The following is a 56,789-nucleotide window of genomic DNA, read 5'->3' on the forward strand; positions in this document are numbered from 1 at the left end:
AGCGAGTACTTCCTGGGAGCAGCCATGGTCGATGTTCCTCTCATGAGTCCCATCTGACCCTCTGTCAACACACTCCGCATCTCGGGGGAACCTCAGGACCATGTGATGAAAGCGGTCGGGCTCGAAGCGTGTTCCCGCGCCCGCGGAGCGTGCTGCAGAGCCTGAGCGGTCCCGCTAGGTCGTGCCACCACACGTGTCAGAGGGTTGTCGCCTGCCTCACCCTGGGCGGGAGTCTGGTCCGTGACTGGTCCGGGGACAGTCCTCGTGCAGGTCGACCATCGACCTGAGGCAACCTGTTGCTTACCCAGAGTGACTCCGGTGGCGGACTGCCTGGAGCGTAACGGCGCCTCCAGGCAGCCGACTTGAGGCTCTAGAAGAACCCAAGTTTCTTGGGACTGTATGAAACTAGAACGTTCTTGGTCTGCTGGTAGTGCTCCAGCATCATCTTGTGGGTTTCGCGGCCGATGCCGGACTGCTTGTATCCGCCGAACGCGGCGTGCGCCGGGTACGCGTGGTAACAGTTTGTCCAGACGCGGCCGGCCTGGATCGCGCGGCCCGCCCGGTAGGCGGTGTTGATGTCCCGCGTCCACACGCCCGCCCCGAGCCCGTACAGCGTGTCGTTGGCGACCTTGATGGCGTCGTCGAAGTCGTCGAATGACGTCACTGAGACGACCGGACCGAAGATCTCCTCCTGGAAGATCCGCATGCGGTTGTCCCCCTCGAAGATCGTCGGCTGGACGTAGTAACCGCCCTTCAACTCCCCGTCGTGCTCGATGCGTTCACCGCCGGTGAGGACCTTGGCACCTTCCTGCCGACCGATGTCCAGGTAGGAGAGAATCTTCTCCAGCTGGTCGTTGGAGGCCTGGGCGCCGATCATCGTGTCGGTGTCGAGGGGATGACCGGGCTTGATGAGTTCGGTGCGGGCGACCGCCGCTTCGAGGAATTCGCGGTAGTGGCCGCGCTGGATCAGCGCGCGGGACGGGCAGGTGCACACCTCGCCCTGGTTCAGCGCGAACATCGTGAAGCCTTCCAGCGCCTTGTCGCGGAAGTCGTCGTCGGTCGCCCACACATCGTCGAAGAAGATGTTCGGAGACTTGCCGCCGAGCTCCAGCGTGACCGGCTTGATGTTCTCCGAGGCGTACTGCATGATCAGCCGCCCCGTCGTGGTCTCGCCCGTGAACGCGACCTTCGCCACCCGGGGGCTCGACGCGAGGGGCTTTCCCGCCTCCACGCCGAAGCCGTTGACGATGTTCACCACGCCCGGGGGCAGCAGATCCGCGATCAGGCTCATCCAGTAGTGGATCGAGGCGGGGGTCTGCTCGGCGGGCTTGATGACGACCGCATTGCCCGCGGCCAGCGCCGGGGCGAGCTTCCAGACCGCCATCAGGATGGGGAAGTTCCACGGAATGATCTGCGCGACCACACCGAGCGGCTCGTGGAAGTGGTACGCGACCGTGTCGTCGTCGACCTCGCCGAGCGAGCCCTCCTGGGCACGGATCGCGCCCGCGAAGTAGCGGAAGTGGTCGATCGCGAGCGGGATGTCGGCCGCCAGGGTCTCGCGCACCGGCTTGCCGTTCTCCCAGCTTTCTGCGACGGCCAGCTTCTCCAGGTTCGCCTCCATCCGATCGGCGATCTTGAGCAGGATGTCGGCGCGAGCGGTCACGGACGTCCGCCCCCAGCCGGGCGCCGCCGCGTGCGCCGCGTCCAGCGCGCGCTCCACGTCCTCGGCGGTGCCCCGCGCGACCTCCGTGAACGGCTGCCCGTTCACCGGACTCGGGTTCTCGAAGTACTGTCCGCGAGCCGGCGGTACGTACTCTCCGCCGATGAAGTGGTCATAGCGCGCCTGGTAGGAGACGATCGCGCCCTCGGTGCCGGGCGCCGCGTAACGGGTCATGCTGGTCTGCCTCCCGGAGAAGCGCTGCCCGCCGTTGGGCAGCTCTCGCCGCGAGGCTAGGAACCCGGACGTTGCATGGACGTTGCGCGGCACCCTTTCGCTCGCGTGGACGGGGGCTTCGGCCGCGTCCGTCAGTGTCGCGCCGGTCGCTCCCGCCCGCGCGGTGCGCGATGCAGCAGACCCGGAGGCGCCGACAGCTCGGACTCCAACGCCTCCAGACGCGCCCGCACGGCCGCCGTAGGCCGCACCGCCGCCAGCGCCCGCCATACGTCGAGGTCGTCCTCGCCCCACGGTGCGCGGGCCCAGTCGGCCAGCAGGTCGGGGTCACGGCGGGCGATGAGCGCCGTACGCAGTCCGTCGGCGAGCCTGTGCCGCAGCCGCACCACCGCCGGGGCACCCGAACCCGGCAGCAGCGGCCCGGCGTACGCCCCCGCGGCCGCGGTGACCGCCCCGGTGCCGAGCCGCCGCTCCACCACCGCGACATCGGACTCGACCGGCGCCGTCAGCCGATAGGGGCGCGAACCCAGCAGGCCTGGACCAAGGACCCGGCGCAGCCGCGCCAGTTCCGCGCGCAGCGTCACCGGCGTCACCGACTCGTCCTCGTACAACGCGCACAACAACTCGTCGCCCGTCAGACCTTCCGGGTGCCGGGCCAGCAGCACCAGGATCTCGCTGTGCCTGCGGCTCAGCCGGATCTTTTGGCCTCCCGCGAGCAGTTGCGCCTCGTCGCGGCCCAGCACGGTCAGTTCCACGGTGTCGGCCATGGCCGTCGGCGGTGTGAGCAACGCCAGCTGGGACTCCGCCGCGCGCGCCACCGCCTGGACGAAACCGAGACTGTGCGGATGCGCGAGCCCGTCCCCACCGGTGATGTCCACCGCGCCGAGCACCCGCCCGGTGCGCGGATCGTGCACGGGCGCCGCCGCGCACGTCCAGGGCTGGACGCGCCGGATGAAGTGCTCCGCCGCGAACACCTGCACCGGCCGGTCGACGGCAACGGCCGTACCCGGCGCGTTCGTACCGACCGCCGTCTCCGACCACCGCGCACCCGGCACGAAGTTCATCCGCCCCGCCTGCCGCCGTGTCGCCGGATGGCCCTCGACCCACAGCAGCCGTCCCTGCGCGTCGCACACCGCCAGGAGGTGCTCTCCGTCCGCCGCGAAGGTCCCCATGAGTTCCCGGAACAGTGGCATCACCCGGGCCAGCGGATGCTCCGCCCGGTACGAGCCGAGATCTCCGTCCGTGAGCTCCACGCTCGCCGTGCCGTCCGGAACGACACCGGCTCGCGCCGAACGTCGCCACGAGTCGGCCACCACGGACCGGACGGGCCGCGGCACCGTGCCCGCCTCGGTGAACGTCTCGTGGGCGCGACGCAGGATCCGAACCCGCTCGACGGGATCGGACCCCGGTTCCAGGGCCACCCATGGATCGGTCAATTCGGCCTCCCGGAAGGCGATGCGCTGGGACCATCGTCACTTCTGGTGCGGGCGCGGACAAGCTGTGTGACCGTGCTCCGTACCCGCTGCCCACATCACCGTCGCCTTCCGGACACCATCGAGGGCTCTTCGACCCCTTGGATCAGGCGAAGTTGACGAGCCTTATGTAGCGGGTCCAGTCCCAGTTGGGCCCCGGGTCGGTGTGGTCGGTGCCCGGCACCTCGTAGTGCCCGATGATATGGGCGCGGTCCTTGGGGATGCCGTACGTGGTGCAGATCGCGGCGGTGAGCTTGGCCGACTCCTCGTACAGGGCGTTGGTGAAGTAGGCGGGCCGGTCCACCCAGCCCTCGTGCTCGATGCCGACGCTGCGCGTGTTGTAGTCCCAGTTCCCCGCGTGCCAGGCGATGTCGTGCTCTCTGACGCACTGCGCGACATGTCCGTCGGCCGATCGCAGGAGGTAGTGGGCGGACACCTTCTTCTGCGGGTTCTGGAAAATGGACACGGTGTCGGAGTAGGTCGCCTGGGTGACATGAATGATCACGTAGTCGAGCGGATAGGCCGTCGGCCGGTCGGACGCCGTGTAGTTGGACATGCTCGCCTGTGCCCATTCGGCGCCCGGATAGTCCACCGCCGCAGCCTGTGCACTGGCCCGGGTGTCGGGAAGTAACGCGTAGGGGAGGGCGGCGAGGGCTGCGCCTTTCAGCAACCGCCGCCGGCTCGGGAACGATCTGGCCCGTTCCATGGAGTGTCTGCCTTTCGATGGTGGGGGGTGGCGACGCTCGGCTCAGCGTCGGAGTACCGCTGCTGTGTCGCGCAGCTGTGCGTGCAGTCCGCGATGCGTCTCCCGCGCGGGCAGCCATTCCTTGCGGAGCTTGGCGACGCATGTGTAGTTGGTGTCGCAGACGTTGGCGAGCGGCGACTCGACCGCCTGGGTCGCGAACTGGTACGCGTCCAATTCGCTGAACCCGTAGTCACGCACCAGCCACTGCACCAGGTCGAGCTGGGATATCCGGAACGCGTCCTCCAAGGGGCGTGCCGAGCCGGTCGAGATGATGTGCGTGTCGGACTCGATGCGCGGCCAGGGGGTGGCCACTCCCTTGAGCAGTTCGACGATCACCACTGTGTTCATCGCGCACTCGACGGCGACTCCACAGGTCTCGCCCTCGCCCTGTCGTGCGTGCCCGTCACCGAGGCTCAGCAGGGCGCCCTCGACGTTGACTCCGAGGTAACAGGTCACGCCGGCCCGCATCTCCGGAGTGTCCATGTTCCCGCCGTGCGCGTCGGGCACCAGCGCGGAGCGAACCTCCAGGTTCGCGGGCGCCACTCCGACGGTTCCGTGCATCGGATCCATCGGCAGCTCGATCCGGATGTCACTGTCACGTGCGCTGAACAGCGCGGTACCCCGCTCCCGGTCGAGCTGCCAGATCCACACGGTCTCCGGCAGCGGCGGCTGCAGCGTGGCCGTGGTGTGCGTGGATGTGAGGGCGCCGAAGAGGGGAACCGTCGTCGATGCCGCCCAGTCGCGGGCCGGTTCGATCGAGACGAAGTGGATCGCCACCGTGTCGCCCGGCTCTGCCCCCTCCACGTGGAAGGGTCCCGTCTGCGGGTTGAGGAACGGAAACTCGCACACCTCGGACACCATGTCCTTCTCGGAGCGCACCCGTCCGGCGAAGCAGTCCTCGGTGTAGAGATCAAGGACCGTGCCGGGCGCGATACGCGCCACGGGCGGCGCGCCGCCGAACGTCCACGCGTACTCGCCCGGTGCGGGGCGCACGGTCAGGATCCGGGGGTCGCTCATGACTGCACAGCTCCGCTCTGTCGGGGCTCGGGGGTGGGGGACTCGTCGAAATGGACACGGGCGGTCTCGGCTATGCGCCCGGGGTGACGGCGCAGCAGGAAGATCAATACCACGACCCCCGCGATCATCCAGGCACCGACGACCGGACCCGCGTATGACACGGGCGCGGTCAGCTCGGACACGAAGTCGAAGACCGGCAGGCCCGCCGCAGTCAGCAGCGCGGGGACGAAGGCGACGATGCCGAGCAGCGGGAACAGCAGATGCCGCACCGGTTTGAACAAGTCCCGCCTGCGGCGCAGGAAGTAGCCCGCACAGGCGAGGTTCACCACGATGTACACGCCGATCACGACCGTGACGATCACTGTGGCGAGCAGCAGGAAGGCGGTCACGGGGTCGTAGGAGAAGCCGAGCCCCAGCATGGCCGCGAGCGCCACGGCGCACTGCACGGCGATTCCGGCCACGGGGGAGCGATGCCTGGGGTGCACGCGCGCGAAGAGCTGCGGGAACACCCGGATCCGCCCCAGGGCGAAGGCAGTTCGCGTGGAGACGTTGGCGCAGGCGTTGGCGTTGGCGATCGTCGAGTTGACCACCGCGAGGAACACAAGCACCCAGAACAGGCCGAACGAAGCACGGGCCACGCCCTCCCAGGACGCGGCGCCGGACGCTCCGAACCCGGCGAAGCGGTCGGGTCCGAAGTACACCGCCATGGCGTAGGTCGTCAGGACGTAGACGAGGCCGATCGCGAGTGCCGCGCCGAGGACGGCGCGGTGCATCGTGCGGCGCGGGTCCTTGGTCTCCTCCGCGAGCGGTGCCGCCGCCTCGAACCCGGCGAAGGCGAGCACGGTGTACACCGATCCCGCGAACACGCCGCTGATGCCTTGGCATCCCTCGGCCGTGTGCGAGGTGCCGAACACCGACAATGTGTTGTCACCGCCCGCTTTGACGATCAGCCATACGGCGAAGACTACGAAGACCAGCACCTCGAACACTCCCAGGACGGTTCCGAAGCGGGCCGAGGCGCGCACTCCGAAGTACCCGGCCGCCGCGATCACCGCCGCGCCCGCGAGCGACCAGGGCCACCACAGGTCGCCCGGATACGAGGACCACTCCTGGTGCAGCGTGCCCGCCGTGGTGAACCCGAGCTGCAGGAGCAGCAGCGGAGGCACGAGCGCCTCGACGAACACATAGCCCCAGCCCACGAGGAATCCGACGGCCGGGTGGAGCCCCTGTGCCGCGTACGTGGCCACCGATCCCGCGGCGGGCAACTGCCGTGCCAGCTCGGCCACGCACGACGCGGTGAACAGGCACGCCACCAGAGCGATGAGCACGGACAGCGGCAGACTGCCGCCCGCGAAGGCCGCGCCCGACGGAATGGACGCGGCGACCGCCGCCGCCGGCGCCATGGCCGTGATGCTCTGGAAGAGCACCTCTCGCAGCCCGATCGCCTCACGCCGCAGTCCTGGAACCGTCTCCCCCGACATGTGAACCCCCCGATTCGCCCGGACACGCAGCCAGCCGTCCGACGGCTGCGCCTCGCGTGAATTACGGTACGGCGCTTGCCGGTTGGGCAGGAAGAGCGAGGCGTGAGTCGGTGGACAGGCCCGGGACTGTGGACAACTCGGCCACCCGAAAGAGGGAATTGGTGCCGGGCGGGGCGTCTCACGCCTCTCGACGTACGCCGCCCTCTTCGCCTGTCGGCTGCGCTCGCCTGTCGGCTGCGCTCGCCTGTCGGCTGCGCTCGCCTGTCGGCTGCGCCCGCCCACCTGCTCGCTACGCCCGGCCCGCCACTACGGCCGGATCGTCGAGCACTGCCCGCACCACCGAGTGTGCCGCGCCCAGCAATGGTCCCTCGGGACCGAGCCGCGAGACGGACACGGCACAGGCAGGACCCGCTGTGCGCCGCGCCAACTCGTCTTCCAGCGACGGCAGCAGCCATGGCGCGAGACCGGACAGCGCTCCCCCCAGCACGACGGTCTCCGGGTCCAGCAGATTGACCGCCCCGGTCAGCGCGATGCCGAGCGCTGTTCCGGCCTCGCGCAGGGCACGCCTTACCTCCGTGTCGCCGTGGGAGGCGCGCTCGGCCAGCAGCCCGACGCGGTCCTCGCCCGGCTCCAGACCGGCCGCACGCAGGACGGCTTCCTCCCCCGCGTACTGTTCGAGACACCCGCGTCCACCGCACGGGCACTCCGGCCCTTCGGGGTGGATCGGCACATGCCCCAACTCGCCCGCGAAGCCGCGCGTTCCGCGCAGCAGCCGACCGTCCACAAGCACCGCCGCGCCGATGCCGATCTCCGCCGACACATGCAGAAAGTCTCGTGGAGTCGCCTCGCCCAGCCAGAATTCCGCGAGACCACCGAAGTTGGCCTCGTTGTCCACGGTCAGCGGCAGCTCGCCGGGCAGTAGCGTGCCCAGGTCCGTGTCGTGCCAGTCGAGATTGGGGGCGCGGACCACGGTTCGGGCATCGCGGGCCACCAGACCGGGCACGGCCACCGCGAGGCCCGCGGGCCACAGCCCCTCCCGCTCCGCCTCGGCGATCACCTGACGTATCAGCGTCGCCAGTTCCTGGATCACCGGCTCGGGCGGCCGCCCGCGGTTCGTGCCGTGCCGCACGGCCCGGGCACGTACCTCGCCCCGCAGATCGACCGCACACACCGCGAGATGGTCGACGCCCACCTCCGCCCCGATTCCCGCGGGACCTTGCCCGCTGACGGCGAGGGCCGAGCCCGGCCGCCCCACCCGGCCGGGCCGCTCGGGGCCCAGCTCTTCGAGGAGTCCCGAGCGGATCAGCTCGTCCACCAGCGTCGACACGGCCGCTCGCGTCAGGCCGATGCGCGAGGCGACGGCGGCGCGCGACAGCGGCCCCTCGGCGTTGACGGTGTGCATCACCCGGGAGAGGTTGCGGCGACGCATGCCCTGCTGGGTGTCGGGCAGCCGACGGCCGGAATCAGTCGGGTGAACCTCGTGCAGCGGTGCGGTCATGCCTCCGTCAGTCCTCGTCCGGACGGTCCCCTCGGGGCGGTCCTTGTCGGTGTCCGGTCAGTTCCGGTGCGGCTCCCGCTCCAGCAGCGGGGCCGCGTCGGAGAGTACCCCGGTGATCCTCGCGAGCGTCTCCTCGTCCCGCTCCACGGCGTCGAGCACGGGCCCGCGGGCGGTGTTCCAGCGCCGGGCGACGGCGGCCGGGTCCTCGCCCGTCAGCAGGCCCGCGGCCTGCGCGGCGGCTCCCAGCGCGACCAGTTCCTTGGCCTCGGGCACCTGAACGGGCCGTCCCGACAGCCGGCGAACCGTCTCCTGCCAGGCCGTTCCCCGGGCGCCGCCGCCGATCAGCAGCAGCGGAGCGGAGCGGTCGGCGTCCTCGTCGAGCACCAGGTCGAGCGCGCCCAGCAGCGAGTGGACCGCGCCGTCGTACGCCGCCTGGAGCAGCTGCCCACCCGTCGTGTCGTGCCGGAGTCCATGCAGCAGTCCGGAGGCGTGCGGCAGGTTCGGCGTGCGCTCACCGTCCAGGTAGGGGAGCAGCGTCACGCCCGCGCCCGGCTCGACGGCCTCACGGTCCAGGCCCAGCAGCGCGGCGACTCGGTCGACGGCCAGGGTGCAGTTCAGGGTGCAGGCCAGCGGGAGCCAGTCGCCGCGCGCGTCGGCGAAGCCCGCCACGGTGCCGCTCGGGTCGGCGGGGCGGCGCGTCGAGACGGCGTACACCGTGCCGGAGGTGCCGAGACTCAAGACCGGGGTGCCGGTGCGCAGCCCGAGGCCGAGCGCGGCGGCCGCGTTGTCGCCGGTGCCCGCGGCGACCAGTGTGCCCCTGGAGAACGGCAGCTCATGGCCGGCATGTACGGTTCCGGCCACCTCACCGGGTCGGACGATGCGCGGGAGCAGCGCCGGGTCGAGGCCGACGTGGGCGAGAACCTCTTCGTCGTAGGTCTCGGTCGCGGACGCCCACCAGCCCGTACCGGAGACATCGCCCCGGTCGGTCGTGCCCTGTCCGGTGAGACGTCCGGTGAGGTAATCGTGGGGGAGTCGTACGGCCGCGGTCGCACGGACGGCGTCCGGCTCGTGCTCGGCCAGCCAGGCCCACTTCGTGACCGTGAACGACGGACCGGGCACACTGCCGGTCCGTTCGGCCCAGGCCTTCGGGCCGCCCAGCTCCTCGACGAGCCGACGTGCCTGTGGCGCCGAGCGTACGTCGTTCCACAGCAGGGCGGGGCGTACGGGATCGCCCTGGGCGTCGAGCGTGACGAGCCCGTGCTGCTGGCCGCCGATCGACACCGCAGCGGCCTCGTGTGCCGCCTCCCCGCACTGGTGCAGGGCCTCGCAGAGCGCGTCCCACCACTGCCGCGGGTCGCTCTCGCGGCCTGCCCCGGTGGAGACGGTGTGCGGCGCCTGTCCGCTCGCCACCACCTGGCCGGTCGACGCGTCGACGACCAGGGCCTTGGTGGACTGGGTGGATGTGTCCACCCCGACGACGAGCGGACCCTCGGCTGCTGACATCGGGCTCTCCCTCTCCGCGGCTCCGCGGGATCGGCCTGTTCTTGAGGTACCCAGGACCAGCGTGACCCGGGTTTCACACTTCGTCTCTTCCCAGAGATGCCTTCGCATACTAATTTGTTAACCGCCATGACGAAATAGTCGGAGCTAGCAAGGAGCCGCGGCATGAACTACCAGCCCACCCCCGAGGACAGGTTCACCTTCGGCCTGTGGACCGTCGGCTGGCAGGGAAGGGACCCGTTCGGCGACGCCACCCGGCGCGCCCTGGACCCGGTCGAATCGGTGCAGCGCCTGGCCGAGCTCGGTGCCTACGGAGTGACCTTCCACGACGACGACCTGATCCCCTTCGGATCCTCGGACAGCGAGCGCGAGTCGCACGTCAAGCGGTTCAGGCAGGCCCTGGACGCGACGGGTCTGAAGGTGCCGATGGCCACCACCAACCTGTTCACGCACCCCGTCTTCAAGGACGGCGCGTTCACCGCCAACGACCGCGACGTCCGCCGCTACGCGTTGCGCAAGACGATCCGCAACATCGACCTGGCGGTCGAGCTGGGCGCCCAGACGTACGTCGCCTGGGGTGGCCGGGAGGGTGCCGAGTCGGGCGCCGCCAAGGATGTACGCGTGGCCCTCGACCGTATGAAGGAGGCCTTCGACCTTCTCGGCGAGTACGTGACCTCCCAGGGCTACGACCTGAAGTTCGCGATCGAGCCGAAGCCGAACGAGCCGCGCGGCGACATCCTGCTGCCCACCGTCGGCCACGCTCTCGCGTTCATCGAGCGCCTGGAGCGCCCGGAGCTGTACGGCGTCAACCCCGAGGTCGGCCACGAGCAGATGGCCGGGCTGAACTTCCCGCACGGCATCGCGCAGGCGCTGTGGGCGGGCAAGCTCTTCCACATCGACCTCAACGGCCAGTCCGGCATCAAGTACGACCAGGACCTGCGCTTCGGTGCGGGCGATCTGCGCTCCGCGTTCTGGCTGGTCGACCTCTTGGAGAGCGCCGGCTACGAGGGGCCGAAGCACTTCGACTTCAAGCCGCCGCGCACCGAGGACTTCGACGGAGTCTGGGCGTCGGCCGCCGGCTGCATGCGTAACTACCTGATTCTGCGCGAGCGTTCCGCGGCCTTCCGCGCCGACCCCGAGGTCCAGGAGGCGCTGCGCGCCTCGCGCCTGGACGAGCTGGCGCAGCCCACCGCGGCGGACGGTCTGGAGGGGCTGCTCGCCGACCGCGCGGCCTTCGAGGACTTCGATGTGGAGGCGGCCGCCGCGCGCGGGATGGCCTTCGAGCGTCTGGACCAGCTGGCGATGGACCACCTGCTGGGTGCACGGGGCTGATCGGGTTCCCTGGGGTGTGTGGACCTGCCGTCTTGCGGGTGCGCGAGGTGCGGTCCTGCCGCCCGGCGGATTCGTGTGGTCCTTCCTGTCTTGCGGCGGATCGGTGAGGTCCGGACCTGCTTTCCGGCGGGTCCGGTCCTCGCGTTCTCCTTCTGTGGATCTCTGCGCGGAATTCGCCGGAATCATGCGATCCATGGCATGAGTCCGTATCAACTTCCGCGCGGGGGTCGCGTCATGACCGGTTCGAGGCGACTCTTGATGGTATGGCCATGCCGCCCGTACCGCCCCAGCCCCCTCGGCCGCCGGGAGACACGCCGCCTCCTGGAGGTGGTGGTTTTGGCCTTCCGTCCGGAGGCTACGGACCTCCCCCCGGCGGCTATGGTCCGTCTCCTGGCGGCTACGGTCCCCCTCCTGATGGGTACGGGCCGCCGTCGCAGGGCGGTGGCCTGCCCCCCGGACAGGGCGGCGGCGGCTGGCAGCCGCCGCCTCCTGGACCGCCCGGCGGGCCCGGTGGCCATCGAGGTGGAGGACGGCGCCGCAACCCCCTGTACCTCGTGCTCGCCGTGATCGTGGCCGTAGGAACCATCGTCGCCGTGGCCGTGGTGGCCTTCGGTGGCGACGGCAAACAGGACAAGAAGTCGCCCACCGAGAGCACGCGCCGCTCACCCAGCCCCTCGCTGAGCATCCCGTCCGAACTGCCCTCCCTGCCTTCAGAGGTGCCCAGCGTCGTGCCGACACTGCCCTCGGAGGTGCCCAGCGGAGTCGTACCGAGCGACCTCCAATCGCTCTTCCCGACCCTCGCGAACGACGAAGTGCCGTACTACATGCTGAAGAAGGGTGACTGTTTCGACACCTTCGACAGCCGGCCCGGGCAGGCCGCCAAGCGCTCGTGCACCAAGCCGCACGACGCCGAAGTCGTGAAGGTGGCCGAAATCAACGGCAGTTACTCGACCGACGCCGCCCTCAAGAAGGCCGCGTCGGCGCTGTGCGAATCGACACTGGAACGCAAGGCGGCCAGGCAGCCTGCGGCCACCGTGCGCGGCACCCTGGTGCAGTACCCGGACTCCAGTGGCTACAAGATCGGCATCGACAATGTTGCCTGCAGTTTGGCGGCGGACATCGGCAAGGGCACCCACAAGCTGACGAAGCCCCTGAAGTGAGTGCCACGCGCGCGTGGCCGCCGTTCATCGCCCACGCGCGCGTGCTCTACGAAGAGTGTCCGAGGTCAGATCCCGTGCGGCAGCCGCACGTACGTGACGGTCGTCTCGATCCCGCTGTCCACCAGTCGGCCGTGCGCGTCGAACGCGCCCGCCCCGTCGGTCATCCCGAAGTCGTTGTCGTTGATGAGGGCGAGCGTGTCGTGGTCCACCCGAGCGACGCCCTCGATCTTGCCGGGCACCCCTCCGACCGTGCCCAGGTCCACGACCAGGCGCTTGCGGAGCACCGGGACGCCGGCCGTCGCCGGATCGTCGAGCTGTTCCAAGGAAGGCGACGTCGTGTCGGTGTCCCACGCGTCGCCGAGGATGTCCGCGTCACGCGTGAGCTTCACCAGTTGCAGGCGGGCGGCCTTGTCGGTGCGCTCCTCGACGAGCAACCGGTCACCGCCGACGGCCACCACGGAGGAGATCTTCAACTCGGAGGTGTCGTCCTCGCTCGGATCGACCACGTTCACCGGGTCGAAGCGGTACGCGTACTCGTCCGTCACTGCCCGCTTCTTGGGCGAGAAGCGCAGCAGCCGCGTCGTGCGCGAGGCGTCTCCCGCGTCCCCGTCGGGCAGCGGGAGCGGGCTCTGCAGAGCCATCACCAGGTCGCCGCCCGGGAGTTGGGCGAGCCCTTCGAAACCACGGTTGATCTTCCGGTGCAGCAGGATGGCCGGCAGTGCCTCGACCACCGGGTAGTCCGTGCCCGTCAGGTTCAGCCCCTTGGGCACGTAGCGCGTTAGTACCTTCCCTCGCGCGGAGACATGGATCAGCGAAGGGCCGTACTCGTCGACGAGCCAGAAGGTGCCGTCCTGGGCCCGCACGATGCCCTCGGTGTCCACACCGTTCGCGTCGTACGTGAGGGGGGTCTGGGCGTCATAGGAGTACGGCGCTTCGTCGCGCCCCGCCTGGTTGGGCAGCCCGCTGACGGGCTTCCCGGAGGACGTGGTGATCGGGATCGCGTCGAGCACCTTCACCGTGTCACCGGACACCCTGATCTTCACGATCGCCGGATCGAAGCCCGGCACCGGGAACGTCCGCCGCTTCTTGCCGTCCACCTTGATCTGGCCATTCGGCCCGCGGTCAGTGACCGTCCAGAACTCGCCCTTGCGCCCGGCCGGATAGATGTCACTGCCGATTCCCCCGAGGTCCACGCCCCGGTCGTCGGCCACCGTCCCGGGCAGCAGTGTGTTGCTGAACACGCCCAGAGGGATGTCGCCGAGCGTCGCGGTGCGGGTCACCCGCGACTGCGACGGGGCGCCCGCGGCACTCGCGGTGCCGGACACCACGAAGGCGGCCAGCACGGCGAGCGGCACACCCGCCGCGACGGATCGGTGGACGCGGCGCCGGCCGACAGCATGCGGGGACATCGAGCCTCCTGGGGCGCAAGTTCGCTGACAGCGGCCAGAGTTGGCCCCGGCATCGAACATCGCGCGACCTGCAGGTGAACTCCGGGCGTCAACCATTCATCGGGTTTCCTTCCGCCGTGGCGAGTGCCGTTGCCGGATCCTTCGCTGCCGGTCCGGCCGGGGCCCAGCGGCCCCGCTCCTTGTGATACGGCCACCACCGGCCGTCGCGCCCCAGACGCAGCTGAGCGGAGGCGCCGTCCGTCGTCCAGCGGTTGCCTGCGGCGCGCAGCCGCGGCCGCTCGTCCTCGTCCCAGGCTGACTCCAGAGCCGCACGCGCGCGTGTCGGCGATTCCGTCTCCACGGCCCACTCGTCCTCGAGGACGGACAGCGCGGCCACACCCCCGTACCGCCAGGCACGTATGGCGAGTTGCAGCTCCTCGCGATCGCGTCCCGACCCCTCGGCGAGGCGCTGGATGATCGCCTTCTCCGGGCCGTCCGCTGCCAGCCGGACCGCGTCCTGGCCAAGTGTCAACTCGGCCTCGACCGCACGCTGTCCGTGTCCGGAAGCCAGTGCCTCCGCGAGCAGCCGGAACGCCTGGCCCGCGGCGGCGGCCGCGAGGAACTCCACGCCGGTGGGGTCGACTCCTGGGGCGGGCATGGTCTCCATGTCCAGGGAGGGCGGCTGCCCGGGCTCGTCGGGCAGTTCCGGAAGGGTCGGGAGCGGCGGCAGGATGTTCTGGGCGGCGTACGCCTCAGCGGCGTCCACGCCTTCCCGGCCGGTGAACGGCGACTCCCGCGCGGGCGCGCTGGTGCGTTCCTGGAGCTCGTCCAGCAGGCGGCGTTCGCCGCGCCCCCGCATCAATAGCAAGACGAACGGATCCTCGTCCAGCAACCGCGCCATCTGGTAGCAGAGCGCGGCCGTGTGCCCACAATGGTCCCAGGCGCCACAGTCGCACTCCGCCTCCAGATCGCCGAGTCCCGGCAGGAGGTCGACTCCGGCCGCCGCCGCGTCCTCGACCAGATGCGGCGGCATGTCGCGGTCGAGCAGCGCCGCGATGTGCCCGGCGCGCTCGGCGGCCATGTCGAGGAAACGGTCCCAGTGCTCCTCGGGCAGCTCCTGAAGCAGGACATCCGCACGGTGTGCGGTGCGGTCGCGGTCCAGGACGACGGCCGTGATGCGCCCCGGACGCACTGACACGGCGCCCACCGCCCCGGCGCGCGCGAGCCTGCGGCCCGTCTTCACCTGCCCCGAGTCCAACGCCGCGTCCTCCAAGGCCTTCAGCCACGCTCGGCCCCACCACGTCTGCGCGAAACCCTGCCCGGGCGCGGGCGGCAGCGCGGCGAACGTACGCTCCTCGTTGCGATCCGTCATCGTGCGCCCCCTCGCAGCTCCACCAGGTCGGCCAGCTCCGCGTCGGTCAGCTCCGTGAGCGCTGCCTCACCGGCGCCCAGGACGGAGTCGGCCAACTGCTGCTTGCGTCGCAGCATGTCGGCGATACGGTCCTCGATGGTTCCCTCGGCGATGAGCCGGTGCACCTGGACAGGCCGGCTCTGGCCGATGCGGTAGGCGCGGTCCGTGGCCTGTGCCTCGACGGCCGGGTTCCACCAACGGTCGTAGTGCACGACGTGTTCGGCCCGTGTCAGGTTCAGTCCCGTGCCCGCAGCCTTCAACGACAACAGGAAGACGGGGATCTCGCCCTCCTGGAAGCGCTGCACCATCGCCTCGCGCTCGTTGATGGGCGTCCCTCCATGCAGGAACTGCGTCGACACACCACACGCGGCCAGGTGACGCTCGATGAGGCGCGCCATCCGGACGTACTGCGTGAAGACCAGAACACTCGCGCCCTCGGAGAGGATGGTGTCGAGCAGTTCGTCCAGCAGCTCCAGCTTCCCGGACCTGTCCGGGATCTTCGGCCGGTCCTCCTTGAGGAACTGGGCCGGGTGGTTGCAGATCTGCTTCAGCCCGGTCAGCAGCTTCATGATCAGACCGCGCCGCGCCATGCTGTCCGCGCCCGAGATCTCCGCAAGAGTCTCGCGCACCATGGCCTCGTACAGACCCGCCTGCTCCTTGGTGAGGGCCACGGCACGGTCGGTCTCCGTCTTCGGCGGCAGCTCGGGCGCGATGCCCGGGTCCGACTTGCGGCGGCGCAGCAGGAAGGGGCGTACGAGCTGGGCGAGCCGGTCGGCCGCCGCGGGATCCTGGCCGTCCTCGACGGCTTGCGCGTAGCGCGAGCGGAACGTGCCGAGGCTGCCGAGCAGACCTGGTGTCGTCCAGTCGAGGATCGCCCACAGTTCGGAGAGGTTGTTCTCCACCGGGGTGCCGGTGAGCGCCACACGCGCGCGTGCGCCGATGGTGCGCAGCGCCCGCGCCGTCGCCGAGTAGGGGTTCTTCACATGCTGGGCCTCGTCCGCGACCACCATGCCCCACGCCACCTCGTCGAGCCTCGACGCGTCGAGCCGCATCGTGCCGTACGTCGTGAGCACGAACTCGCCGTCGGCAAGACTTTCCAGTCCGCGCCGAGAGCCGTGGAAACGGCGTACGGGGGTGCCGGGAGCGAATTTCTCGATCTCGCGCTGCCAGTTGCCCATCAGGGAGGCCGGGCAGACCACGAGGGTGGGGCCCGCGGCGGACTCGTCGGTCTGCCGGTGCAGATGCAGGGCGATCAGCGTGATCGTCTTGCCCAGGCCCATGTCGTCGGCCAAACAGCCGCCCAGTCCCAAAGAGGTCATCCGGGCCAGCCAGTTGAGGCCCCGCGCCTGGTAGTCCCGCAGCGTCGCGCGGAGCGCGGCGGGCTGCCCGACCGGCTCCTGTCCCTCCGGGTCCGCCAGCCGCTCCCGCAGGGTCGCCAGCCATCCCGTGGGACGGACGTCGACCCGGCGGCCGTCGACCTCCGTGGAGCCCGTCAGAGCGGCGCTCAGCGCGTCGATGGGCGTGACCTTGCGGTCCTGCTGCGCCTGGGCACGGCGCACCTCGCGCGGATCGACGAGGACCCATTGGTCGCGCAGCCGCACCATGGGCCGGTTCGCCTCGGCCAGCTGGTCCAACTCCTGGCGGTTGAGTTGCTGGTCGCCCAGCGCGAACCACCAGTCGAAGGCGAGGAGCGCGTCCGCCGACAGGAACGAGGGCGCGTCCGAGGTGACCTTGCCCGGACCCTCTCCCTCGTCCGGTGGGCCGATGACCGCCCGGGTCGTCCACTTCCGTGCCAGCTCCGTCGGCCAGTACACGTCGACGCCGACGAAAGCCAGCGTGCGCGAGGCTTCGCCGAGGAGCTCGGCCACTTCCTCGTCGGCGAGCTCGACGGTGTCCGGCACGGCTGCCGAGAGCAGGGGAGCGAGCGGGGCCCAGGCCCGGGCCGCGCGGCGCAGCGCGAGCAAGGCGTCCTTCCGCGCGCGTGGGCCGAAGCCGGCGGATCCGGCCCAGACCGCGGAGGCATCCGCGACGAGGGCCGGATCGCTCGCGCTGTGCAGTTGCAGCACCGCGCGGAACGGCAGCCGCGTCTCGTCCGACACCGCCGACGCCAGCCCCGGCACCTCGACGCGTAGGGAGATCCGTACGTCCGCGTCGTGCACGGCGGCGACATCTTCGGCCCAGGCGCGCTGCTCGGGCGTGTGCTGGGGCTCCGGCGCCGCGAAGGGCGGACCGCCCGTGGCGAGCGCAGCCGCGGGTGAGCGGGGCAGCGCGTCGGCGACCGCGTCCAGGAAGGCGCGCAGCAACCGCTCGGGCTCCGGTAGCCGCAGCGGTTCGGTGCCGTCCACCGGCACCGCGTGCGCCTCGGGCGGCATGGCGGCCGCCAGCTCACGGATCCGCTCCAGATCCTCCGCGCGCAGCGGACCCGCCCGCCACACGTCGTGGTCACCGGCCGACAGCCCCGGCAGCAGCAGTCCGCGCGCGGCGAACTGGAGGGCGAGCACGGCGGCCGTGCCCCAGAACGCGGTCGCCCGCTGAACCTGTGCGACGGCACGCGCGCGCGTGAGGACCGGCAGAGCGGCCCGTACAGGAAGCAGCACAGCGGGCACGGTCACGAGCTCGACGCCCTCGTCCACGGGCAGCACGACGGTCAGCTCCTCGGCGGACCCGGATGCCACCGGGGGAGGGGAGTCGCCTTCAGGGCGCCAGAACGCGACGTTGCCGGTACGGGAGGGATCGGAGGGCACGAACACGGCACAGCAGTGGGCCAGTTCGGAGATCTCGGCGGGGGTTGCCGCGGGAATCCTCTGCACAGCGATGGCGTATTCCTCAAACTTGACTACTGGGGGCCGGGTCGCCGAGGGTACAGCACCCGGGAGGGTAGGCGGGCACGGCCGGCCATTCGACGTGGGGCACCTCGTGCGGGGTGTAGCCAGCACCCCTGCCGTGCGCCGGGAGACCCCCGTACCGACACGGATGGTGGCGCCATGGTCGCCGAAGGTCACTGATTCGTACGTTTCATCAGGTCAGCCCGTTGCCTGAGAGACCGGAGACCCGCCATGCCCCAGACCGCCGCAGTCCTCGCGGAACACCCTCCAGGGGCGAGCGTCGGGCAGACCCCAGGAAGCGAGTTCGCGCCCCTCTTGCGTACGGTCAAGGACCGGGGTCTCCTGAGGCGGCGTCACGGCTGGTACGCGCGCGAGATCGCCGCGAACGCGCTGGCCCTGGGGGCAGTCGTGACCGGCATCGCCCTGATCGGCAACTCCTGGTGGACGCTGCTCCTCGCCCCGGTGTTCGCCGTCCTCGCCGCCCGAACGGCGTTCATAGGCCACGACGCGGGCCACTCCCAGATCACCGGCAACAAGTCCGTCGGCCGCCTGATCGGCCTGATCCACGGCAACCTGCTCCTGGGGATGAGCTACTCCTGGTGGAACGACAAGCACAATCGCCACCACGCCAACCCCAACCACATCGACAAGGACCCCGACGTCGTCGCCGATGTCCTGGTGTTCACCAGTGAGCAGGCCAAGGACCGGTCCGGCTTCCGGCGCTGGCTCACCCGCAACCAGGCCTGGCTCTTCTTCCCGCTCACCCTCCTCGAAGGCGTCGCCCTGAAGATCCATGGCTTCCAAGACCTGCGCAGGCAGCCGCCGCGTGAGCGGGCCGTGGAGGCTCTGCTGCTGATGGCCCACGTCGTCGCCTACGCGACGCTGCTGCTCACCTCCATGCCGCTCGGCAAGGCCCTGGCCTTCGCCGCTCTCCACCAGGCGCTGTTCGGCCTGCATCTGGGCATGGCCTTCGCGCCGAACCACAAGGGCATGGAAATGCCCGACCCGGACGGCGAGCGCTGGGGACATCTGCGTCGCCAAGTGCTCACCTCGCGCAATGTCCGCGGAGCAGTTCTCACGGATTGGTTCCTCGGCGGCCTGAACTACCAGATCGAGCACCATTTGTTCCCCAGCATGCCCCGCCCCCATCTGCGCCTTGCCCAGCCCCTGGTGCGCGCGCACTGCCAGGAGTTGGGTATCCCCTACACGGAGACCGGGCTCGTCGACTCCTACCGGCAGGCCCTCCGCCACATGCACGAGGTCGGGGAGCCTCTCAGGGTTGAGTAGGGGGCGCGACTCAGGGACGTCTCAGGGACGCGGTCCGGAACCGTGGGAGACAGGGACCCGTTCTCAGGACAGAGAGCGGCAGCAGCCGCGAAGGAGGCGACACACATGTCGAAGAACGCGAAGATCGCTGCGGGAGGTGTGGCGGTCGGGCTCATCCTGCTGTACTGGTTGCCCTGGTGGGCCGCCTTCCTGATCGTGCTGGGAGTCCCGGCGGCCGCATACCTTGCGCTGGACCCCTCGCAGCGGCGCAGGCTGCGCCGCGTCACGCGCAAAGAGCTCGGCCGCTGAGGAGTCACCGCCCCGGTGCTGCTTCCTCCAGCGCGCCCGAGTTCGTCGCATCGCCGCTCGCGGACGTGCCGTCGGTACGGTCCGCGATCGGCGATGCGACGAGAGGCAGATCCACCGACCTCGGCCCGGTCGAGGGGCCACTTCGACTCCCCACCCGTCCCACACACGCAGGAGCGCCCTGGCGCTACACCCGCACGCTCATCCCGCACGCGTACGCATCCCTCCAGCGCCCTCGACGCCGGTGACCTACGAACGGCACACGACGCCGTTCCTGGCACGCCTCGCCCCGAGCGACACCAGGGCGAGCCGCCACGACACGTACCAGGCGGCCCGTCGGGCGCCACCTCGCGGCGGCCCGATCTGCGCTCGCGACCACGGCTCGCCGAAACGCTGACGAAGACGCGACCGTTGACGCGTGCCGCGTTCTACTCAGCAGGCCGACCCCGGACGCGAGCGATGCCATAAGGATGCTCGGCGATGCGTTCGCCGACCCGGCGGACCCCGCAAGGTGCGGGACGCGGCGGCCCGCCGGGTGGCCGTGCTACGCGGTTCCGCGTGGCACAGCACCTCAGCTCGGGCGTACCGCCATCTTGTCGAGCGCCTCCAGGAGACCGGGCAGTTCCGGTCCACGACCGACGGGCAGGACCTCTCCGGGCTCCTCGTCGAGGAGGACGAACGCTATGTCGTCGGTCCTGGCGACCAAGGACCAGCCGGGGCCGTCGGCCCGCAGGGTCCGGGCATCGCCCGTGGCGAAGGACGAGCGGACACGACCGAGCGGAGGCGGCGTTTCCACGTAAGAGCGGGCCTCCGCGAGCACCCGGCGGACACCGCTGCGTGCCTCGCCGTCGCCACTCGCCTCCTGAGCCGCTTCGTCGGCCCGGGCCGCGTCGGGGTCGGCCACCTCGGGCCCGGCCACGGCCTCGCCCTCCGACGTCACGAACTCGCTGTCGTCGATCTGCTCCCGCCAGATCGCCCACTGCAGCGCGATCTCGTCGGCGCCCAGCCGCCGTTGGGCCGGACCCCAAGTGGCGGTGTCCGGCGGACTGAGCGGGGGCTGCTCCGTGAGCTCGGGCGCCGGGTCGTGCGGAGCCGGCACCCCGGGGGCCGAGACGGCGACCTCGAGCGGCCAGCCGGGCAGCGCGGAGACGACCGTGCGCTCGTCCGGCGACAGGTCGTGCTCCATTCCGCAGTCCCAGGACGCGATCGCGACGGCGACCAGCGAGACGTCGTCGACGACCACCGTCCACCGCGCGCCCTCGCCGTCCTGGCCGAGCACGAGACCGTACCCGTCGGCGAGAGGCGCGAGACCGAGCGCCGCACATGCCTCCGGGTAGTCGTCCCCCAGCACGCTGGGGAACTTCGCGGGTGTCAGCAACACCGCCGTCAGCACATAGAGCGCGTCATCGTCCAGTGCGTCGTCGTCCCCGGTGGCGACGGCGCCATCGTCCGTCCCGGCCATCACTGCCTCCCCATCGCTACGTTCGTCGGCGCACCATAATGCGACCGGAAGGCGCTTGTCACGGGCCCGAAGCACACGCGGAGCTGCAGTTATCCGGCTGGACAGGGGCGAAACGACCGTTCCGGCCCCCAGGTCAGGCCACGGGCAGTCCGAGCAGCGTACGGGCCACCGTCTGCGGCGACTCGTCGCGTTCTCGTGCCAGGGCTATCACGGCCCGGCAGGCGAGCTCGTTCACCCCGAACGACAGCGCCTCCGGCGACACCCATGCCGCCGCCTCGTCGATCTGGTCCTGGTCGTCCTCGGCGCACGCCGACACATAAGCCGCGGCCGCCTCGAACAGGTTGTGCGCACGCTTCTCGGACCGCGGCGCCGCGGTCCGGGACTCCTCGGACCGCTCGGTCCCCTTGTTGCGCCACTGCTTGCGGAGTCTGCCGAACATGCCGGACATCAGGCCACCTTCCCCCTGTGCGATGGTCATCGCCGATCGTTCATCTGCTGCTACTCAACGTAGAGTTGGAGCCGCGGCGACAGAAGGGGGACAGCCCGGTGAAGCGTTACGAGCGGCTCGAACAGATTCGGCGGATGGATCCGGAGAAGGAGGCGTCGGAGATCTACCGGCTCACCTCCGCGTACGAATTCCCCTGGGACTTCACCCGCGCCCTGGAAGTGGCCCTCTACCGCACCTACGCCGTCCCCAGCATCGGCCGGCTCCTCGCCGAGACAGCGGAACTCACGGACCGCGCACAGAAGCGCTACGACGACACGGCGCTGCTCCTCGATGCCATCGTCGAGCACGGCTTCGACGGCGAGCAGGGCCGCACGGCGATCCGCCGCATCAACCAGATGCACCGCAGCTACGACATCAGCAATGAAGACATGCGTTATGTGCTCTGCACCTTCGTGGTCATGCCCAAAAGGTGGATCGAGGCCTATGGGTGGCGCAAGCTGTCGCGCCACGAGATCGTCGCGTCAACCGTGCACTACCGCACCCTGGGGCGGCACATGGGTATCCAGCACCTTCCTGAGACCTACGAGGAGTTCGAGGCCTGTCTCGACGCCTACGAAGAGGCGCACTTCGGGTGGGACGAGGGTGCACGCCGGGTCTCCGACGCGACGCTGGACCTGATGGCTTCCTGGTACCCGCGTCCGCTCGCGCCGCTGCTGCGTGCCTCGACCTTGGCCCTGCTCGATGAATCGCTGCTGCAGGCCTTCCGGTACAAAGCCCCGGGTGCCGCGACGCGCGCGTTGGTCCGCCGCGCGGTGCGTGCGCGTGGTCGACTGGTTCGGCTGATGCCGCCGCGCCGTGCGCCGCACTTCGCGAGGCAGAACTGGGAGATCAAGGGCTACCCGGACGGCTACCGCGTCGCAGAGCTGGGCACCTGTCCGGTGCCCGGTGTGCGGGGTTGCCCCGTCTCACCGGCCACCCGCGCCGAGTGAGTCGATCGTGGCCCGCAGCCAGGTCAGTTCGGCCCGGCTCGTGGCTCGCGCGATGGTGAGGATGCCGCGCCGGAAGGGGTCGTCCAGCTCCTCGGCGGACAGCGGCCGGTCACCTTCGTAGAAGAAGCTCGCGGGCTCCTCCAGGAAGGCGAGTCTGCGCCGCAGCACGGCGGCCTGGGCCCCCGGGTCCTCCAGGTGTCTGAGGAAGGCGAGCACCGTGAACCAGCGGTTCTCGTCGGTGATGTCGCGCTGTACCGGGTCCGCCAGCCGGCGGTGCAGCTCGCTTCTGCCTTCCTCCGTGAGCGTCAGGACATGACGAGGGGCGGCCACGGAGCCGGGCTGGGGCGCCCGCACCAGCAGGTCCGCCTTCTCCAACCGTTTGATCGCGGGATACAGCGTGCTCTCCGCCACGGGTTTCACGTGCCCGGTCAGCGCGCTGATGCGCTTGCGCAGCTCGTAGCCGTGCAGGGGGGTGTCGTACAGAAAACCGAGGATGGCCAGCTCCAGCATGCCCGCATTCTGCCGCACTCTCGCTGTACTTCGCTTCCGTAATACATCGGTACCGATGTATCCTCCTGGAGACGTGGAGAACCACGACGTGGCGACACAGGGGAGTACGTGATGCGGCAGGCCGAGTTCGACGGCAACGGAAGCCAGATCCGCTGGACGGAGGCGGCGGGCGCGGAACCGGCGCGGGTGTACGTGCACGGGCTGGGGGCGGCCTCGACGGTCTACCACGCCCATTTGGCGGCCCGGCCCGAACTGGCGGGCCGTCGCACTCTGTTCGTCGACCTGCCCGGTCACGGCATCAGCGACCGGCCCGCGGACTTCGGCTACACCCTGGAAGACCACGCGGACGCGTTGGCGGTGGCCCTGGACGCGGCCCACCTCACCGGCGCGGAGCTGGTCGCGCACAGCATGGGCGGCGCCGTCGCCATTGTGCTCGCCCACCGGCGGCCCGAACTCGTCTCACGGCTGGTCCTGGAGGAGGCCAACCTCGACCCGTACCCTCCGCTCACCGCGGGCAGCAGCGGCATCGCTTCCTACGACGAGGACGACTACGTCGAAAACGGCGGTCACGCGCGTGTGCTGGCGAAGGTCGGTCCCTCCTGGGCTGCCACCATGCGACTCGCCGATCCGCGCGCCCTGCACCGCACGGCGACGGGGCTCAGTCGCGGCACGAACCCCACGATGCGCCGGATGCTCGAAGAGCTGACGGCGGACCGCGTCTACCTTCAGGGTGAGCTGAGCGGTGAACTCCCGGGCAGCGAAGGCCTGGAGGCCGCCGGAGTGCGCGTCGTGACCGTGCCCGGGGCCGGACACAACGTCATGTTCGACAACCCCGATGCCGTCGCCGCGGAGATCGCCGGAAGGGGATGACGCTCCAGCCGCAGGGCGGGGCTGACGCTCCGGCTACAGGGAGAGGCTGACGCCACAGTCGGGCCGTAATGGGCTGACGCCTCACCCGCGGCGGACGCGGCCAACGCGTCACCCGCGACGTACGGCCACTGCGAGGAAGCGGGCGTCCTCGTCGACGTACGACGTCATGTCCCAGCCGGAACCGGCGAGGAGGGGACCGAGGTTGCCCTCCGCACGCAGGTCGTCCGGGGTGATCTGCCGGCCCTGACGGGCCGCGAGCGCCGCCCGGCCGATCGGGTGGAAGAGGGCGAGGGTGCCGCCCGGCCGCACCACGCGTGCCAACTCCTTGAGGTTCTCCGCCGGGTTCGGCAGGTGCGCGACGAGCCCCGCCGCGAACACCGCGTCCAGCGAATCCGTGCGGAACGGAAGCCCGGCGACGTCGGCGAGCAGCAACTGCCCGTCCCGGTCCCGCCCGGCCCGTACGGCGGCCTCCAGCATGGCCGGGGTCAGATCGGCCCCGATGACCACTCCGGAGGCCCCTACGGCCGCTCGCAGCGGTGGCAGGGCGCGTCCGGTGCCGCAGCCCGCGTCGAGCACGCGGTCGCCCTCGCGCAGACCGAGTTCGGCGACCGCGGCCGCGTACGCCGGCCCGTCGTCGGGGAACCGCTCGTCCCAGTCCGCCGCGCGGGTCGTGAAGAACTCCTGGACGTGTGTGTGGTCGTCGCTCATGTTCCGCATGATCCCTCACCGACACGAAGGACGTCGCGGTGCACACGTTCGAGCGTGACGCGATCGTTCAGGTACATCTCTTCGTCATATTCCAACAGCTTTCGAAATGCGCCCCCGTTGTGCGCCCCTGCTCGGGCTAGCGTCCCTGGGCCATGGGACACCTGGACCACGCCGCCTTCGGCTGGCTGACACCCGTGCTGTCGTACGTGATGGCCTGCATAGGCGCTGCCCTGGGGCTGCGCTGCACGGTCCGCGCGCTCGGCGCCACCGGGCGGTCACGCCGCAATTGGCTCCTCACCGCGGCCTCCGCGGTCGGCACCGGCATCTGGACCATGCACTTCGTGGCGATGCTCGGCTTCAGAGTCACCGGTACGGAGATGCGCTACAACGTGCCGTTGACCATCCTCAGTCTGCTCGTCGCCATGGTCGTCGTCGGCGCGGGCGTCTTCGCCGTCGGCTACGGCCGCGACCGGGGCCGCGCACTCGTCCTGGGCGGGCTCACCACTGGACTCGGCGTCGCGAGCATGCACTACCTGGGCATGGCCGCGCTGCGGCTGCACGGCCAAGTGCGCTACGACCCGGCCCTGGTCGGGCTCTCCGTCGTGATCGCCGTGGTCGCGGCGACCGCGGCCCTGTGGGCGGCGCTCAACATCAAGTCGCCCGTGGCGGTCGCCGTCGCCTCCCTCGTCATGGGCGGCGCGGTGAGCAGCATGCACTACACCGGAATGCTGGCGGTGAGCGTGCACGTCAGCCCCTCCGCGCAGGCCCTGCCCGGGGCCACGGCGATGCAGTTCATCTTCCCCCTCGCCGTCGGCCTCGGGTCCTTCCTCTTCCTGACATCGGCGTTCGTCGCGCTGTCGCCGACGTCCGACGAACGCGAAGCATCCGCATCGGCCCAGCGGCCGGTCGAGAGCGTCGCCCGCTAGCTGCGGGCCCGGAGCCACGACGGCCCGGAAGGCACGCCCCGAACCTTTCCGAGCGAGGAGGCCATGCGTACATCCCGTAAGACCCCTACAGCCGGCGCCGAGCCGCCGCCCCAGCCCTTGGCGCGCGGTCGCCGTGCGCACGCCGGCCCGCCGGCCGACGAGCGCACGGAAACCGACGAAACCCTCGCCGGGCCGCCGCCAGAGGCACCCACGGGCGCGGGACGGTGGCGCATCCGGCCCCGCACGGTACGAGCCAAGATCGTCTGCCTGCTGATGGTGCCGGTCATCTCCTTGCTCGCCCTGTGGGCGTACGCCACGGTGAGCACCGCTCAGGACGTCGCGCGGCTACGGCAGTTGCAGCGCGTGGACTCGACGGTCCGAGCCCCGGTCGACGCAGCCGTCGCCGCCCTGCAGGCCGAGCGTGTGGCCGCCGTCCGCTACGCGACCGACCCGGCCACTGAACAGCCGAACGACCTCAAGGTACTGGCGCGGCGCACCGACCGGGCGGTGGCGAAGCTGCGACTGGGCGACCACAACACCGTCGCCGACGGTGCCGACCTGCCGGCGGGAGTGGCCGGGCGCCTCGAAGCCTTCGTCACCGCAGCCGAACAAGTGCGGTCCCTGCGCACCGCCGTGCTGGACCGCCGTACCGGATGGGACGAGGCGTACGGGCAATACACCAAGACCATCGCGACGGCCTTCGGCGTGGGAGGCGCGCTCACCGGCATCCAGGACGCCGACCTCGGTTCCGACGCGCGCGTGCTGCTCGAATTCTCCCGGGCCGGGGAAGCGCTGTCCCAGGAGGACGCGGTGCTGTCCGGCGCCCGGGCCGCCGGGACCCTCGATGGTGAACGGCTGCGTCTGTTCACCGGTGCCGTCGTCACCCGCCGTACCCTGACCGATTCGGCCGTCGCGGATCTGCGCGGGCCCGAACGAGCCGCCTGGCACGGCCTCGTGGAGGGGAGCGCGTATGCCGAAGTACGAGCCGTCGAGGACAAGGTGCTCGTCTCCCGCCCCGGTGGCAAAGCGATCGACGCCGCGCCGGAGGCCGACTGGAACACGGCCCACGCGCGCGTGCAGGACGGAATGCGCACGATCGCGGCGAACGCGGGCCGAGGTGTCGCGGACCGGGCAGACCCGTTCACACGCGGTCTGCTCACCCCCGCCGGTGCCGCGGTTCTGTTCGGGCTCGCTGCCGTCGTCGCGTCGCTCGTCATCTCCGTACGCATCGGACGCGGGCTCGTCGTCGAATTGGTGAGCCTGCGCAACAGCGCCCTCGAGATCGCGCGCCGCAAACTGCCACAGGCCATGCACAGGCTGCGAGCAGGCGAGGAGATCGACGTCCGCGCCGAGGCCCCGCCCGGGCCGCCCGCGGAGGACGAGACCGGACAGGTCGCGGAAGCCCTCGGCACCGTGCACCGAGCCGCCCTGCGGGCCGCCGTCGAACGCGCGGAGCTCGCCAGCGGAATCTCCGGGGTCTTCGTCAATCTCGCCCGCCGCAGCCAGGTTCTCGTGCACCGCCAACTGAGCCTGCTGGACAGCATGGAGCGCAGGTCGGAGGATCCGAACGAACTGAGCGACCTGTTCCGGCTCGACCATCTCACCACACGGATGCGGCGCCACGCGGAGAGCCTGATCATCCTCTCCGGAGCCGCACCCGGCCGGGCCTGGCGCATGCCGGTGTCACTGACGAACGTGGTCCGCGCGGCCGTCTCCGAAGTCGAGGACTACGCGCGCGTGGAGGTACGACAACTCCCCGAGGCATCCGTGGCCGGAGCCGCGGTGGCCGACCTCACGCACCTCCTGGCGGAGATCGTCGAGAACGCCGCGCAATTCTCGCCGCCGCACACCCGGGTGCGGATCACCGGCGAGCCCGTCGGCAACGGCTACGCGGTCGAGGTCGAGGACCGGGGGCTCGGCATGGGCAAGGAGACACTCGCCGAGGCCAACCGGCGCATCGAGCAGTCCGAGGCGCTCGACCTGTTCGACAGCGACCGGCTCGGCCTCTTCGTGGTCAGCAGGCTGGCGGCCCGGCACGGCATCAAGGTGCATCTGCGGACCTCGCCCTACGGCGGAACCACCGCGGTCGTCCTGCTGCCCACGGTCCTGCTGCACGGCGGCGCGGCGGAACGTTCCCCCCGCAGGGCGGACATCGACAGGCCCGCGGAACGGGAGTACGCGCGCGTGTCGGCCGCCCAGGAACAGGACTCCGTCCAGGCCATCACCGAGCGGCCCGCACTGGTGCCCCCGGTGCAGGCAGCCCCCGAAGCTCCCGTGAACGGCTCGGCGGACAACCCTCCACCTGGAGTCACCACGCTGCGGCTGCACCGTCCCCCGGACGACGCCGAAGGCTCCGACGACCTTCCACGCCGTGTACGGCAGGCGAGCCTCGCCCCCCAACTGCGCGAACAGCGCTCCGAAGAGCCGGCGCAAACGCAGGGTCCCCAGAGCGACGACCGGCGCACCCCCGAACTCGTACGGGACCGCATGGCGGCCTACCGCGACGGCTGGGCACGCGGCGGCGGCAGGTCACCAGGCCTCGGCGCCACCCCCGACCCGCAAGCGGACAGCGACAGCAGCGAAGGAGACCCCGCATGATCCAGGATCCGAGCATGAGGGCCGCCCAGCGGTCCGGTGAACTCGACTGGCTGCTGGACGACTTGGTGCTGCGTGTGGCCGAAGTGCGACACGCCGTGGTGCTGTCGAACGACGGGCTTGCGGTGGGCGCGTCCACCGGCCTCAGGCGCGAGGACGCCGAACACCTCGCCGCCGTCGCCTCCGGCTTCCACAGCCTGGCCAAGGGTGCGGGGCGCCACTTCGACGCCGGCGGAGTACGTCAGACGATGGTGGAGATGGACGACGGCTTCCTGTTCGTCGCCGCGGCGGGGGACGGTTCCTGCCTCGCCCTCCTCACCGCCGTCACCGCCGACATCGGCCTGGTGGCGTACGAGATGGCGCTGCTGGTCAAGCGCGTCGGCGAGCACCTCTACGCGCCGCCGCGCGCCGCCGCACAGCCGCCCGCAGCCGGATGACCGAGGACGGTCGGTGCAAATGACCGAGGACACGCCGGGCAGTCAGTGGTACGACAACGAGGCCGGACCACTCGTTCGTCCCTACGCGATGACGGGTGGGCGTACCAAACCCGGCCCCACCGGGGTGCGCTTCGACCTGATCGCCCTGGTGACGCTCGACGCGGGCGCACCCGACGTCGGCGGCGACACCTCGCTCGGTCCGGAACACCGGGCGCTGATCGAACTGTGCCGGATCGAGACGCAGTCGGTTGCCGAACTGGCCGCAGACGCCGACCTGCCGGTGGGCGTGGTCAGGGTGCTCCTCGGCGACCTGCTGGAACTGGGCTGCGTCACCGTCAGCCGCCCCGTGCCGCCCGCGCAACTGCCCGACGAGCGGATCCTCCGCGAGGTGATCGAGGGACTGAGAGCGCTCTAGATGAATCATCTCGGCTTGGCCTTGGACCTCTATGTGCCCACATTCGGGCACCGATGGGGTGTGAGCCGGTCAGAACGGTCAAATTGCGGTCCAATCCCTCGAAGGGGAGCCGCAGTTGCCATGATGCTGACTTCGCACACCCGCACAGATGTACCGACGCACACCCGCTCAGATGTGGCGCGCGCCCCGCACAGATGTACCGACGTCGACCGTTGTCGGCACTCCCGAGAGAAGTGATCGATGGTCTCCGAGAACTCCGACGCCTCGGGTGGCGAGATGACCGCCCTGGCATTGAAGATACTGGTCGCCGGCGGATTCGGCGTGGGCAAGACCACCCTGGTGGGCGCGGTCAGTGAGATCAGGCCGCTGCGTACCGAGGAACTGCTCAGCGAGGCGGGTCAGTCGGTGGACGACACCGACGGCGTGGACCAGAAGGTCACGACGACGGTCGCCATGGACTTCGGACGCATCACCATCAGGTCCGGCCTCTCGCTCTACCTCTTCGGAACCCCGGGTCAGGACCGGTTCTGGTTCCTGTGGGACGAGCTGTCGCAGGGCGCCCTCGGCGCCGTCGTCCTCGCGGACACCCGGCGGCTCGAGGACTGCTTCCCCGCGGTGGACTATTTCGAGCACCGGCACATCCCATTTGTGGTGGCCGTCAACTGCTTCGCGGGCGCCCGCGCCTACGGCGCCCAGGACGTGTCTCGCGCCCTTGACCTCGACCGGGGCACGCCCGTGGTCCTCTGCGACGCACGTGACCGCGACTCCGGGAAGGAGGTGCTGATTCGTCTCGTCGAGTACGCCGGGCGGGTGCACACTGCCCGGCTGCTCGACTCCGTCGGCTGATGTGAAGAGCAACCGCACCGGAGGCTTCCGTGGTCGCTCCGGTGCGGACCGATGTTCTCAGTCAGCCACGGAGGCGTAGGCCAGGACCTTCTCGATCCGTACGCGTACGAGGAGTTCACCGGGAACCCCGTTGCGTTTCCCGAACTCCTCGGCGCGATCGTCTCCCATGTACCGCGCGCCGATCCGCGCCGCCCAGTGCCGCAATTCGTCCAGGTCCTCCGAAAGCTCGGCCCGCCCCTCCAGCACGACGAAGTCGAAGGGCGGCCGGTCGTCGTCCACGCACAGCGCGACCCGGCCGTCCCGGGCGAGGTTCCGTCCCTTCACACTCTCCTTTGCGGTGTTGAAGACCACGTCGTCGCCGTCCAGCAGAAACCAGATCGGCGTCACGTGCGGACTTCCGTCGGCTCGGACAGTGGACAGCTTTCCGGTGCGGGTGCCGTGCGAGACGAACGCCCGCCATTGCTCCTCGGTCATCTTCTCTGCCATGCCGCCCATCCTCCTTGCTCGGACGGCGGCTGTGGGGAAGGCTGGCTGGTCAGATCCTCCGTACAGGGGGAAGGACACCACGGGGAGACCGGATCATGGCGCAGAACACGGGACTTGGCTGGCTGCTGGACGACCTGACCGAGCGCGTCGAACACATACGGCACGCGCTGGTGCTGTCCAACGACGGACTGGTGACGGGCGCGAGCACGGGGCTGCGGCGCGAGGACGCCGAACACCTCGCCGCGGTCTCGTCGGGCCTGCACAGCCTGGCCAAGGGCTCCGGCCGTCACTTCGGCGCGGGTCAAGTGCGGCAAACGATGGTCGAGTTCGACGATGCGGTGCTCTTCGTCACCGCTGCGGGCTCCGGAAGCTGTCTGTGCGTCCTCAGCGCCGCGGAGGCCGACATCGGTCAGGTCGCCTATGAGATGACGCTGCTCGTCAACCGCGTCGGCGAACATCTCCGCGTGGACGATCGGCAGCCCGAAAGCACACCCACAGTAGACCTCTGACCTGCGCATACGCTGCGACGGTCTAAGTTATCCACAGGCTCGCCGCGATGTCCGCCGAGCCGGATACGGTTTCTCTCGAAGCAAGCGCACGCCAGCGCGAGCAAGTCGCTCCACGGGGGAGAACCGTCATGTCCGGCACCACGGTTACACAGTCCGCCACGTCGTCACTCAGCCGCGCGGCACGAGACCTGGAACTAAGGCGCGGGGAGAAGCGGCAGTTCGGGCACCGTGCCCGACTGACGCCGACACCTGCGCAAGTCCGACTCATGGATGATCAGGCCCATGCCGCCCGTGCGACATGGAACCTGCTGCACGACCTCTGGACCATGACGCCGAAGTGCCGGCGTTCCCTCTCTTGCATGGACGCGGCGATACGCCAGGCCCGTAAGGACATCGACTGGCTCGCAGTCCTTCCCGCGCAGGCAGCGCAAGCGGTGCTCAAGACCTACCACCGGGCGTGGGTCAACCGCTGGGAAGGCCGAGCGGACGAGCCGAACTTCAAGGCCCGCTTCCGCACAGTCATGTCCGTCGACATCCCGCAGGGCCGGGACCTGAACGTCACCCGCGTGCACCGCCGCTGGGGCATGGTCAACATTCCCAAGGTCGGCCGCGTCAGGTTCCGCTGGACCAAGAACCTCCCCATCGGGAAGCGCGCCGGCAAAGAGAACCGGATCACCGGGGCCCGACTGGTCAAGGACGTGCTCGGATGGCACATCGCCTTCCGCATCCAGACCCTCGAACCGAAGCCCGAGCCCCACCAGGGGCCGGAAGTCGGCATCGACGCCGGGGTGAACCTGCCACTCGCCCTGTCCGACGGCAACCACCAAGACCACGGCCGATCGCCGCGCCTCCCGGACAAAACGGCCGACCGTGACAAGTGGCTGAACCCGGATGAGAAGGCCAAGCTGCTCCGCCTGGAGCAGCGGGCCGCGCACCGCAAGAGTTTCCGCAAACCGAAGGAGCGCACCTCCAGCCGGCTGCGGAACACCTACGACCAGATCAGACAGCTCCGCGCAACAGCCACGCGCCGCGCCGCTGACTGGCAGCACAAGACCACCACCGATATCGCCCGTACGTACGGCACGGTCGTGGTCGAACAGCTCAACATCCCGAACATGGTCAAGTCCGCGAAGGGCACGATCGAGCAGCCGGGGAAGAACGTCGCACAGAAGTCCGGCCTGAACCGCTCCATCAGCCAAGAGGCATGGGGCCGCACCGTGACACTGCTGACGTACAAGACCGCCCGATACGGCGGCACCCTGCACAAGGTTCCCGCCCCGAACACTTCCCTGCGCTGCTCCGCGTGCGGTTTCATCACGCCGGGCAGCCGGGAGGACCAGGCCACGTTCGTGTGCAAGAACCCGGACTGCGGCTGGTCAGGCAACGCCGACTGGAACGCGGCCCGGAACATCTTGCACCTGTACCGGATGGGCCAAGCGCTCATCCCGGCTGCCGGGAAGGCAGTCGTCAGGCGCACTCGTGGCGTCAAGCCCGCCACCGCAAGGTAGGTGGGAATCTCCCGGCTTCAGCCGGGAGAGCACTTCAATTGAACCGGTACAGGGCTGTGGTGTGGCTGTATCTGGCCGAGGAGCTTCGGCAGTTCGCGGCCGACAAGCAGAACGCACCGCTGCTGAGCGGCCGTACGCCTGAAGGACTCCGCGACCAGTTGGAGGGCGGACTGGACCTGCGCCCGCGCAACTGGCGGGGACGGCACATGGGATTCCTGCTGCGGCAGACCGAGGACCCCTGGGCACGGACCGCGGTCGTGGCATCCCTGCTCGATCCCGTTCAGCTGGCGGAGATCGTCAGGGATCCGTACGAGCGCGCCTACCTGAACCGCTTCCGGCCCGAGCGGGCCTCCCACGGGGCGCCGGAATCTCCCGCCGCGCGCTTGGCATCGAGGATCATGACGGCCCAGGATCCCGACGAGATCAGCTGGCTCCGGGCCGACCTGGGCCAGGCTCTTGCCGAAGCCCGAGAGCTGCGCCCCGCACCTCGCCCGACCCCGAAGGTCTCACCTTCCGTCGCCGCGCCGTCGGTGACCACACCACTGGTGACCTCACCACCGGTGGCTTCGCGGCCTGGGCAGTCCGCTCGGGAAGATCGGCCCACGCCGGAGGAAACCGAGCGGCCACGAAGGCTGCTCGGGTGGCTGAGGTGCAGAGACGCCTGACTGCCCGACGTCTTCCGGAAGCGCCGCGAAGACCCCTCCTGGGACGGTCGAACGCTTCCCTACAGCGCCCGGAACAGCCCCTCCTGGACGACCGAGACAAGCAGCCGTCCCTTCAGGTCGTAGATCCGTCCGCGGGCGAGCCCGCGTCCGCCCGTCGCGATCGGGGACTCCTGGTCGTACAGGAACCACTCGTCCGCGCGGAACGGCCGGTGGAACCACATGGCGTGGTCCAGCGAGGCCATGTCGAAGCCCCGCGGACCCCACAGCGGTTCCACCGGGATGCGGACGGCGTCCAGGAGGGTCATGTCGCTCGCGTACGTGAGGGCGCAGGTGTGCACGAGCGGATCGTCGCCCAGTGGCCCGACGGCACGCATCCACACCGCGCTGCGCGGCTCGGCGTCCTTGGTCTCCTCGGGCGTCCAGCGCAGCCGGTCCACATAGCGGATGTCGAACGGCTGGCGCCGTGCCATGCGCTCCAACGCCTCGGGGAGCGCGCCCAGATGCTCCTGGATCTCCTGCGTCACCGTCGGCAGCGACTCGGGGTCCGGAATCTCGCGGGCCGGCGGCAGCTGGTGCTCGAAGCTCCCCATCTCAGGCTTGTGAAAGGAGGCGGTCAGATTGAAGATCGTGCGGCCCTGCTGCACGGCGGTGACCCGGCGGGTGGTGAACGACCGCCCGTCCCGGACCCGTTCGACCTGGTACACGATCGGCACGCCCGGTCGGCCGGGGCGCAGGAAGTACGCGTGCAGTGAGTGCACCGGCCGGTCGCCCTCGGTGGTGCGCCCGGCGGCGACCAGCGCCTGCCCCGCCACCTGGCCGCCGAAGACGCGTTGCAGTGACTCCTGCGGGCTGCGGCCACGGAAGATGTTGACCTCTATCTGCTCCAGGTCGAGCAGGTCGACGAGCCTCTCGGCTGGGTTCGTCATGTGTGGGGTTCTCCTGTGCTCACAGCTGACCGACGTCGGTGACCTTGACGATGGCGCGACCCTCCGCGTCGGAGGCCGCGAGGTCGACCTCCGCGCTGATGCCCCAGTCATGGTCGCCGTTCGGGTCGGCGAAGGTCTGACGGACGCGCCACAGACCGTTCTGCGGCTCCTCCACGATCGACAGCAGCTTCGGGCCGCGCGCGTCGGGGCCGGTGCCGAGGTCCTCGTACTCGTCCCAGTACTTGTCCATTGCCTCGCCCCAGGCGTCGGCGTCCCAGCCGGAGTCGCCATCCATCTCACCGAGCTCGTCGACATGATCGAGAGCGGCGAGCTCGACGCGGCGGAACATGGCATTGCGGACGAGGACGCGGAAGGCGCGGGCGTTCGAGGTGACAGGCTTGACCTGATCGGCCCTCTCCTGGGCCTCCTCGGCCGTCATCTCCTCGGGGTTGGCGAGCTGCTCCCACTCGTCCAGGAGGCTGGAGTCGACCTGGCGCACCATCTCGCCCAGCCAGGCGATCAGATCCTCCAGGTCCTCGGACTTGAGGTCGTCCGGGACGGTGTGCTCAAGGGCCTTGTAGGCGCTGGCGAGGTAGCGCAGGACAATGCCCTCGGTACGGGCGAGCTCGTAGAAGGAGACGAACTCCGTGAAAGACATGGCTCGTTCGTACATGTCACGGATCACGGACTTCGGGGACAGCGGATGGTCACCGACCCACGGATGGCTCTTGCGGTAGGTGTTGTACGCGTGGAAGAGCAGTTCCTCCAGCGGCTTGGGGTACGACACGTCCTGGAGCCGCTCCATGCGCTCCTCGTACTCGACGCCGTCCGCCTTCATCGCGGCCACGGCTTCGCCGCGTGCCTTGTTCTGCTGGGCCGCGAGGATCTGTCGCGGATCGTCCAGCGTGGACTCGACGACGGACACCATGTCGAGGGCGTAGGAGGGGGATTCGGGGTCCAGGAGCTCGAACGTGGCGAGCGCGAAGGTCGACAGCGGCTGGTTGAGCGCAAAGTCCTGCTGGAGGTCGACGGTGAGGCGCACAATGCGGCCCGTGGCGTCCGGCTCGTCGAGCTTCTCGACGATGCCGCCGTCGAGGAGCGAGCGGTAGATGGCGATCGCCCGCCGGATGTGCCGCAGTTGCTGCCTGCGCGGCTCGTGGTTGTCCTCCAGCAGATGCCGCATCGCCTCGAAGGCGTTGCCGGGCCGGGCGATCACCGACAGCAGCATGGTGTGCGTCACCCGGAAGCGCGAGGTCAGCGGCTCGGGCTCGGAGGCGATGAGCTTCTCGAAGGTGTTGTCCGTCCAGCCGACGAAGCCCTCGGGAGCCTTCTTGCGCACCACCTTGCGGCGCTTCTTCGGGTCGTCGCCCGCCTTGGCGAGAGCCTTCTCGTTCTCGATGACGTGCTCGGGCGCCTGCGCCACGACGAAGCCGGCCGTGTCGAAGCCGGCTCGCCCGGCGCGGCCGGCGATCTGGTGAAACTCGCGGGCGCGCAGCGTCCGGACCCGGTTGCCGTCGTACTTCGTCAGTGCCGTGAACAGCACGGTACGGATGGGGACGTTGACACCGACGCCGAGTGTGTCCGTGCCGCAGATGACCTTCAGGAGACCGGCCTGGGCGAGTTTCTCCACCAGCCGGCGGTACTTGGGCAGCATGCCCGCGTGGTGCACGCCGATTCCGTGGCGCACGTAGCGGGAGAGGTTGCGGCCGAATTTGGTGGTGAAGCGGAAGTTGCCGATCAGCTCGGCGATCTGGTCCTTCTCCTCCCGCGTGCACATGTTGATGCTCATCAGCGCCTGCGCCCGCTCCACGGCCTGGGCCTGGGTGAAGTGCACGATGTAGACGGGAGCCTGCTTGGTTGCGAGCAGTTCGGTGAGTGTTTCGGTGAGCGGAGTCAGCACGTACTCGTAGGAGAGAGGCACGGGTCGGGTCGCCGAGCGGACCACCGAGGTGGGGCGGCCGGTGCGCCGGGTCAGGTCCTTCTCGAACATCGAGACGTCGCCGAGCGTCGCCGACATCAGGATGAACTGCGCCTGCGGCAGTTCCAGGATCGGAATCTGCCAGGCCCAGCCGCGATCGGCCTCCGCGTAGAAGTGGAACTCGTCCATCACGACCTGCCCGACGTCAGCGTGCTTGCCGTCCCGCAGGGCGATCGACGCGAGTACCTCGGCGGTGCAGCAGATCACGGGGGCGTCGGCGTTCACGGAGGCGTCGCCGGTGAGCATGCCGACGTTCTCGGTGCCGAAGATCTTGCAGAGCTCGAAGAACTTCTCCGAGACGAGCGCCTTGATCGGTGCCGTATAGAAGGTGACCTCGTCACGGGCGAGTGCCGCGAAGTGCGCACCCGCGGCGATCATGCTCTTGCCCGAGCCGGTGGGGGTCGAGACGATCACGTTCGCGCCCGAGACCACCTCGATCAGCGCCTCCTCCTGATGGGGGTAGAGGGTGAGACCGCGTTCCCCGGCCCACGACTCGAAGGCTTCGTAGAGGGCGTCGGGATCTGCGGTCTGCGGCAGCTGATCGATAAGGGTCACGCCCCCATCTTGCCTGTCAACCCGCTCGATGGGGGAATCGGATGCTGGTCGGAAGATCACGGAGGCTACGCTGTGGCGCCGACGAAGCGTCAGTGCGCACCGGCAACTGGACAGCGGTACAAGAGGAATGGGGCGGGGAACGGCCATGATGGGACCAGCACACTCACTGTCGGGAGCCGCGGCCTGGCTCGGTGTCGGAGCGGCGGCCGCCGCGTCCGGCCACACCATGCCCTGGCCGGTCCTCCTGGTCGGCGCCCTGATCTGCGCCGGCGCCGCGCTCGCCCCCGACCTGGACCACAAGGCGGCCACCATCTCGCGCGCCTTCGGGCCGCTCTCGCGGGGTCTGTGCGAGATCGTCGACAAGCTCTCGTATGCCGTCTACAAGGGGACGAGGAAGCAGGGCGACCCCCGGCGCTCCGGCGGCCACCGCACGCTGACGCACACCTGGCTGTGGGCGGTGCTGATCGGCGCGGGCACCTCGGTCCTGGCGATCACCGGCGGGCGCTGGGCGGTCCTGGCCATCCTCTTCGTGCACATGGTGCTCGCCATCGAAGGGCTGCTGTGGCGGGCCGCCCGCGGTTCCAGCAGCGACATCCTGGTCTGGCTGCTGGCTGCGACGAGCGCCTGGATCCTCGCCGGGGTCCTGGACAAACCGGGCAACGGCGCGGACTGGCTGTTCACGGCGCCCGGTCAGGAATACCTGTGGCTCGGGCTCCCGATCGTCCTGGGTGCCCTCGTGCACGACATCGGGGACGCGCTGACGGTGTCCGGCTGCCCGATCCTGTGGCCCATCCCCGTCGGTCGCAAGCGCTGGTACCCGATAGGCCCGCCCAAGGCGATGCGCTTCCGCGCCGGCAGCTGGGTCGAGCTCAAGGTGCTGATGCCGGTGTTCATGCTGCTGGGCGGGGTGGGGTGCGCGGCCGCGCTCAATTTCATCTGAGGGGGAGGCCCAGGGCTGGGACCGTGCTCGGGGGCGTGCCACGTGGACCGTGGCGGGAGGGACGTGCAGTGGTCCGCTCGTAGTGGCCACGTTGCGCTGCAGGTCGATCGGACAGCGATGCGGGATGTTGAGCCCCGTCCGGCCGGCGAGGAGCGGCTCGCCGTGGGGGCGGCGTCGGTGTGGGAGACAGGAGTGGGCGGCCTTGTGGACCCGAGCGGGGAGCCGTACGAGGCGCGGTTGGCCACCGGCGTCGTACAACCGCAAGGTTTCGGGGCCGCCGGTGATGTCACGGCTGGTGATGAGGTCGTCGAGGGTGACGCACAGGATTTCCGCAGACCGCAGACCGCAGACCGCAGACCGCAGACCGCAGACCGCAGACCGCAGGGCCGGGCTGGCCGACCTGTACGTGGCCGCGGACTCGGTCCAGCTGGGGCTGCGGCGAGTCGGGCCGGCGGCGCTCGTCGGGGGCGGCGAGCAGGACCGCGGCCTGCCAGGGGTCGAGGTGGGAGGGGATCAGCTGCGTGTTGCGCGGCTGCGCGCGATCACGTGATGTTCGGCCGCTCCCTAGGCGGTATCGCCCCCGCCGGCTCCCTGCCCTCCACCCCCGTACCGCCGCTCGAACTGGGCGATCCGTCCCTCCGTGTCCACGGTGCGGGCCTTCCCGGTGTAGAAGGGGTGGCTCTCCGAGGAGATCTCGACGTCCACGACCGGGTAGCTCTCACCGTCGTCCCATTCGATGGTCTGGTCGCTCGTCGCGGTCGAGCGGGTGAGGAACGCGTATCCGGCGGCGCGGTCGCGGAAGACGACGGGGTGGTAGTCGGGCTGCTTGTCCTGCTGCATGGATGCTCCTCGATGGGGAGTGGCGGGATCGGTCAGCCGGACAGCGAGTCCTCGTCGACGATGTGCATGGCGGCCTCCTCAGCCGAGGCAGCGGCGCCGTCGATGCCCACGTCCGAGGCGATGAGTCCGCTCTCCTCGTCCTCGTGCGCTCCTTCGCCGGGGGCCACTAGGCGGCCGGAGCGAAGGTCGCCCACCTCGTTGTCGAGGGGCTCGCCGTCGGTGCCCTGGCAGTCGCCGATGCCGTCTCCGTCGGGTTCTGTGATGTCGGGAAGTTCCTCCGCGAGGCGCTGGTCCAGGGTCTCGCCCTCATGGCGCTCCGCAGCGGTCACCCCGGTGTGCTCCACCGCCCACGGCCGCTCAGGCGGCGACCAACCCCGGTCGAGGGGATCGCCGACGCCGTCGGCGAGCAGCGTGTCCTCGGCGTCGAGCAACCCGGCGTCGTCCTGTACCTCGGATCCGTCGGGCTGGTAGACGTCGTCTCCCCATCCGTCGGCGCTGTCCACGGCTACCTCCAGGGGGTGCGGGCGGGGTCCGCTGCCGCCGCGTTCGTCGGCGGGCGCGCGGGCCACGGGACACGGGTGTCGCCCCGCGCGAACCGGGTGGTTCGCCAGAGTCCCCCGAGCCGTTGTCCACTTCCAGCCTTCCACCCCCCTTCGGCACTGCGCAACGCCACACGGTCCGACCATGGGAACGGCCCGCCCACGAACGGACGGGCCGGAGGTCGACGCGGCCTCGCCCCTGACAGAAAGGGACCGGCGCCGACGCGGCCACACCCCGGACGGCGCCGCACCAAGCCCGGCTCGCTCACCCGTGCCAGGACCGCCACAGCGCTGCGTACGCACCCTCCGCCGCGACCAGCTGGTCGTGGCTGCCCAGCTCGCTGATCCGGCCGTTCTCCACGACGGCGATGACATCCGCGTCGTGCGCGGTGTGCAGCCGGTGCGCGATGGCGACGACGGTGCGGCCGTCGAGCACGCGGGCCAGCGAGCGCTCCAGATGGCGGGCCGCGCGCGGGTCGAGGAGCGAGGTCGCCTCGTCCAGGACCAGCGTGTGCGGATCGGCCAGCACCAGCCGGGCCAGCGCGATCTGCTGGGCCTGGGCCGGAGTGAGCGCGAGCCCGCCCGAACCGACCTCGGTGTCCAGGCCGTCGTCCAGCGTCCGGGCCCAGTCGTCCGCGTCGACCGCGCCGAGCGCGGCCCACAGCTCGGCGTCGTCGGCACCTGTCCGGGCGAGCAGCAGATTGTCACGCAGGGAGCCCACGAAGACGTGGTGCTCCTGGTTGACCAGGGCCACGTGGGAGCGCACCTCCTCGGCGGGCATCTTGGCCAGTTCGGCGCCGCCGAGAGTGATCCGGCCGTCCCGGGGCGCGTAGATCCCGGCGAGCAGCCTGCCGAGCGTGGACTTGCCCGCGCCGGACGGGCCGACCAGGGCGAGCCGGGTGCCCGGCGCGACCTCCAGGGAGACCTTGCGCAGGACGTCCACTCCGGCTCGGTAGCCGAAGTGCACCCGGTCCGCGTGCACGTCGCGCCCGTCCGGAGCCACCCCCGGGTCGCCCGCGGCCGGCTCGATGTCCCGGACACCGACCAGTCGGGCCAGCGAGACCTGGGCGACCTGCAGCTCGTCGTACCAGCGCAGGATCAGGCCCACCGGGTCGACGAGCATCTGCGCGATGAGCGCGCCTGTCGTCAGCTGGCCCACGCCGATCCAGCCCTGGAGGACGAAGACCCCGCCGATCATCAGGACCGAGCACAGCACCGTCACATGCGTGAGGTTGATGACCGGGAAGAGGACCGACCGCAGCCAGAGCGTGTACCGCTCCCACGCCGTCCACTCCTTGACCCGGCGGTCCGAGAGGTCGATGCGGCGCTCACCCAGGCGGTGCGCCTCGACGGTGCGCCCGGCGTCGACCGTCTCGGCGAGGACGGCGGCGACGGCGGCGTAACCGGCGGCCTCCGAGCGGTAGGCCGAAGGCGCCCGTCTGAAGTACCAGCGGCAGCCGACGACCAGCAGCGGCACAGCGACCAGTACGGCGGGGGCGAGCGGTGGCGCGGTCACGGTGAGCCCGCCGAGCAGCAGCGCCGCCCACACCACACCGATGGCCAGCTGCGGCACGGCCTCGCGCATCGCGTTGGCGAGCCGGTCGATGTCCGTCGTGATGCGGGACAGCAGGTCGCCCGTCCCGGCCCGCTCCAGTACGCCCGGCGGCAACCCCACCGATCGTACGAGGAAGTCCTCGCGCAGATCGGCCAGCATCCGCTCGCCTAGCATGGCGCCGCGCAGCCGTACCTCTCTGACGAACAGGGCCTGTACGACGAGCGCGGCGACGAACAGTGCGGCGATGAGCTCCAGATGGAGTTCGCGCGCGTGGTCCGAGACCCGCTCGACGACCGCGCCCAGCAGATAGGGCCCGGCCATCGAGGCGACGACGGCCACGGTGTTGACGGCGATCAGGAGCAGGAAGGCCCTGCGGTGCCGTTGGAACAGCTCGGCCACGTAGGTGCGTACGGTCGCGGGCGCGCCGACGGGCAGGGTGTTCGCCGTCGTCGGGGCGGCCGGGTCGTACGCCGGTGGCGCCACGCCGATCATGCGGTCTCCTCGATTTCTTCCAGTACGCCCTCAAGAGTGGCTTCTTCGTCGGTCTCCCGGGTCACCACGGCGCGGTATCGCGGCTCGCTGTGCACCAGTTCGCGGTGCACGCCGACCGCCGCGACCTCGCCGTCGTGGACCAGGACGACGCGGTCCGCGTGGTCCAGGAGCAGCGGCGAGGAGGTGAAGACCACCGTCGTGCGCCCGGCGCGCAGGGCGCGCACGCCGTCGGCGATCCCGGCCTCGGTGTGCGAGTCGACGGCGGACGTCGGCTCGTCCAGGACGAGTACCTCGGGGTCGGTGATCAGCGACCGGGCCAGCGCCAGACGCTGGCGCTGGCCGCCCGACAGGGAGCGTCCGCGTTCGGTGATCCGGGCGTCCATCGGGTCCTCGGCGTCCAGCGACCCCTGGGCGAGCGCGTCCAGTACGTCGCCGCACTGCGCGGCAGCCAGTGCGGCCTCGGCGGTGACGGAACCAGATGCGGGCACGTCGAGCAGCTCGCTCAGCGAGCCGGACAGCAGTACCGGGTCCTTGTCCTGGACGAGGACGGCACTACGGGCCGAGTCCAGCGGCAGTTCGTCCAGCGGTACGCCTCCGAGCAGCACCGAGATGCCCTCGTCGGACGGGTGCCCACCCAGCCGCTCGGCCAACAGCCCCGCCGCGTCCGGGTCGCCGCACACCACGGCGGTGAGCCGTCCGGCGGGTGCGAGCAGCCCGGTCGCGGGGTCGTACAGATCGCCTTCCGGCACCTCCGCCGAGCGGGATCCGTCGCTGTCCGTGGCTCGTTCGAGGGACAGCACCCGGGCGGCCCGCTTGGCGGACGGGCGGGAGAAGGAGTAGGCCATCGCGATCTCTTCGAAGTGTCGCAGTGGATAGGTGAGCAGCATGACCGCGCTGTACACGGTGACCAGTTCGCCGACCGTGATCCTGCCGTCGCGGGCCAGATGCACGCCGTGCCAGATGACGGCGATCAGCAGCAGACCGGGAAGCAGCACCTGGACGGCCGAGATGAGCGACCACATCCGGGCGCTGCGCACGGCCGCCCGTCGAACCTCCTGGGAGGCACGCCGGTAGCGGTCGAGGAACAGCTCCTCGCCGCCGATGCCACGCAGTACGCGCAGGCCCGCGACGGTGTCCGAGGCCAGCTCGGTGGCGCGTCCGGCCTTCTCGCGCTGGAAGTCGGCGCGCCGGGTGGCGCGGGGCAGCAGTGGCAGCACGGCGAGCGCCAGGACGGGCACGCCCACGGCGACGATCACGCCGAGCGCCGGCTGGTAGACGACCAGACCTACGCAGACCAGCACCACGGTGAGGGCCGCCGCCATGAACCGCGACACGGCCTCGACGAACCAGCCGATCTTCTCGACGTCGCCGGTGGAGACCGCGACGACCTCACCGGCCGCGACACGCCGCGTCAGCGCGGAGCCCAACTGGGCGGTCCTTCGGGCCAGCAGCTGCTGGACACGCGCGGCCGCCGTGATCCAGTTCGTGACCGCCGCGCGGTGCAGCATGGTGTCGCCCAGCGCGATACAGACGCCGCAGAGCACCATCAGCCCTCCTGCCAGGGCGAGGTGGCTGCCGGAGCGGTCGACGACGGCCTGGATGGCGAGGCCGACACAGAACGGCAGCCCGGAGACGGCCACGAAGTGCAGCAGACCCCAGGCGAGGGCCTTGAACTGCCCGGCGAGCTGGTTCCGGAAGAGCCACCGCAGGAATCGGGGACCCGAGCGCGCGTCCGGCACACCCGGGTCGGGATACGGAAGGTCTTGAATCTGCATGACGTCCCAGTGGCTCGTGTCAGGGGGTGGAGGGAGCCGCGATGTCGGCGACCGGCCAGCCATGAAGGCCGGCAACAAACCGTGAAAGGTTCGCGTCGCAGCGTGGTCGAAAGCAAACGATTTTCCGCCGCGGGGCAAGCAATCGGCCTCGACCGCCCGTGAAGGGATGAGAAGCGGAGGCGGGTGGTCAGTCCTATAAGTGGGTGGTGCGACGATGGACCGCATGCGAAGGAACGGTGCGATACGTGCGGGGCTCGCCGCGACGGCATGTGGTGTCCTTGCGGCCGCCCTTTCGGCCTGTGGTGGCTCGGGCGGCGGGAGCGGGGCGAAGAGTCAGGGAGGGTCTGGCGGGAAGGCCGTCCAACCCCCGGCGCGTACTGTCGATCTGCAACGCATTCCTGAGGTCGGCGACCGGTTGCAGCAGCGGATCCCCTCCGACTCCCGCCAGGTCGTGGCGGTCTACGGGGAGGGTGAGGACTCCGCGGACTCCACGGTCGTGCTGTACACGAAGACCGGCTCGACGTGGGACAAGACCCGCAGCTGGGCCGCACACAACGGGAAGAAGGGCTGGACCCGCGATCACCAGGAGGGCGACAAGCGCAGTCCCGTCGGCGTGTTCACCCTCAGCGACGCGGGCGGTGTGCTCGCCGACCCGGGCGCCCATCTCCCGTACACCCGGTCGGCGTCGTTCCAGGCCCCGCGCGACTGGGCCAAGTCCCACTGGCACGACTTCGACTACGTCATCGCCATCGACTACAACCGCGTCAAGGGCACCGCGCCCAACGACCCGACCCGACCCGACGGCCAGTCGAAGGGCGGCGGAATCTGGCTGCACATGGACCACGGCAGCGGTACGTCGGCGTGCGTGAGCCTGTCCAAGTCGGCCATGGAGTATCTGCTGCGCACGCTCGACCCGAATCAGCATCCTGTCGTGGTGATGGGGGACAAGGCGGACCTGAACTCGTAGCCCCGGAGTGCCCATTGCGGGACGGGCCAACTGCCCCGTAGAACACGGCACATGAGAAGACGGCTCATCATGTCCATGCTCGCCGGGGTGACCCTCGTGGCGAGCGCCTTCCTTGGGTCCGACCCGGTCTGGGCGACCCAACTCGCGGACCCGCCCGCCGAGTTCGGCACCGACTGGCACGACCCCCTGACCGCCGCCCCGCCGATCAGCAAGCCTGCCACCAAGTCCTGCGAAGTGACGGTCGCCGAGGCGCAGTTCCGCGACTTCACGCCGTACAGGGGCACCTACACGCCGGCGAGCGGCTGCGGTGACCGCTGGAGCAAGGTCGTGCTGCGGCTCGACGGCAAGGTCAAGGGGCGGCAGTTCGACCGGCTCGGCTATCTGCACATCGGGGGCGTCGAGATCTTCCGTACATCCACTCCGGAACCCTCGCCCGACGGCATCCAGTGGTCCGTCGAGAAGGACGTGACGCGCTACAGCGACACGTTCCGGCAGAGCCGCGACGTCGAGATGCTCATAGGGAACGTCGTCGACGACACCTATACCGGCGTCCTCGACGTCAAGGCCACGCTCACCTTCTACGCCGCCGAGAAGCCCTCCACGAAGCCCACCGAGGACGCCGGGGCGAAGCCCGCGCAGCAGCCCGCCGAGCCGTCGTCGGCGACGACCCCCGACCGCGTCCTGACCCTCCGGAACGGCACCCTCACCACACCGCGCAACAGCGAACGTATCGTCGCCGAGGTGTACGCGACCGGATCCGGCGGTGGCTGCGAGGAGTACTGGTACCTGACGGTGCCGACCTCCGCGCCGTACTCCTGCCAGGCGGACAAAGGCCCCTACCGCGAGGTGCAGATCAAGGTCGACAATCAACTCGCGGGTATCGCCGAGCCGTTCCCGACCGTATGGACCGGAGGATGGTCCAACCCGTTCCTCTGGTACGTGATTCCGGGCCCACGCGCCTTCGACATCAAGCCCATCGAGTACGACCTCACACCCTTCGCCGGGCTCCTCAACGACGGCCGTCCGCACCAGGTCGACGTCTCGGTCGTGGGGGTGCCCGAGGGGCAGACCGGCTGGAGCACGCCGGTCAACGTCCTCGTCTGGCAGGATGCGAAGCGTGCGCAGGTGAGCGGTGCGCTGACCGAGGCAAGGGCAGGCGACCTGGCCAACTCGTCGGCGTACACACCGGGTTCGGAGAATCGGCTCGACACCGAGGGCGGGCACCGGCTGACGGTCGCCGGGTATGTCGACACCTCGCACGGCCGGGTGGAGACCACCGTCAGCCGCACACTGGCGAACACCTCCGTGCACCGCTGGACGGACGGCGAGAACGCGGACGGACTCGAGGCCACCTGGACCGACGACGAGACGGTCACCGTCGACGGACGCGGACCGGCCACGACAACGCGCACGCACCGCACGTACGCGATGGACGGAACGACGACGCTCGGCGCGGACGACCGGCTGCGGACCGTGCTGACACTCGGCGACCGGGCGACCGTCGTGGAGACGCGCGCCGGGCGACGCACCCTGTGGTCACGGTTCGACGACTCCTACACGGGCGACGCGACGTATACGGCGAACGTCCCGCGCGACCAGCGGCACGCGGTCGGTACGACGAGCGAGCGCTATCGGCTGTACGGCTCGGCCGGGTGCCACGACCGGAGTCTGACCACCGTTCAGGGAGTTCTGACAGAGGACCGCGGCGGCTGCGGAGACTCCTGAGGGGGCTGGTGAGGCTCCTGAGAGCGGACTGCGTCTCTGTTCCATGATCCCGGTGGCCCGAGCCGGCCGAGGCCGACGCCGCTCGGGCCGCCCACGCGACGGGCCGTGGCTCCCGCTCCGTACCGGTGGAGGTGGAGCGCGCGGCCCGTCCCGGGAGCCTCAACCGACTTCGGGTGCGGGCTCCTTGGAGTGGGAGCCACGGCCCGTCACGTGTCCATCCCTGCCTCGCACGTGCGAGGCAGGGATGGACGCATCGAAACGGGCGTGAGACCACGAAACGCGGCCGCCTCGCGGGTGGCCGACTCGGAGCATGCGGCAATCCCCGCGAAGGCGCTGCACCCGGCGTCGTCGGGGAAGACCAGTTCCTCGGTACAGACCTCGGCCGGCACGCGCGGTTGTGCCTCGCCGCCCGAGTGACGCATGGGCTACCGCTTCAGCAGCGGTGCTCCACGCTGGGCACGCCGTCCACCAAGGTGTCCAGCAATCCGCCGAGCACCTCGCGCTGCTCGTCCGTCAAGGGAGCCAGGATCTCCTCCGCGGCGGAGCGGCGCGCGCCGCGCAGCTCCCGCAGCGCCATGCGCCCCTCGTCCGTGACTTCGATGCGGATCACCCGCCGGTTGGTGGGATCGGGGACCCGGCGCACCTTGCCGCTCGCCTCCAGGCCGTCGACCAGGGTGGTCACGGCGCGGGGCACCACTTCGAGGCGCTCGGCAAGATCGGCCATGCGGGGCGGCGCGCTGTAGTGCGCGAGGGTGCGCAGCAGCCGGGACTGCGCCGGAGTGATGCCCAGCTCGCGCTGCTCCAGATGCCGCTTCTGGATGCGGTGCACACGGCGGGTCAGCCGCAGCAGCTGCTCCGCGAGCAGGCCGTCGGCATCGGGGGTGCTCATGTGGGAACAATATCAGGACCTGGTTCATTGTGAGCATAGGTAACAATGAGCTATGCTCCGTCAGTCGTCGTCGCCCCTCGACCCGAGAGGCGCTCTCACCACCCCGTAGGAGCCCATGCGTCCCGACCAACCCACCTGGACCCCGCCACCTGCCGACGCGGAACAGCCGCGGCAGGTGCGTCGCATCCTGAAGCTCTTCCGGCCCTACCGCGGCCGCCTCACGATCGTCGGCCTGCTGGTCGGCGCCGCGTCCCTCGTCTCCGTCGCCACGCCCTTCCTGCTGAAGGAGATCCTGGACGTCGCGATCCCCCAGGGCCGTACCGGCCTGCTGAGCCTGCTCGCGCTCGGCATGATTCTCAGCGCCGTCCTCACCGGCGTCTTCGGCGTGCTGCAGACCCTCATCTCCACCACCGTCGGCCAGCGCGTCATGCACGACCTGCGCACCGCCGTCTACGGCCGGCTCCAGCGCATGTCGCTCGCCTTCTTCACCAGAACGCGTACGGGCGAGGTCCAGTCGCGCATCGCCAACGACATCGGCGGAATGCAGGCGACCGTCACCTCCACCGCCACCTCGCTGGTCTCCAACCTCACCAGCGTCGTCGCCACCATCGTTGCGATGGTCGCCCTGGACTGGCGGCTCACCGCCGTCTCGCTGCTCCTGCTGCCGGTCTTCGTATGGATCAGCCGCCGGGTGGGCAATGAACGCAAGAAGATCACCACCCAGCGTCAGAAGCAGATGGCCGCGATGGCCGCCACGGTCACCGAGTCGCTCTCCGTCAGCGGCATCCTGCTCGGCCGCACCATGGGCCGTGCCGACTCACTCACGAAGTCCTTCGCGGAGGAGTCCGAGAGCCTGGTCGACCTCGAGGTGAGGTCGAACATGGCGGGGCGCTGGCGCATGTCCGTCATCGGCATCGTCATGGCCGCGATGCCCGCCGTCATCTACTGGGCCGCGGGCATCGCGTTCCAGGTGGGCGGTTCCGCCATCTCGATCGGCACCCTCGTCGCCTTCGTCTCGCTCCAGCAGGGCCTGTTCCGGCCCACGGTCAGCCTGCTCTCCACCGGCGTCCAGATCCAGACCTCGCTCGCGCTCTTCCAGCGCATCTTCGAGTACCTCGACCTGCCCATCGACATCACCGAGCCCGAGCGCCCGGTCCACCTCGACCAGGTCAAGGGTGAGATCCGCTTCGAGGGCGTCGAGTTCCGCTACGACGACAAGAGCGGCCCGATCCTCGACGGCATCGACATCACCGTCCCCGCGGGCGGCAGCCTCGCCGTCGTCGGCCCGACGGGCTCCGGCAAGTCCACGCTCAGCTATCTGGTGCCCCGGCTGTACGACGTCACGGGCGGCCGCGTCACGCTGGACGGCGTCGACGTACGCGACCTGGACTTCGACACGCTCGCGCGCGCGGTCGGTGTCGTCTCCCAGGAGACGTACCTCTTCCACGCCTCGGTCGCCGAGAACCTGCGCTTCGCCAAGCCGGACGCCACCGAGGAGGAGCTGTACGCGGCGGCGCGCGCGGCCCAGATCCACGACCACATCGCGTCCCTGCCCGACGGGTACGACACGGTCGTCGGCGAGCGCGGCCACCGGTTCTCCGGCGGTGAGAAGCAGCGCCTGGCCATAGCCCGCACGATCCTGCGCGACCCGCCGGTGCTCATCCTCGACGAGGCGACCAGCGCCCTGGACACCCGCACGGAGCACGCCGTTCAGCAGGCCATCGACGCACTGTCGGCCAACCGCACCACGGTCACCATCGCGCACCGGCTGTCCACCATTCGGGGCGCCGACCAGATCGTGGTCCTCGACTCCGGCCGCACGGTCGAACGCGGCACGCACGAGGAACTGTTGGAGCAGGAGGGGCGCTATGCCGCGCTTGTCCACCGGGACGCCCAACTGGCGCCGACAAGATGACGATATGCCGGGTTTGATGGCATTCGCGCGTTAACGTGCCCGCATGCAGATGAACACTCCGCCACGGAGCACGATTCGACTGACGCGCCGGGGCCGGATCGCCCTCATCGCGACCGGAGCCGTCGTGGCGGCCACCGCCGTGGCGGTGCCGCTGCTGACCGTGGGAGGCGGCGAGGACGCGCCCACTGCGTCCCTCGTCATTCCGGAGGGCTGGCGGGCCAGTCAGGTCTACGCGGCCGTCGACAAGGCCCTCCGGGTGCCCCCGGGCACCACCAAGAAGTCCCTCGGGAAGGCCAATCTGAAGCTGCCGAACGACGCCGAGGGCAACCCCGAGGGCTACCTCTTCCCGGCGACGTATCCGATCGACAAGAAGGCGACTCCGCAGTCGCTGCTGTCGTTCATGGTCGACACCGCGAATCAGAGGTTCAACAAAGCTCCTGTCGCCGCCGGGGCACAGCGCAACGCGATGAACGTCTATCAGGCGATCACCATCGCGAGCATCGTCCAGGCCGAGGCGGCGACCAAGGCGGACATGGGCAAGGTGGCCCGGGTCATCTTCAACCGCCTGGAGCGGGGCATGCCGCTGCAGATGGACTCCACCATCAACTACGCGCTGAACCGTTCCACCTTGAACACCAGCCAGAACGACACGACGCTCAACAACCCCTACAACTCGTACCAGCGCATGGGCCTGCCGCCCACGCCGATCGCCAACCCCGGCGAGGACGCGATGCGTGCCGCGACCAACCCCCCCCTGGGCGACTGGCTCTACTTCGTGACGGTCAAGCGGGGCGACACCCGCTTCACGGCCAGCTACGAGGAGCACGAGAGGAACGTCGCCGAGTTCAACCGGGTCCGCAGCAGCGCGTCCCGTAGCGCCGCTCCCACCGGTTCCCCCACCGGTTCGCCCGCCGTCACCCCCACCGGTTCGCCCGCCGTCACCCCCACCGGTTCGCCCGCCGTCACCCCCACCGGTTCGCCCGCCGTCAGCCCCACGGGGACCCCCAGGGGCACCCCCACCGGCTGAGCTGCCGTACGGGGCGTCAGGCGGTGACCGGCACTCCCGCCAGCAGCCGCCTGATGTCCCGTACCGCCGCGCGTCCGGCCCGGTTGGCGCCGATGGTGCTGGCCGAGGGCCCGTACCCGACCAGGTGGATCCGCGGATCGGCGACCGTGCGCGTCCCCTCGACGCGGATACCGCCGCCCGGCTCGCGCAGTCGCAGCGGCGCCAGATGGTCGATGGCGGCCCGGAAGCCGGTCGCCCACAGGATGATGTCGGCGTCCACGCGACGACCGTCGTCCCACTCGACGCCGTCGGGCGTGATCCGGTCGAACATCGGCCGGCGGTCCAGTACGCCGTCGTCCAGGGCCTGCCTGATCGCCTCGTTCAGCGGCAGTCCGGTCACCGAGACGACACTCTTGGGCGGAAGCCCCTGGCGGACGCGTTCCTCGACGAGCGCGACGGCGGCCCGGCCGAACTCCTCGGTGAAGGGGCCCTCGCGGAAGACGGGCGGGCGCCGTGTCACCCAGGTCGTCTCCGCCGCGTACGGGGCGATCTCCATAAGATGCTGGGTGCCGGACGCGCCGCCGCCCACCACGACCACCCGCTGACCCGCGAACTCCTTGGGACCGGGGTACTGCGCCGTGTGCAACTGCCGCCCCCGGAAGGTTTCCTGGCCCGGGTAGCGCGGCCAGAACGGCCGGTCCCAGGTGCCCGTCGCATTGATCAGCGCCCGTGCCGACCACGTACCGTCGTCGGTCTCGACCAGCAGTCGTCCACCGGAACCCTCCCGTACGGCCATGACGTCGACCGGCCGCAGTACGCGCAGGTCGAAGGTGCGCTCGTACCGGTCGAAGTACTCGGCGATGACCTCGGAGGAGGGACGCTCGGGGTTCGCGTCCGTCAGTTCCATACCGGGCAGGGAGTGCATCCCGTGCACCTTGCCGTACGTCAACGACGGCCAGCGGAACTGCCAGGCGCCGCCGGGGTGCGGCGCGTGATCGAGTACCACGAAGTCCCGTTCGGGCTCGAAACCGGTGCGCCGCAGGTGATAGGCGCTGGACAGGCCTGCCTGTCCAGCGCCTATGACGATGACATCGACTTCGCGCGCGCGTACCCCGGTGTTGTTCACGCACCTGCTAACCGGACCGGGGTCCGGTATCTTCCCGGAGGGGCCTGGCTGTGAGGCACCCGACGAGCCCGTGTCAGCGGCCACCCGCGACAAGCAGCGGCGCGCCACCTCCCGCGGCCGTACCGGGCAACAGCCTCCGCGCTGCCAGATCCGGGATCACACCCTCCCCGAGCCAGTACGCCTCCCCCAGGTGCCCGTATGGGCGAGGATTGGGTCATGTCCGATGCCTTCAGCACCCGTGTCCTGAACGTCGCCACTGGTTCGGCGGAGACGGTCGTCGACCTCACCCGCGACTGCGAGGCCTTCTTGCGGGAGGCGGCGGCCGGTCGCGACGGCCTCCTGAACGTCTTCGTGCCCCACGCGACCGCCGGAATCGCCATCATCGAAACCGGCGCCGGCAGCGACGACGACCTCCTCGCCGCCCTCCACTCGCTGCTCCCCGCGGACGACCGCTGGCAGCACCGCCACGGCAGCCCCGGCCACGGCCGCGACCACGTCCTCCCCGCATTCGTGCCCCCACACGCGACGCTGCCGGTGCTGGGCGGGCGGCTGGAGTTGGGGACGTGGCAGTCGGTGTGTCTGGTCGATACGAATCGGGACAATCCCGGCCGTCAGGTGCGGCTCAGCTTCCTCGGGTGATGTGCCTGGTCTTGCGTCGCAGCGATTGGTGCCATGGGGGCTGGGTGGTTGTCAGGGAGGTGGCGAGCCGGTCATTGAGGTGAGGGCGCGGGGGAGGGCGAAGTCGCGGTCGTACAGGGTGCCGCGGAAACGGATGCGGCCGTACTCCGGTGCGAACGCGCCGCCCGCGATCTTGGGCGGCGAGCCCGAGTTGGCAATAGATCTCCATCGAGCGCGCGTTGACCAGCCGGGACCGGGGAAGTTGACCAGCCGGGACCGGGGAAAGGGTGACAGCTCGCCGTGTTTCTCGACCAACAACGCCCGCACGCCCCAGCGTTCCAGCAGCGCTCGGGCGGTGAGACCGACCGGCCGCCAGCGACGATCAACACCGCCGCCTCGGCGTCTGCTACGGGCATGAGATCAATCTCCGCACCCGGCAGCCGCCCGCAAAGTCGGTGCGGGCAGCGCATGTGCTGGGCGCCGAGAGCCGCCAAAGGTGAGCGGAGGCCTCTGACCTGTGGGGCGGCGCGCATTCCGGCCTCGCGGCGGGGCTCGGCGGACGCTCTCGCCGGGGAAGGCCGGCTGCCGGTCGCCGCACGTTCACCGGCGCCGGAGCCTTGGAGAGAAGACACCGCGAACCGAAGCCCCGCCGTACCGCCTTCGGTGAGCCGTTTCTGTCATGGGCGCCGGGGACCTTTCTCTCGTGTTACCGGAGCCCGGTTCGCCGCAGGTCTGTGCCGAAGAGTTCGGAGAGCCGATCGCCCACAACGGGAGCGATGGCCTCGGCGTAGGCCTCGGCCATGTGGCTGTCATCGCGGTAGACGAACGTGTTTCCCACGGCCACGGGGCAGTTGCCCGTACGGGTGCACAGCCAGGGCTCCGGGTCGATGACCGCGGTGCGGGTCGACCTTGCCGCCTCCATGATCGCGTCTCTGCGGGTCTGGTCCCTGATCGCCTGCGGGATGTGGTTCGTGCAGCGTCCCAGCCGCAGCGGATACAGGGCCGCGCAGTCGACCGCGTCACCCTTCGGCCAAGGAGTGTCGAGGATGGCGGCCACCTGGGCACCGGTGCCCGCGAGAGTCTGGAACGTGTCCCGGAACCCCGTGGTCCAGCCCCGCAGGGGATCGCTCATCGCCTCAGCCGGGTTGCCCGCGTCCGAGGACGAGACGATCACCAGTGAGGGACGGAGATCTTCGATCTTTGCGAGCGCCTTGCTTCGCCATGTATCGCACGACGTGTACGGCTTGCCGTCCTGGACGACGGTCACCGCGGCCACCTTGCAGGATGCCTTGGTCAGCGAAACCAGCTTCCACCGGTGCGCCGACGCGAGCCGGTTCAGCGCCGGGAACCATTGGGCCGCGTGGGAATCGCCGAACAGTACGACGGTCTTGTCCGAGGAGCGGCTCCCGTAGACGCAGGGTGGCGTGCGCGTGCTCGCGTAGTTCACGTGGCATCCGTCCTGATAGATCGCGGACTTCGTGTCCTTGATCTCGGTGAGTGCCGGTGTGAGGTTGCTCGGCAGGCGTGTGTCCGAGGCATCCAGGAGTTCTGTCAGACGCGACTGCGGGTCCGGTGCGGTCGCGAGAGTGTCCTTCAGCGTGGGCGAAGGCGCACCGGAATCGATTGCGGGCGGGAAGGCCGCCGCGACCAGGGACATCGCGGCGGCGCCCGCCGACAGGCCGAGGCCAAGCCCCAGCGCCCGGCCGTGCCGACCGCGAAATGCCGTGTGGAACCGCACCGGATTCTCGACCAGACGCACGGTGGCCCACGCCATGAGCAGGGCGATCGCACTGAGCACCAGCGCCAGCCGCACCGTGGCGGGTCTGCCCAGCGCCATCGGTCCGATGAGCAGCAGCGGCCAATGCCACAGATACCAGCTGTACGACAACCCGCCGAGCCAGGCCACCGGCTGTCGCGAGAGCAGCCATCCGGCGCCGAATCGGGCCGGCGAACAGCCGCCGGCCAGGAGGAGTGCGGCTCCCGCAACCGGCAGGAGCGCGTGATATCCGGGAAACGGCGTGTCCTGGTCGAACCGGAGCGCCGACAGCACCACGCAGGCCAGGCCGGTCCATGTCATCGGCGCCGAGAACCTGGGGGGCAGTTGCTCCAGCCGGGCGACGGACAGCGCGAGAAGGGACCCGACGCCCAGTTCCCAGATACGGGTGTGCGGACCGAAGTAGGCCCAAGGCGGCGAACTCTCCGTCACGGACACGCTCAGTCCGAAGGAAACCAGGCAGAGCGCGACGAGCGGCGCCACCACGAGTGCACGTCGCCGGGCCAGTTTCCAGCTGAGCAGGAGCAGCAGCGGCCACAGCAGATAGAACTGCTCCTCGACGGCCAGCGACCAGAAGTGCTGGAACGGCGACGGCGGGCTGCCCTGGGCGAGGTAGTCCGTGCCGATGATCGCCAGCCGAAAGTTCACCGCGTAGAGAGCGCTGCTGAGCGCATCACCCACGTAGTCCGCGAAACGAATCTTCGACAGGAACAGCCAGGCACCGCCCAGCGTGGCGACAACGACGAGTGTCGATGCCGGAAGCAGGCGCAGCGCCCGGCGGGCGTAGAACTTCCGGACCGAGATGCCGCCCGTGGCGCGAAGCTCGCGCGACAACAACGAGGTGATCAGAAATCCGGAGATCACAAAGAAGACATCGACGCCGACATAACCCCCGCTGACCACGCGCACCCCGGCGTGGGAAAGAACGACCAACGAGACCGCCAGGGCGCGGAGCCCCTGGATGTCGAGCCGCAACGCATGCTGCGTCACGGTGCCGTCGTGCGGTGGGGTTCGGAGCTCGGCCGGCGCCGGATTCGGCATCAGCCGGCCCGAGTGCCACGGGGTGGCGGTCGTCAACGGATCTCCTCGTTTCGATTCCTGAGCGGATCGCGGGAATTCTGGGCCACACCGACAAAGGGAGACCATCGACCGTGTGGAAAGGTTGCGCCTCGACCGCTCCGCAGCCCGTGGAACTCTCGCACGTCATGTGCTGGCCGGCCGCGTCGAGGAGTTCTTGTGATCCCCGTCACAAGGGGGCTCCGGCTATCGCTGAACGCGGCCGTCAGATGCCGGGCCCGACCTTGGTGAAGTGGTGATCGATCTCGTTCTGTCGCTTCAGGAATTTGCGTAGTGCCTGGTCGGCGCACCGTGGGCGGGAATTAATGCCGTCGCGTCCGGATGTGTGCGCCGTGCTAAAATTGCCCGAGTTGCGGTTGCGATCCCCGTAAATTCCGAAAGTGAAATGTTGCTTATGTGGAGTTTGCCTTTTTAGGGCGGGGGAGTGTGGCCTGCTTCTTTTGGTCCCAGTCATCCCAGTCTTAAGTTCGGCTCGTTCTTGCAATTCATTCGGCTTATGTACGCCGAGAATTCCTCGATGCGCGCCATATCGAGGAAGGTCTCCATGGACCGCTCAGCTCGCAAGAACGACCGTTTCGGGTCTGACCGGGGAGCCCGCTTCCGGCCGCAGGGCCGGGCGGCGCGCCCCGGCGTCGGTTCGGGCGGCAGCGGGCGGCGCCCCGCCGCACCGCAAGGGGAGTTCGCGCTGCCGGTCACCGTCACACCGGCCCTCCCCGGGGTTGCGACCTTCGGTGAACTGGACATGCCCGTCGAGTTGTTGAACCTGCTCACCAGCCTCGGCCTGAACGAGCCGTTCCCGATCCAGGCCGCCACACTGCCGAACTCCCTCGCGGGCCGCGACGTGCTGGGGCGCGGGCGCACCGGATCGGGCAAGACCCTCGCCTTCGGCCTCGCGCTCCTTGTGCGCACGGCCGGACAGCGTGCCGACGCCCGCAAGCCACTGGCCCTGATCCTCGTACCCACTCGCGAGTTGGCCCAGCAGGTCACCGATGCGCTCACCCCCTACGCCCGGTTGCTGAAGCTGCGGCTGGCCACCGTGGTCGGCGGCATGTCGATCGGCAGGCAGGCGGGCGCACTGCGCGCCGGGGCCGAGGTCGTCGTCGCGACTCCCGGCCGCCTCATGGATCTCATCGAGCGCCGGGACTGCCGTCTGGACCGGGTGAACATCACCGTCCTGGACGAGGCCGACCAGATGGCCGACATGGGCTTCATGCCCCAGGTCACCGAACTGCTCGACCAGGTGCGCCCGGACGGCCAGCGCATGCTGTTCTCGGCTACGCTGGATCGCAATATCGACCTCCTGGTCCGCCGCTATCTCCACGACCCGGTGGTCCACTCGGTCGACCCCTCGGCGGGCGCGGTCACCACGATGGAGCATCACGTGCTGCAGGTGCACGGCGCGGACAAGTACGCCACCGCCACCGAGATCGCCGCCCGTGACGGGCGAGTGATCATGTTCCTGGACACCAAGCACGCGGTCGACCAGTTCACCAAGCACCTGCTGAGCAGTGGCGTACGGGCCGCGGCGCTGCACGGCGGCAAGTCGCAGCCCCAGCGCACCCGCACCCTGGCACAGTTCAAGACCGGCGACGTCACGGCGCTGGTGGCGACCAACGTCGCGGCCCGTGGCATTCACATCGACGACCTCGACCTCGTCGTCAACGTCGACCCGCCCAGCGATCACAAGGACTACCTGCACCGCGGCGGCCGTACCGCCCGCGCCGGTGAGTCCGGCAGTGTCGTCACGCTGGTCCTGCCCAACCAGCGCCGGGACATGGCCCGTCTCATGTCCGACGCGGGCATCAGGCCGCAGGTCACACAGGTCCGCTCGGGCGAGGCCGAGCTGAGCCGGATCACCGGTGCCCAGGCTCCCTCCGGTGTCCCGGTCGGCGGCAGCGGGCCGGTCGCGGAGCGCCCGAAGCGCGGCGGTGCCCCCTTCCGGGGTCTGGGCACGCGCACCGGTCGCGCCGGTGGCGAGTCACGCCGGTCCGCCGAGGCGCGCCTCACTGCCGAGGCCCGCAAGGCCGCCCGGGTCCGTCGCGGCGCCTAGAGCGAGGGCACTGTGTGCCGCCAGGGCCGGCGGCCGACCGAGCCTCAACCAGCCTTCGTCACCGTCACGGACAGGTCGTTGTCGACGGTGAAGTAGGGGCGCACGCCGGCGCCGTCGAGCGTGACCGTCGGGTAGACGAACACCTCCTTGCGGTCCGCCACGTCGTCGAGGAGACGGGCGACCCGGATGAGCGGTGCTCCCGCCGCAGGCTGCATGAAGACGTCCCAGACGCCGCTTTCGGCGCTCGTCCCGGCGGCCAACTCCTCGTGGTCGACGGTGAAGGAGAAGCTTCGGCCATCCCTTCCGGCCCGCGGCTCCACGACGTGCAGAGTGCCGTTGCCGCCCCGCCGACGCAGGCAGACGACGGCTCCCTCCAGGAGCGTGGCGCCGTGCAGGCGCGCGCCGACCGTCATCGACCGGTGCGTGACATCGATGCCGTCGACCTCCGCGTGGGCGGGGCGCAACCAGGCCCGTACCGCGAGATGACCATCCCTGGTGACGTACGGAATGCGGACGGCCAGCGGTGACGGCCAGTCGTGGAGGTGTCCGTCGACGAGGGCCCGTAGGTCGCGCAGCCCCGGGCGCAGACGCTGCCGTCGGGACCCCGGTTCCCGGAGCAGGTACACGTCCCACCGGCCCTCCGCGAGAAGGGGGTGCGGGCCCAGGACAGCGCGTCGGCGACCGTCGTCGGCGGGCTCCAGGTCGAGGAGGTGAACGGTCTTCTCGGGCAGTCCCTTCTTCGGCCGCAGCCGCAGCAGCAACTGCCGCCCTTCGGCGGACCGCAGCGGCAGGTCGAAGGTAATGCGGCCGTCCGTATCCACCCTGCAGCCAAGGCGTGGTTGCCCAGCTTCGTCCCTGCTCACCGCTGTCCCCTCCGTACCAGGCGCAGCGCGCTGCCGGCCGCGGCGAACGCGGCGTCGCGGGCGGCGAAACCTTGGCTGACGAGGACGCGGCGCGCACCACCGCGTCCCTGAGCGAGCCGTCGCCCCGTTCTTCTCGCCGAGACCGCCTCGGTGATCAGGCGCTCGGCCTGCTCGACCACAGGGCCGGGAGCGAACCGCCGCGCGTTCTCCAGGGCCGCTCGGCCCGTATCGCGGCGCCGCTCGTCCTCACGGACCAGTTCCAGCAGGGCCGCGCCCAGCGCGTCACGGTCCCCGACCGGCACCAGCCGGCCGTCGACCCCGTCCTCGATGATTTCACCGGGCCCATAGGGGCAGTCGGTGCTCACCACCGGCAGGCCGCAGCGCATCGCCTCGACAATCGTCATGCCGAACGGCTCGAAGTCGGAGGCGGCCGCGCCGATCGAGCCCTTGACCCACTCCGCTTCCATGGGAGCCGCCGCACCCATCAGGAAGACGTTGTTCCACAGACCGAGG

At 70.1% G+C, this 56,789-nt stretch carries 48 protein-coding genes and 1 pseudogene (1 of these 49 running past the window's edge); 22 read left to right on the forward strand and 27 right to left on the reverse strand.

Features of this window, described 5'->3' with window-relative positions:
* Positions 1 to 370: 370 nt before the first annotated feature.
* The 7 genes from adh to xylB all read right to left on the reverse strand — a co-directional run bounded on the left by adh (position 371) and on the right by xylB (position 9,607).
* Positions 371 to 1,894, reverse strand: coding sequence for an aldehyde dehydrogenase (gene adh / locus ACIBK0_RS34090; RefSeq protein WP_399088387.1), 1,524 nt, complete (start codon positions 1,892 to 1,894; stop codon positions 371 to 373).
* A gap of 131 nt (positions 1,895 to 2,025) precedes the next feature.
* Positions 2,026 to 3,327: a GAF domain-containing protein gene (locus ACIBK0_RS34095; protein ID WP_399088389.1), complete on the reverse strand. Its 1,302-nt coding sequence runs from the start codon at positions 3,325 to 3,327 to the stop codon at positions 2,026 to 2,028.
* 142 nt (positions 3,328 to 3,469) lie between these two features.
* Positions 3,470 to 4,069, reverse strand: coding sequence for an N-acetylmuramoyl-L-alanine amidase (locus tag ACIBK0_RS34100; protein WP_399088391.1), 600 nt, complete (start codon positions 4,067 to 4,069; stop codon positions 3,470 to 3,472).
* 42 nt (positions 4,070 to 4,111) lie between these two features.
* Positions 4,112 to 5,125, reverse strand: coding sequence for an acetamidase/formamidase family protein (locus ACIBK0_RS34105; RefSeq protein ID WP_399088393.1), 1,014 nt, complete (start codon positions 5,123 to 5,125; stop codon positions 4,112 to 4,114).
* Positions 5,122 to 6,606, reverse strand: coding sequence for an APC family permease (locus ACIBK0_RS34110; RefSeq protein ID WP_399088395.1), 1,485 nt, complete (start codon positions 6,604 to 6,606; stop codon positions 5,122 to 5,124). The genes ACIBK0_RS34105 and ACIBK0_RS34110 overlap by 4 nt, the downstream gene beginning before the upstream one ends.
* A gap of 289 nt (positions 6,607 to 6,895) precedes the next feature.
* On the reverse strand, positions 6,896 to 8,104 hold the full coding sequence (locus ACIBK0_RS34115) for an ROK family protein (RefSeq protein WP_399088397.1): 1,209 nt from the start codon (positions 8,102 to 8,104) through the stop codon (positions 6,896 to 6,898).
* 57 nt (positions 8,105 to 8,161) lie between these two features.
* Positions 8,162 to 9,607 carry a xylulokinase gene (xylB, locus tag ACIBK0_RS34120; RefSeq protein WP_399088399.1) on the reverse strand — a complete coding sequence of 482 codons (1,446 nt, stop codon included), beginning with the start codon at positions 9,605 to 9,607 and terminating at the stop codon, positions 8,162 to 8,164.
* A 162-nt stretch (positions 9,608 to 9,769) separates the two neighbouring features.
* Between xylB and xylA the strand changes: the two genes are divergently transcribed.
* Both xylA and ACIBK0_RS34130 read left to right on the forward strand, forming a co-directional pair.
* Positions 9,770 to 10,936, forward strand: a complete 1,167-nt coding sequence (gene xylA / locus ACIBK0_RS34125; RefSeq protein ID WP_399088401.1) for a xylose isomerase — start codon at positions 9,770 to 9,772, stop codon at positions 10,934 to 10,936.
* Positions 10,937 to 11,490: 554 nt separating this feature from the next.
* Positions 11,491 to 12,096 carry a hypothetical protein gene (locus ACIBK0_RS34130; RefSeq protein ID WP_399088403.1) on the forward strand — a complete coding sequence of 202 codons (606 nt, stop codon included), beginning with the start codon at positions 11,491 to 11,493 and terminating at the stop codon, positions 12,094 to 12,096.
* 65 nt (positions 12,097 to 12,161) lie between these two features.
* Here ACIBK0_RS34130 and ACIBK0_RS34135 read toward each other — a convergent pair whose 3' ends face one another.
* From ACIBK0_RS34135 to ACIBK0_RS34145, 3 genes are all read right to left on the reverse strand, one after another.
* On the reverse strand, positions 12,162 to 13,505 hold the full coding sequence (locus tag ACIBK0_RS34135) for an esterase-like activity of phytase family protein (RefSeq protein WP_399088405.1): 1,344 nt from the start codon (positions 13,503 to 13,505) through the stop codon (positions 12,162 to 12,164).
* Between the two features lie 88 nt (positions 13,506 to 13,593).
* Positions 13,594 to 14,856: an SWF or SNF family helicase gene (locus ACIBK0_RS34140; RefSeq protein ID WP_399088407.1), complete on the reverse strand. Its 1,263-nt coding sequence runs from the start codon at positions 14,854 to 14,856 to the stop codon at positions 13,594 to 13,596.
* Positions 14,853 to 17,705, reverse strand: a complete 2,853-nt coding sequence (locus ACIBK0_RS34145; protein ID WP_399088409.1) for an SNF2-related protein — start codon at positions 17,703 to 17,705, stop codon at positions 14,853 to 14,855. Before ACIBK0_RS34145 ends, ACIBK0_RS34140 begins: the two co-directional genes overlap by 4 nt.
* A gap of 246 nt (positions 17,706 to 17,951) precedes the next feature.
* On the opposite strand from ACIBK0_RS34145, the gene ACIBK0_RS34150 reads away from it, so the two are divergent.
* Together ACIBK0_RS34150 and ACIBK0_RS34155 are read left to right on the forward strand one after the other, a co-directional pair.
* Positions 17,952 to 19,007 (forward strand): fatty acid desaturase family protein, encoded by a 1,056-nt coding sequence (locus ACIBK0_RS34150; RefSeq protein WP_399088411.1) that lies wholly within the window; start codon positions 17,952 to 17,954, stop codon positions 19,005 to 19,007.
* 105 nt (positions 19,008 to 19,112) lie between these two features.
* Positions 19,113 to 19,295 carry a hypothetical protein gene (locus ACIBK0_RS34155; RefSeq protein WP_399088413.1) on the forward strand — a complete coding sequence of 61 codons (183 nt, stop codon included), beginning with the start codon at positions 19,113 to 19,115 and terminating at the stop codon, positions 19,293 to 19,295.
* A gap of 568 nt (positions 19,296 to 19,863) precedes the next feature.
* On the opposite strand, the gene ACIBK0_RS34160 is transcribed toward ACIBK0_RS34155, so the two are convergent.
* A complete protein-coding gene (locus tag ACIBK0_RS34160) occupies positions 19,864 to 20,754 on the reverse strand; it encodes a hypothetical protein (protein ID WP_399088415.1) in 891 nt (296 codons plus the stop codon).
* A 133-nt stretch (positions 20,755 to 20,887) separates the two neighbouring features.
* On the reverse strand, positions 20,888 to 21,193 hold the full coding sequence (locus ACIBK0_RS34165) for a hypothetical protein (protein ID WP_399088642.1): 306 nt from the start codon (positions 21,191 to 21,193) through the stop codon (positions 20,888 to 20,890).
* A 107-nt stretch (positions 21,194 to 21,300) separates the two neighbouring features.
* Between ACIBK0_RS34165 and ACIBK0_RS34170 the strand changes: the two genes are divergently transcribed.
* A complete protein-coding gene (locus ACIBK0_RS34170) occupies positions 21,301 to 22,191 on the forward strand; it encodes an oxygenase MpaB family protein (protein WP_399088417.1) in 891 nt (296 codons plus the stop codon).
* Here ACIBK0_RS34170 and ACIBK0_RS34175 read toward each other — a convergent pair.
* Positions 22,168 to 22,701, reverse strand: a complete 534-nt coding sequence (locus tag ACIBK0_RS34175) for a PadR family transcriptional regulator (RefSeq protein WP_399088419.1) — start codon at positions 22,699 to 22,701, stop codon at positions 22,168 to 22,170. The two genes, ACIBK0_RS34170 and ACIBK0_RS34175, sit on opposite strands and share 24 nt — an antisense overlap.
* Before the next feature lie 111 nt (positions 22,702 to 22,812).
* Here ACIBK0_RS34175 and ACIBK0_RS34180 point away from each other — a divergent pair, with 111 nt between their 5' ends.
* Positions 22,813 to 23,571, forward strand: a complete 759-nt coding sequence (locus ACIBK0_RS34180) for an alpha/beta fold hydrolase (RefSeq protein WP_399088421.1) — start codon at positions 22,813 to 22,815, stop codon at positions 23,569 to 23,571.
* 108 nt (positions 23,572 to 23,679) lie between these two features.
* Here the strand turns inward: ACIBK0_RS34180 and ACIBK0_RS34185 are convergent, their stop codons facing one another.
* On the reverse strand, positions 23,680 to 24,279 hold the full coding sequence (locus ACIBK0_RS34185) for a class I SAM-dependent methyltransferase (protein WP_399088422.1): 600 nt from the start codon (positions 24,277 to 24,279) through the stop codon (positions 23,680 to 23,682).
* A gap of 152 nt (positions 24,280 to 24,431) precedes the next feature.
* On the opposite strand from ACIBK0_RS34185, the gene ACIBK0_RS34190 reads away from it, so the two are divergent.
* The 5 genes from ACIBK0_RS34190 (at position 24,432) to ACIBK0_RS34210 (ending at position 29,498) form a co-directional block, all read left to right on the forward strand.
* On the forward strand, positions 24,432 to 25,205 hold the full coding sequence (locus tag ACIBK0_RS34190; protein WP_399088424.1) for an MHYT domain-containing protein: 774 nt from the start codon (positions 24,432 to 24,434) through the stop codon (positions 25,203 to 25,205).
* 63 nt (positions 25,206 to 25,268) lie between these two features.
* The gene (locus ACIBK0_RS34195) at positions 25,269 to 27,803 is read left to right on the forward strand and encodes a nitrate- and nitrite sensing domain-containing protein (protein WP_399088426.1); all 2,535 of its coding nucleotides are present in this window, start codon (positions 25,269 to 25,271) and stop codon (positions 27,801 to 27,803) included.
* On the forward strand, positions 27,800 to 28,237 hold the full coding sequence (locus ACIBK0_RS34200) for a roadblock/LC7 domain-containing protein (protein ID WP_399088428.1): 438 nt from the start codon (positions 27,800 to 27,802) through the stop codon (positions 28,235 to 28,237). Before ACIBK0_RS34195 ends, ACIBK0_RS34200 begins: the two co-directional genes overlap by 4 nt.
* A 19-nt stretch (positions 28,238 to 28,256) precedes the next feature.
* The gene (locus tag ACIBK0_RS34205) at positions 28,257 to 28,652 is read left to right on the forward strand and encodes a DUF742 domain-containing protein (protein ID WP_399088430.1); all 396 of its coding nucleotides are present in this window, start codon (positions 28,257 to 28,259) and stop codon (positions 28,650 to 28,652) included.
* Positions 28,653 to 28,892: 240 nt separating this feature from the next.
* Complete coding sequence (locus ACIBK0_RS34210) at positions 28,893 to 29,498, forward strand: GTP-binding protein (RefSeq protein ID WP_399088432.1); 606 nt, start codon at positions 28,893 to 28,895, stop codon at positions 29,496 to 29,498.
* A gap of 57 nt (positions 29,499 to 29,555) precedes the next feature.
* On the opposite strand, the gene ACIBK0_RS34215 is transcribed toward ACIBK0_RS34210, so the two are convergent.
* A complete protein-coding gene (locus ACIBK0_RS34215) occupies positions 29,556 to 29,984 on the reverse strand; it encodes a PPOX class F420-dependent oxidoreductase (RefSeq protein ID WP_399088434.1) in 429 nt (142 codons plus the stop codon).
* A gap of 95 nt (positions 29,985 to 30,079) precedes the next feature.
* Here ACIBK0_RS34215 and ACIBK0_RS34220 point away from each other — a divergent pair, with 95 nt between their 5' ends.
* The 3 genes from ACIBK0_RS34220 to ACIBK0_RS34230 all read left to right on the forward strand — a co-directional run bounded on the left by ACIBK0_RS34220 (position 30,080) and on the right by ACIBK0_RS34230 (position 32,666).
* The gene (locus ACIBK0_RS34220) at positions 30,080 to 30,493 is read left to right on the forward strand and encodes a roadblock/LC7 domain-containing protein (RefSeq protein ID WP_399088436.1); all 414 of its coding nucleotides are present in this window, start codon (positions 30,080 to 30,082) and stop codon (positions 30,491 to 30,493) included.
* Positions 30,494 to 30,759: 266 nt separating this feature from the next.
* Complete coding sequence (locus ACIBK0_RS34225) at positions 30,760 to 32,001, forward strand: RNA-guided endonuclease InsQ/TnpB family protein (protein WP_399088437.1); 1,242 nt, start codon at positions 30,760 to 30,762, stop codon at positions 31,999 to 32,001.
* A gap of 38 nt (positions 32,002 to 32,039) precedes the next feature.
* The gene (locus ACIBK0_RS34230) at positions 32,040 to 32,666 is read left to right on the forward strand and encodes a DUF6397 family protein (RefSeq protein ID WP_399088439.1); all 627 of its coding nucleotides are present in this window, start codon (positions 32,040 to 32,042) and stop codon (positions 32,664 to 32,666) included.
* A 59-nt stretch (positions 32,667 to 32,725) separates the two neighbouring features.
* Here ACIBK0_RS34230 and ACIBK0_RS34235 read toward each other — a convergent pair whose 3' ends face one another.
* A complete protein-coding gene (locus tag ACIBK0_RS34235) occupies positions 32,726 to 33,592 on the reverse strand; it encodes an acyl-CoA thioesterase (protein ID WP_399088441.1) in 867 nt (288 codons plus the stop codon).
* A 19-nt stretch (positions 33,593 to 33,611) separates the two neighbouring features.
* Positions 33,612 to 36,125 (reverse strand): DEAD/DEAH box helicase, encoded by a 2,514-nt coding sequence (locus ACIBK0_RS34240; RefSeq protein WP_399088443.1) that lies wholly within the window; start codon positions 36,123 to 36,125, stop codon positions 33,612 to 33,614.
* Positions 36,126 to 36,270: 145 nt separating this feature from the next.
* On the opposite strand from ACIBK0_RS34240, the gene ACIBK0_RS34245 reads away from it, so the two are divergent.
* Both ACIBK0_RS34245 and ACIBK0_RS34250 read left to right on the forward strand, forming a co-directional pair.
* A complete protein-coding gene (locus tag ACIBK0_RS34245; RefSeq protein ID WP_399088445.1) occupies positions 36,271 to 37,065 on the forward strand; it encodes a metal-dependent hydrolase in 795 nt (264 codons plus the stop codon).
* A gap of 313 nt (positions 37,066 to 37,378) precedes the next feature.
* Entirely contained in the window at positions 37,379 to 37,615 is a 237-nt protein-coding gene (locus tag ACIBK0_RS34250; protein ID WP_399088447.1) for a hypothetical protein, read from the forward strand.
* 14 nt (positions 37,616 to 37,629) lie between these two features.
* Here the strand turns inward: ACIBK0_RS34250 and ACIBK0_RS34255 are convergent, their stop codons facing one another.
* From ACIBK0_RS34255 to ACIBK0_RS34270, 4 genes are all read right to left on the reverse strand, one after another.
* Positions 37,630 to 37,905, reverse strand: a complete 276-nt coding sequence (locus tag ACIBK0_RS34255) for a type B 50S ribosomal protein L31 (protein WP_399088449.1) — start codon at positions 37,903 to 37,905, stop codon at positions 37,630 to 37,632.
* Between the two features lie 32 nt (positions 37,906 to 37,937).
* A complete protein-coding gene (locus ACIBK0_RS34260) occupies positions 37,938 to 38,408 on the reverse strand; it encodes a DUF5709 domain-containing protein (protein WP_399088644.1) in 471 nt (156 codons plus the stop codon).
* A gap of 301 nt (positions 38,409 to 38,709) precedes the next feature.
* Entirely contained in the window at positions 38,710 to 40,491 is a 1,782-nt protein-coding gene (locus ACIBK0_RS34265; RefSeq protein WP_399088451.1) for an ABC transporter ATP-binding protein, read from the reverse strand.
* Positions 40,488 to 42,266 (reverse strand): ABC transporter transmembrane domain-containing protein, encoded by a 1,779-nt coding sequence (locus ACIBK0_RS34270; protein ID WP_399088453.1) that lies wholly within the window; start codon positions 42,264 to 42,266, stop codon positions 40,488 to 40,490. The genes ACIBK0_RS34265 and ACIBK0_RS34270 overlap by 4 nt, the downstream gene beginning before the upstream one ends.
* Before the next feature lie 223 nt (positions 42,267 to 42,489).
* On the opposite strand from ACIBK0_RS34270, the gene ACIBK0_RS34275 reads away from it, so the two are divergent.
* Both ACIBK0_RS34275 and ACIBK0_RS34280 read left to right on the forward strand, forming a co-directional pair.
* Positions 42,490 to 43,233, forward strand: coding sequence for a L,D-transpeptidase family protein (locus ACIBK0_RS34275; RefSeq protein WP_399088455.1), 744 nt, complete (start codon positions 42,490 to 42,492; stop codon positions 43,231 to 43,233).
* A 51-nt stretch (positions 43,234 to 43,284) separates the two neighbouring features.
* Positions 43,285 to 44,958 carry a peptide-N4-asparagine amidase gene (locus ACIBK0_RS34280; RefSeq protein WP_399088457.1) on the forward strand — a complete coding sequence of 558 codons (1,674 nt, stop codon included), beginning with the start codon at positions 43,285 to 43,287 and terminating at the stop codon, positions 44,956 to 44,958.
* 433 nt (positions 44,959 to 45,391) lie between these two features.
* Here ACIBK0_RS34280 and ACIBK0_RS34285 read toward each other — a convergent pair whose 3' ends face one another.
* Positions 45,392 to 45,847 carry a MarR family winged helix-turn-helix transcriptional regulator gene (locus ACIBK0_RS34285; RefSeq protein ID WP_399088459.1) on the reverse strand — a complete coding sequence of 152 codons (456 nt, stop codon included), beginning with the start codon at positions 45,845 to 45,847 and terminating at the stop codon, positions 45,392 to 45,394.
* Positions 45,848 to 45,962: 115 nt separating this feature from the next.
* Between ACIBK0_RS34285 and ACIBK0_RS34290 the strand changes: the two genes are divergently transcribed.
* Positions 45,963 to 47,762 carry an ABC transporter ATP-binding protein gene (locus ACIBK0_RS34290; protein WP_399088460.1) on the forward strand — a complete coding sequence of 600 codons (1,800 nt, stop codon included), beginning with the start codon at positions 45,963 to 45,965 and terminating at the stop codon, positions 47,760 to 47,762.
* A gap of 43 nt (positions 47,763 to 47,805) precedes the next feature.
* Positions 47,806 to 48,642, forward strand: a pseudogene (gene mltG / locus ACIBK0_RS34295) (endolytic transglycosylase MltG); the annotation flags it as partial.
* A 163-nt stretch (positions 48,643 to 48,805) separates the two neighbouring features.
* Here mltG and ACIBK0_RS34300 read toward each other — a convergent pair.
* Positions 48,806 to 49,894 (reverse strand): NAD(P)-binding domain-containing protein, encoded by a 1,089-nt coding sequence (locus ACIBK0_RS34300; RefSeq protein ID WP_399088462.1) that lies wholly within the window; start codon positions 49,892 to 49,894, stop codon positions 48,806 to 48,808.
* A 216-nt stretch (positions 49,895 to 50,110) separates the two neighbouring features.
* Here ACIBK0_RS34300 and ACIBK0_RS34305 point away from each other — a divergent pair, with 216 nt between their 5' ends.
* A complete protein-coding gene (locus ACIBK0_RS34305; RefSeq protein WP_399088464.1) occupies positions 50,111 to 50,533 on the forward strand; it encodes a YjbQ family protein in 423 nt (140 codons plus the stop codon).
* 51 nt (positions 50,534 to 50,584) lie between these two features.
* Here ACIBK0_RS34305 and ACIBK0_RS34310 read toward each other — a convergent pair whose 3' ends face one another.
* Positions 50,585 to 50,839, reverse strand: coding sequence for a hypothetical protein (locus ACIBK0_RS34310; RefSeq protein WP_399088466.1), 255 nt, complete (start codon positions 50,837 to 50,839; stop codon positions 50,585 to 50,587).
* Positions 50,840 to 51,218: 379 nt separating this feature from the next.
* Positions 51,219 to 53,363, reverse strand: coding sequence for an acyltransferase family protein (locus ACIBK0_RS34315; protein WP_399088468.1), 2,145 nt, complete (start codon positions 53,361 to 53,363; stop codon positions 51,219 to 51,221).
* Positions 53,364 to 53,907: 544 nt separating this feature from the next.
* Between ACIBK0_RS34315 and ACIBK0_RS34320 the strand changes: the two genes are divergently transcribed.
* Complete coding sequence (locus tag ACIBK0_RS34320; RefSeq protein ID WP_399088470.1) at positions 53,908 to 55,413, forward strand: DEAD/DEAH box helicase; 1,506 nt, start codon at positions 53,908 to 53,910, stop codon at positions 55,411 to 55,413.
* A gap of 44 nt (positions 55,414 to 55,457) precedes the next feature.
* Here ACIBK0_RS34320 and ACIBK0_RS34325 read toward each other — a convergent pair whose 3' ends face one another.
* Positions 55,458 to 56,234, reverse strand: a complete 777-nt coding sequence (locus ACIBK0_RS34325; protein WP_399088472.1) for a hypothetical protein — start codon at positions 56,232 to 56,234, stop codon at positions 55,458 to 55,460.
* A 38-nt stretch (positions 56,235 to 56,272) separates the two neighbouring features.
* On the reverse strand, positions 56,273 to 56,789 hold the 3' end of the coding sequence (locus tag ACIBK0_RS34330) for a glycosyltransferase family 4 protein (protein WP_399088474.1). The gene runs 749 nt beyond the window's last position; the window shows 517 of its 1,266 coding nt (coding positions 750–1,266); its start codon lies beyond the right edge, outside the window; its stop codon occupies positions 56,273 to 56,275.

The organism is Streptomyces sp. NPDC050564 (genome assembly GCF_044457265.1).
Taxonomy (GTDB): domain Bacteria; phylum Actinomycetota; class Actinomycetes; order Streptomycetales; family Streptomycetaceae; genus Streptomyces.

What these genes read in the sequence shown, in the direction of transcription:
- adh (WP_399088387.1), bottom strand. Translation starts at nt 1,894, where the DNA reads ATGACCCGTTACGCGGCGCCCGGCACCGAGGGCGCGATCGTCTCCTAC.
- ACIBK0_RS34100 (WP_399088391.1), bottom strand. Translation starts at nt 4,069, where the DNA reads ATGGAACGGGCCAGATCGTTCCCGAGCCGGCGGCGGTTGCTGAAAGGC.
- ACIBK0_RS34105 (WP_399088393.1), bottom strand. Translation starts at nt 5,125, where the DNA reads ATGAGCGACCCCCGGATCCTGACCGTGCGCCCCGCACCGGGCGAGTAC.
- ACIBK0_RS34110 (WP_399088395.1), bottom strand. Translation starts at nt 6,606, where the DNA reads ATGTCGGGGGAGACGGTTCCAGGACTGCGGCGTGAGGCGATCGGGCTG.
- ACIBK0_RS34115 (WP_399088397.1), bottom strand. Translation starts at nt 8,104, where the DNA reads ATGACCGCACCGCTGCACGAGGTTCACCCGACTGATTCCGGCCGTCGG.
- xylB (WP_399088399.1), bottom strand. Translation starts at nt 9,607, where the DNA reads ATGTCAGCAGCCGAGGGTCCGCTCGTCGTCGGGGTGGACACATCCACC.
- xylA (WP_399088401.1), top strand. Translation starts at nt 9,770, where the DNA reads ATGAACTACCAGCCCACCCCCGAGGACAGGTTCACCTTCGGCCTGTGG.
- ACIBK0_RS34135 (WP_399088405.1), bottom strand. Translation starts at nt 13,505, where the DNA reads ATGTCCCCGCATGCTGTCGGCCGGCGCCGCGTCCACCGATCCGTCGCG.
- ACIBK0_RS34140 (WP_399088407.1), bottom strand. Translation starts at nt 14,856, where the DNA reads ATGACGGATCGCAACGAGGAGCGTACGTTCGCCGCGCTGCCGCCCGCG.
- ACIBK0_RS34150 (WP_399088411.1), top strand. Translation starts at nt 17,952, where the DNA reads ATGCCCCAGACCGCCGCAGTCCTCGCGGAACACCCTCCAGGGGCGAGC.
- ACIBK0_RS34155 (WP_399088413.1), top strand. Translation starts at nt 19,113, where the DNA reads ATGTCGAAGAACGCGAAGATCGCTGCGGGAGGTGTGGCGGTCGGGCTC.
- ACIBK0_RS34160 (WP_399088415.1), bottom strand. Translation starts at nt 20,754, where the DNA reads ATGGCCGGGACGGACGATGGCGCCGTCGCCACCGGGGACGACGACGCA.
- ACIBK0_RS34165 (WP_399088642.1), bottom strand. Translation starts at nt 21,193, where the DNA reads ATGTTCGGCAGACTCCGCAAGCAGTGGCGCAACAAGGGGACCGAGCGG.
- ACIBK0_RS34175 (WP_399088419.1), bottom strand. Translation starts at nt 22,701, where the DNA reads ATGCTGGAGCTGGCCATCCTCGGTTTTCTGTACGACACCCCCCTGCAC.
- ACIBK0_RS34180 (WP_399088421.1), top strand. Translation starts at nt 22,813, where the DNA reads ATGCGGCAGGCCGAGTTCGACGGCAACGGAAGCCAGATCCGCTGGACG.
- ACIBK0_RS34185 (WP_399088422.1), bottom strand. Translation starts at nt 24,279, where the DNA reads ATGAGCGACGACCACACACACGTCCAGGAGTTCTTCACGACCCGCGCG.
- ACIBK0_RS34190 (WP_399088424.1), top strand. Translation starts at nt 24,432, where the DNA reads ATGGGACACCTGGACCACGCCGCCTTCGGCTGGCTGACACCCGTGCTG.
- ACIBK0_RS34195 (WP_399088426.1), top strand. Translation starts at nt 25,269, where the DNA reads ATGCGTACATCCCGTAAGACCCCTACAGCCGGCGCCGAGCCGCCGCCC.
- ACIBK0_RS34200 (WP_399088428.1), top strand. Translation starts at nt 27,800, where the DNA reads ATGATCCAGGATCCGAGCATGAGGGCCGCCCAGCGGTCCGGTGAACTC.
- ACIBK0_RS34205 (WP_399088430.1), top strand. Translation starts at nt 28,257, where the DNA reads ATGACCGAGGACACGCCGGGCAGTCAGTGGTACGACAACGAGGCCGGA.
- ACIBK0_RS34210 (WP_399088432.1), top strand. Translation starts at nt 28,893, where the DNA reads ATGGTCTCCGAGAACTCCGACGCCTCGGGTGGCGAGATGACCGCCCTG.
- ACIBK0_RS34215 (WP_399088434.1), bottom strand. Translation starts at nt 29,984, where the DNA reads ATGGCAGAGAAGATGACCGAGGAGCAATGGCGGGCGTTCGTCTCGCAC.
- ACIBK0_RS34220 (WP_399088436.1), top strand. Translation starts at nt 30,080, where the DNA reads ATGGCGCAGAACACGGGACTTGGCTGGCTGCTGGACGACCTGACCGAG.
- ACIBK0_RS34225 (WP_399088437.1), top strand. Translation starts at nt 30,760, where the DNA reads ATGGATGATCAGGCCCATGCCGCCCGTGCGACATGGAACCTGCTGCAC.
- ACIBK0_RS34235 (WP_399088441.1), bottom strand. Translation starts at nt 33,592, where the DNA reads ATGACGAACCCAGCCGAGAGGCTCGTCGACCTGCTCGACCTGGAGCAG.
- ACIBK0_RS34245 (WP_399088445.1), top strand. Translation starts at nt 36,271, where the DNA reads ATGATGGGACCAGCACACTCACTGTCGGGAGCCGCGGCCTGGCTCGGT.
- ACIBK0_RS34255 (WP_399088449.1), bottom strand. Translation starts at nt 37,905, where the DNA reads ATGCAGCAGGACAAGCAGCCCGACTACCACCCCGTCGTCTTCCGCGAC.
- ACIBK0_RS34265 (WP_399088451.1), bottom strand. Translation starts at nt 40,491, where the DNA reads ATGATCGGCGTGGCGCCACCGGCGTACGACCCGGCCGCCCCGACGACG.
- ACIBK0_RS34270 (WP_399088453.1), bottom strand. Translation starts at nt 42,266, where the DNA reads ATGCAGATTCAAGACCTTCCGTATCCCGACCCGGGTGTGCCGGACGCG.
- ACIBK0_RS34275 (WP_399088455.1), top strand. Translation starts at nt 42,490, where the DNA reads ATGCGAAGGAACGGTGCGATACGTGCGGGGCTCGCCGCGACGGCATGT.
- ACIBK0_RS34280 (WP_399088457.1), top strand. Translation starts at nt 43,285, where the DNA reads ATGAGAAGACGGCTCATCATGTCCATGCTCGCCGGGGTGACCCTCGTG.
- ACIBK0_RS34285 (WP_399088459.1), bottom strand. Translation starts at nt 45,847, where the DNA reads ATGAGCACCCCCGATGCCGACGGCCTGCTCGCGGAGCAGCTGCTGCGG.
- ACIBK0_RS34290 (WP_399088460.1), top strand. Translation starts at nt 45,963, where the DNA reads ATGCGTCCCGACCAACCCACCTGGACCCCGCCACCTGCCGACGCGGAA.
- ACIBK0_RS34305 (WP_399088464.1), top strand. Translation starts at nt 50,111, where the DNA reads ATGTCCGATGCCTTCAGCACCCGTGTCCTGAACGTCGCCACTGGTTCG.
- ACIBK0_RS34320 (WP_399088470.1), top strand. Translation starts at nt 53,908, where the DNA reads ATGGACCGCTCAGCTCGCAAGAACGACCGTTTCGGGTCTGACCGGGGA.